This is a genomic window from Pseudomonas pichavaramensis (assembly GCF_050473265.1).
Taxonomy (GTDB): Bacteria; Pseudomonadota; Gammaproteobacteria; order Pseudomonadales; family Pseudomonadaceae; genus Aquipseudomonas.
In genome coordinates, this window is the sequence record NZ_JBJKFJ010000003.1 from 112279 (window position 1) to 165350 (window position 53072).

Here is a 53072-nt window from a genome sequence, read left to right on the forward strand (position 1 = left end):
GGTCGGTCAGCCAGCGCGTCGCGATATCCGCCAGGTCCCGGCTGCGTTCGGCCAGCATGGGCTCATTGGGGTGGCCAATGGCTGCGTAACGAACCGACTCGTGCTGGAACAGGCCTTCGATAACCTGCATGCCCATTTCCCGGTCCAGGCTGTACACCGCCTGAGTCGAGGGATCGCGGAACATGCCGAGAATGCGCTGCGCGTCGTTGGACACTGCCTGGCGCGTCTTGTAGGCATCGAAGACGATTTGCGCGCAACTCAATACCACCCCGACCACCAGTGCCGAAAGCAGCACCACGCGGAGCAACTTGAGTGACAAGCTGTTTTTCAATTCCAGCTTCAAAGGCAATTCCTTATGTCGATGCTTACAGCGTCAGTCAGACGAGAGTATTGGCAATCTCGATCTGGCCGTCAAAGGGCCATCATGCCTGGTGGCACTTTTTATTCCATAAGGAACGGTCCTGGTGCGAATCAATGCTATTGGCGTGACTGCCTGCTTTATGTCGGTGCGATTTTGCCGGACTTGAATGCTATTGGTCGGCTGATTCATTTGTCGATGTTCTGCGGGCTGAAGCGTCACTTCCCGGCAGGCGAGAGGCTGGCATAAGAGTTGCGACGGCCGGGCATCGCTCAGAAGGGGACTCGTGATGAAAACGCTCTGGCTGTTGCTCGTCGCTGTCGGTTTTGCCCCGCAAGCCCAGGCTGCCACTGAAGAGGCTGCGAATACGGCCTGGCTGGTACTGGCCAGCGTGCTGGTGTTCTTCATGCAGGCGGGTTTCGCTCTATTGGAAAGTGGCATGTCGCGGGCCAAGAACGCCGTCAATGTGATGATGAAGAACTACATGGACTGTTGCGTCGGCGGCATCGTGTTCTGGTTGCTTGGCTTCGGTCTGATGTTCGGCGCGAATCTCAGCGGCTGGTTCGGTATGAGTCACTTTGCCCTGAGTGACGGTGAGCCTTGGGATTACACCTTTCTGCTCTTTCAGATGATGTTCGCCGCTACCGCAGCGACCATCGCCAGCGGCGCCATGGCGGAGCGTACGCGATATGGCGCGTATCTGATCGGTGCCCTGCTGATCAGTGGCGTGATCTACCCGATATTCGGCAGTTGGGTGTGGGGCGGTCTGTATGGTGGGCAAGGCTGGTTGGCCAAACTGGGTTTTATCGACTTTGCCGGCTCGACCGTCGTGCATAGCATCGGCGCCTGGTGTGCGCTGGCTGGCATCCTGGTACTCGGCCCGCGTCTGGGGCGTTTTGCCGCCGATGGCACACCACGCCTGATTCCCGGCCATAACCTCGGGTTGGTAGCGCTGGGCGGTTTCATTCTCTGGGTGGGCTGGTTCGGCTTCAATGCTGGCAGCAACCTGGAGGTCAGCAGCAGTCTGGGTCTGATTGCACTCAACACTCACCTCGCCGCAGCTGCCGGGGCGCTTGGCGCCCTGCTGGCGCAACGCAGTACGGCCAGCCCGGTTCTTCTGACGACCACCGTCAACGGCTCCATTGGCGGCTTGGTCGGGATCACCGCAGGGTGTGCCAGCATGGCGCCAGGCTTTGCCCTGCTCAGTGGGCTGATCGCTGGATTCGTCGTGGTATACGGCATGCGCCTGCTCGATCGCCTGCAGCTCGACGACGTGGTCGGTGCGGTACCGGTGCATGGTTTTGCCGGCATCTGGGGCACGCTGGCGGCCGGGCTGTTCTATCAGGGTGATTTGTTCAACTGGGAGCGTGTCGCGGTGCAGGCGCTCGGAGCGGCGGCTGCGTTTCTGTGGGCCTTCCCGGTCGCACTGCTGTGCTACCTGTTGCTGGCCAAGACCATGGGGCTGCGGGTTTCGACCCAGCACGAGCAGCGCGGGTTGGATTTTGCCGAACATGCCGAAGTCGGCTATCCGGAATTCAATCAGACGCAGACCTTCGACAGCGAGCAGTGGTCGGGGAGAGGTCGAGGATGAGATTGAGTCTGCGCCGTCGGGCGATCTACACCGGTCTGGCAGGACACTTCTCAGATGAGGAGGTCTGGCCATTGTTGTCGCTCTGGGAAACCAAGTACGCCGAGCAGCCGCCGTTTGCGCTGAACGAGTTCCTTGCCGAGGTGGTGCTGCGCACCGAGCGCAAGCTGGAGCGCGCTCGTCTTTATCGGGAGTTGGTGGGGGCGCTGACGGGTCCGCCTTCGCAGCTGTTGCCGGACCCGGAGGAGCAGTTGGCAGCCTGGCGCCAGGGACGCAACGAAGCGGTGAGGCGCGTCGCGACTCCCGATGCCGCTGCGCAGGCGACCTTTCTCGCCCTCAGCCAGGCGTTGCTGGAGCAACTGGATAGCGCGCAGCAGGCTGCCTTGCGCGCCTTTGCCGCCGGCAATCTGTCTGGCATGGAGGTGGGGCCTGAACTGACCACGCGGCTGCGTTTCTGGTTCGAGCGCGGCAGTGATGATGCCATTGCCAGTCTGGGCCTGGAGCAGCTACGCAAGCTACTCAATCTGCTCTATATCGGCTTGTGCGAGTTTCTCGGGCCGGTACGAGCGGACCGGGTACTCAGCCAGGCAGTCAATCGCGTGGAGGAACGTGGCGTCGAGTTCTCTGCGCGGCGCCTGTTATAAGGCCGCGCAAATGAAAAACCCGGCCATGGTGGCCGGGTTTCGTATTACGGGGCTTGAACTCAGGCCGCGTAGTTCTGGGCGACGAAGTCCCAGTTGACCAGGTTCCAGAACGCCTCGACGTACTTCGGACGCAGGTTGCGGTAGTCGATGTAGTAGGCGTGTTCCCAGACGTCGCAGGTCAGCAGCGGAGTGTCACCGCTGGTCAGCGGGCAGCCAGCGCCGATGGTGCTGGCCAGGGCCAGGGAACCGTCAGCCTTTTTCACCAGCCAGCCCCAACCGGAACCGAAGGTGCCGATGGAGACCTTGCTGAACTCTTCCTTGAACTTGTCGAAGGAACCGAAGGCGGCGTTGATGGCGTCGGCCAGGGCACCGGTAGGCTGACCACCGCCGTTCGGCGACAGGCAGTTCCAGTAGAAGGTGTGGTTCCACACCTGAGCGGCGTTGTTGAAGATGCCGCCCGAGGAAGTCTTGACGATTTCTTCCAGGCTCTTGCCTTCGAACTCGGTGCCCGGCACCAGGTTGTTCAGGTTCACGACATAGGTGTTGTGGTGCTTGTCGTGGTGGAATTCGAGGGTCTCGGCGGAAATGTGCGGCTCGAGGGCATTCTTTTCGTAAGGCAGCGGCGGCAATTCAAAAGCCATGGTCTATCTCCTACTCAGGTCGTGTGCGGTATGCGCGAGGCCGATCACGGGCGGCCCATAAGCGGCGTGGAGTTTGTACTCCCTGCGCCGCAGACTCGCGATGATAGCACCCGGTCTCGGCCATAACCACGCAGCATCTGTGTGGGAAAGCCGGAGCCAGGGCCTCTACATCAGTTTCTAGGACAGTTGCAGTGCCCTAAAGTGCACCGGCTTTCTTCCAGGCCAGGTAGCTGCTGACCAGCTCAGGTCCCAGCTCGCCCGGACGCGCATCGAGCACCGGCACGTCATGAGCAGCGAGGCGTTCATGCAGATCGGCGCGGGCATTGAGATAGTCCAGCGTGCCGCAGTAGGCCAGGGCCTGATCGAACTGCTCTACCGGTGTCTGGCGCAATCTGTCCAGGGCTTCCTCGCGCAGGCTGGCAATCAGTACCCTATGTTGGCGAGACAGGCGACGCACGGCGGCAAGCAGGTCGTGGTCGTCTTCGTCACGCAGATTGGTTACCACCACTACCAGCGAGCGGCGCCGCTGGCGTGCAAGCAGCAGGTCGGCGGCTGCGCTGAAGTCGGCGGGCAACTGGCTGGTCTGCAGGTCGTAGACGGCATTGAGCAGCACGTTCAGCTGGGCTGGGCCCTTGACCGGGGCCAGATAGCGCGGCTGTTGGCTGGCGAAGGTCGCCAGACCCACGGCATCGCCCTGGCGCAGGGCTACGTAGCTCAGCAGCAGGCAGGCGTTGAGGGCGTGGTCGAAGTGCGACAGCTCGTCGTCCTGGCTGCGCATGCGCCTGCCGCAGTCGAGCAGGAAGACGATCTGCTGATCGCGTTCGTCCTGATATTCACGGGCAATCGGCGTGCGTTTGCGGGCGGTGGCTTTCCAGTCGATCTGGCGTAGGGTGTCGCCATCACGAAACTCGCGCAGTTGATGGAACTCCAGGCCCAGGCCGCGGCGCGGACGCTGGCGCACGCCGAGCTGGCTGAGCCAGTCGTCCACAGCCTTGAGTTGCGCACCGTAAAGGCGGGCGAAGTCCGGGTAGACGCGGCTTTCGCCTGCCAGCTCGAGCACACGCTTGGCTTGCCACAGGCGCAGCGGGCTGGGCAGTAGCAATTCGCAGCGGTTGAAGTGGAAGTGGCCGCGTACCAGTGGTTTGAGACGGTAGCTGACGCGCGTTTGTTGCCCGGGTTGCAGACTGATGCGCTGCGGCAGGTACTCGAATGCCATGCCCTCGGGGAGGTGATCGAACACCTCGATTTCCAGCGTCTGGCCGAAATCGTGATGAGCGATCAGCTGTACGTCGCTCCAGCGGCCGAGTGGCAGGTTACCGGGCAGTTCGCGCTCCATGCGCGGCGACGGCCGCTGGCGCAGCCAGAGCCCGTCGAGAGTGGCTATCAGCAACAATGCCAGCGTCAGTCCCCAAGCCATCGGCAGCAGGCTGTCTGCCAGGTCTATACCCAGCAGTGGCAAGGCGCCGAGGATGACCGCGACGGCGAGCAGGCCGCCAAGCAGGCCCAGGAGCAGACGGGAGGGTTTCATAGGCGGGGAGCCGGCACCTGATCGAGCAGCTGTTGCAGCACCTGGTCCACCGACAGTCCTTCGATGTCCAGTTCCGGGGCCAGGCGCACGCGATGACGCAGTACGGCCAGTGCACAGCTCTTGATGTCATCGGGCAGCACGAAATCACCACCCCGCAACAGGGCTCGGGCACGGGCGCCGCGTACCAGGGCGATCGAGGCGCGGGGGCCGGCACCCATGGCCAGGCCCGGCCAGCTGCGCGTGGCACGGGCCAGGCGTACGGCATAGTCGAGTACCTGGTCGTCGAGCGGCAGGTCGCTGGCGATCTTCTGCAGGGCCTGTACATCCTTGGCCTGCAACAGGGTGCGCAGCGGGCTGACCTCGAGCATGTCGGCCTTGGCCGAGCGGGTGACCTGGCGCACCATGTTCAGCTCTTCGTTCTGCTCCGGGTAATCCATGCGCAGTTTGAGCATGAAGCGGTCGAGCTCGGCTTCCGGCAGCGGGTAGGTGCCTTCCTGCTCGATCGGGTTCATGGTCGCCAGCACCATGAACGGCAACTGCACAGGCAGTGCGCGCCCTTCGAGGGTCACCTGGCGCTCCTGCATCACTTCCAGCAGGGCGGCCTGGGTCTTGGCGGGTGCGCGGTTGATCTCGTCGGCCAGCAGTAGGTTGGTGAACACCGGGCCCTTGCGCAGCTTGAACTGCTCGCTCTGCAAGTCATACACGGCGTGGCCGGTAACGTCGCTGGGCATCAGGTCCGGGGTGAACTGGATGCGCGCGAACTCCCCCCCGAAGCAGCGGGCCAGGGCGCGGACCAGCAGGGTCTTGCCGAGGCCTGGCACGCCTTCGACCAGCACGTGGCCGCCGGCGATAAGCGCCGTGAGTACATCGTCGATCACCGCGCTCTGGCCAATCACCGCCTTGCGCAGTTCGGCGCGCAAGGCCTGAGCCAACTGGCTGGCGCGCTGACGCTGCTGGGCCTGCGGGTTGGCCGTTGGCGCCGCCGGTGCGACGTTCTGCGGTGTAAGGTTCTCGGTATCGGGCGTCTGTTCACTCATAGCGCATTCCTGAGAGTTTGCAGGTGGGCGACCTGGCGGGTGAAGTCGCTGGCGGATAGGCGTTGCGGTGGCAATGGGCGCATGGCCTGGCTGATTTCTTTGGCGGGTAGCCGGGTCAGGCGACCGAGCACCTGCCATTGTTCGGCGACGGCGAGCTTCTCGAAACCGGGGTAGCGGCGGCGGGCTCGGCGATTGATGTCGTGTTGCAGGTGCTTGAGCAGGCTCTGCTGACCACCGTGGCGCAAGAGGAAGTCGGCGCTGCCGCGCAAGTGTTCTTCAAGCTGCCGACGCGCCCGACTGGCAGGCGCCAACAAGGGGCCATGACGCATACCCACGTGCCAGAGACCGGCAATCAGCAGCAGGGCGAGCAGCACCAGCGCCAATGGGAAGTGGCGCAGCAGCAGTCTGGCCAGGCCTTCGCTGTCAGCGTGGTAAAGCAGGGTTACTGCGCTGTCCTGGCTGAGGTACCAGAGCAGCCAGGCATGGTCGTACTCGTCGATATTGCGGTTCTGCCAGATCCACGGATCGCTGAGCACCGTGATCAGGCCGTCGCCGTGATACAGCTGCAGCAGATGCGTGGTAGCGTCACTGTTGGCCCAGGCATGGGCGCGATTCTGTGCATCGTAGAGGTGATAGTCGGTGTCGAAGGCGATATAGGCGGGCGCGTCTTCGTTCTCCAGATAGAGCTTGGTCAGCTGCGGATAGGCGTCGGCCTGTGCGGGTTGTTCGTCCGCATCGCCAGCCTCTTCCTCGTCCAGCTCGTCGCTCATGTACTGCTGGATGCCGAGCAGGTCGAGCAGCAGGTCGCCGCTCTTGCCTTCTTCTTCGTCCCACAGGCGTTCGGCGATGAACAGCAGGTGACCGCCATTCGCCGTCCACTGCAACAGACGTTCGACCTGGCGTGGCGTCATGTCGTTACGATCGGCCAGCAGCATCAGCGTCTGTCCCTCGCTCGGCAGTCGGCTGAGGATCTCCAGGCTGTCGGCGCGAGCAACCGAAATCCCCTGTTTGCGCAGGAAGTGCTCTGCCGCCAGATAGGGGCTGTTGGCGACTTCGGGGGCGGGCCCGTGTTCGACCACGTCCTCGTAAGGTTCCAGCTTGCCCAGCACGTAAATGGCCAGGAGCCCCAGCAACAGCAGCAGGACTGCGCCCAGCAGGAAACCGACGCGCCGGTTCATGCCGGATGCTCCGCGCCGAACAGTTTGCGCCACCCCTGGCAGAGGCTGTCGCGCAGCGATTCGGCTGGAGAGCGATGACCATAGGCCAGTGCCTGCCAATGGCCGGTGAGCAGGCGGCTGTAGTCGTTCAGAGCCTGCTCTTCCAGTGCTGCAACCAGCTGCAGTACCTCACCTTCGGTATGTGACTGTTTAAGTGGCAAGCGGTGCTCATGCAGCAGGCGGCTGAGCAAGGCGCGGTAAAGCAGGCCGAGGGCCGCACGCGGCTGTTCGGCCCAGAGCTTCTCGGCTTCTGTGGCGACATCATCGGGCAGGCTTTCGGGAGCCAGTTCGAGGCCGAACAGTTGTCGGGGAACTTCGCGCTTGCGCCTGGCGGGCAGGCCAAGCCGCTCACCGAAGGCCTGCAACCATTCGCGATAGCGCCACAGGATGAATATCAGCAGGCTCGCAAGGGCAGCCCACAGCAGGACTTCGAAAAGCTGCGCGACGATATCCAGGCCTTTCCACCATTCGCTCAGTTTGAACAGATTCTCGATCATCTCCAGCAGCGCTTTCGCATCTTCCGGGTCGGCCTCTTCGGCGCTGTCCTCTTCACCCAGGCGCCAGCGCGTGACGGTCTCGCGATGCTGGAATGGTGGTTCGTCTAGCAGTGCTTCGATGCTGTCATGGGCAGCCTTGCTGGTCAGCGGCTGGTGCAGCAGGCGCGGCGCGTCAGGGCCCTGTGCATCGACTGGCTCGTTGGCTGCGGGCGGGGTGTCGGCCCAGGCCTGATCCGGTAGTTGTGTCACCAGCAGCGCACAGCCGAGCAACAGGGCGTAGGCACTGCCGGTCAGGCGCTGGCGCAACCTGCGGAAAGTCAGCTCGATATCCCAGGCTTCCAGTGCGGTGCGGCGGTTGAGGTAAAGGGAGAAGCCACAGGCGACGTAGACCGGCTCCCAGAGAATCAGCAACAGGGCGTAGAGCAGGTTGGAGAGATGCTCCAGCCATAGCCATTGACCGCTGCTGGCGGCGATCAGGCTGTCCCAGTTCCAGTCCAGCTCCACTTGTTGCGGCAACATCATGTAGAACAGGGCAATCAGACCCATCCACAAGGCCACTTCCAGATGCATGCCGACCAGGGTCAGCCAGGTGGCGGCGCCGGTATCGCGTTGCCCCAGTACCACCAGGCGCTGACTGCGGGCTTTGCCGGACAGACCTTCGAGCTGCAGGACAGGCAGGTCGAAGCTACGGGTCGGACTCAGGCGACGCCAGGTCAGGCTGGCCAGCAGTTGCGGCCACAGCAGTTTGGGTAGCGCGCGCAGGGACTGTTTCAGCGAGGGCGTATTACCAAACAGTGCTTGCGAAAGAATATACAGCGGCAAACGTTCGTAGGCGGGTTTGAGCCACCAGAACAGGAAAACGGCCCAGCCCGGATAGCGCCACAGCACGGCGCAGAGCAGCGCGAACAGCGGCAGGGTGACGATGGCCCAGCTGGCCATCAGTAGGCCGGCATGACGACGGGCGAGCAGCACGCCGAGGTCGATGGCTTCCCAGGCACTACGCGGACGAATGGCTACGCTGGCTTCAGTCAGGCGCATGCGTCCTCCTTCCGGCCAGCAGCAGATAACTCAACACCAGCAACCACAGAGCGGCGCCAACCGCGTACTTGATGTTGGGGCTGGCGAAGGTGGTTGAGGACCAGAATGCTTCGATGAAGGCTGCCGCCAGAAGAAACAGAATCACCCCGCAGACCAGCTGTATCGCCTTGCCAGCGGCCAGGCGCAGGGCTTCGCCGCGTGTCAGGCGTCCCGGCGCGAGCAGCGCCCAGCCGAGCTTGAACCCGGCGGCACCGGCCAGGGCAATGGCGGTGAGTTCGAATGCACCGTGACCGATGACGAACGACCAGAAAGGCTCGCCGTAACCGATTTGGGTCAGGTGGCCGGCGACGGCACCGATCATCAGGCCGTTGAACAACAGAAAGAACAGGCTGCCCAGACCCAGCAGCAAACCGCTGGCGAAGGTCTGAAAGGCGATGCCGATGTTGTTCATGATGTAGAAGCCGAACATCACCCAGTCATCCCCCGAGCCGCGTTCGCTGAAGCGGCCGAGACGGCGGGCATCGGGATCGTACATACGCTCCATTTCGCTGACCTGATCCGGGCTGACCAGGCTGTAGATCAGCTCGGGGTAGAGGTAAGTTAACAGCCCCATCAGCGCCAGGCTGCCGAAGAACAGCAGGCTGGCGGCGCATACGCTGCGCCACTCGCTACGCACCAGGCGAGGGAAACCTCCGAACAGGAAGCGAACGATCTGGGCGCCGAGATGGCTGCGGTGACGATAGAACTGCTGGTGGCCGCGCATGGCCAGTTGCTGCAGTTGATCGATCAGGTGACTGCTGTAGCCGCGGGCCTGGGCCAGTGCCAGGTGCTGGCAGAGCTGGCGGTAACTGGCGGCAAAGTCTCGACAGGTTTGCGCTTGCGCCTTGCCCCGCTCGAGCGCATCGAGCAGGTTGCCGAACGCATCCCAGTCAGCCTGATGACGACTTTCGAACAGGCTCTGCTTCATGGCGCACTCCCCAACAGGCCACGGGCGATGCCGTTCAACTGTCGTTCAGCCTGCTCGGTTGAGACTTGCAAGGGCTCGGCCAGAAGACCCGCGAGTTCCTCTCGGCGCGCAGCGGACAACTGTTCGCCGCGCTCGGCAAAACCGAGCAGGGCGCGCTGTTCGTTGAGCGTCAGTGCGAAGGGCGCGGCCAGCGGCTCGACGTTCGGTAGCTGGGGTTTGGCCAGCGGTGCATCGCGGTAAACCACCAGGGTGCCGGCGGCGATATCGCCAAGACGTTTGAATGCCGGGTGGTTCAGGCAGCTGATGATACCCAGGGTATAGCCGAACGGCAGAATATCGACGAAGCGCAGTAGATTGCGGGTCAGCGATGCAGCCCAACCGATAGGCGTGCCGTCATCATGTACCACACGCAGCCCCAGCATCTGTTTACCGGGAGAGCGGCCCTGATTGAGCACCTCGAACAGCACCATGTACCACCAGGTCACGAGAAACAGCAGGATGGTGCCCAGGCCCATGCCGAACTGACCGAGCAGGCCGAGTACGACGAACATCACGCCCAGGATGATGCCGCGAATGGCCAGGTCGATGGCGAAGGCCAGGGCGCGCGGCACCAGCCCGGCCGGACGCAGATGCAGATCGATGCCTTCCGGCGTTTCGACCTGATAGCGGGTATCCAGGGGAGACTGGTCTGACGGAAAGCTTGCGCGTGTGCGTGAGGGCATCGGCGGACTGCATCTGGGAAAGCCCGATGCTAGCGAGCAGCGGGCCACGAACGCAACCGGACCTGCGAGAAGCAGGCCCGGGCATCGATTTATTGAGCGGCGGGCAATACACCGAAAATGGTGCGATAGAGCACGCCCATGGCCACGACCATCAGCGGGATGGCCCAGATCAGGCCGATACCCAGCGGGATCGCACTGACCATGACGATCAGGCCGAGCAGCAGAAAGAGACCGAACACCTTGAACCAGTGCTGGGTGATTGCCTTGCGCGAGGCCTCCAGCGCCTGCCATGGCGACAGCCCGCGCTCGACCACGAGCGGGATGGCCAGCAGATAGGCGATGCACAGATAGATGCCAGGAATCAGCAGCAGGAACATGCCGAGATAGATCATCAGCATCATCACTACCGCGGTGATGATCAGCGGTACGGTACGGCCGAAGTGGCTGAAAATCTCGTTGAAGCTGAGCGGTTGATCGGCTGCGCGGCGAATGCCAACCATATTGATGCCCGCCATGAAGGGGTAAGCCAAGGCAGAGGCAAGCAGCGAAACCAGAACCTGGCCGACGAGCATCATCACCAGATTTTCGCTCATGACACCGAAGATGCCGACGATGCCGCCGAGGACGAAACTGGCAACCAGCATCGCCACATAGAACACGATGAAACCACCGACGATGATGCCCTTGGTGCCTTTGACCTTGTCCCAGGACTCGCTCAGCAGGTCGCCGATGCTGAAGTCGTAACCGCGTGCCAGCGCTTCTTCGATACTTGGCGTCTGGTTGCTGGTGGCGGGTTGCAGGTCGCTGATGGGGGCTGCGTAGGGATTGGGAGTCGCTGCGTCACTCATGGCGTCGTCCTTGTACAAGAGTGGAAAGGGGGCGTAATGCTAGTAGTTAGGTCGTTAGACGACAAGGGGAGGGTGCCTGTGGGCGTGCTCGCTGAGGACTGGTTCATGTTTTGTCCTACCCGGCGCGTTCTGGCTTGAATGTTAGACTTCCGCCATTTGTAACGGGGCGAGCAGCTAATGACTTCCAGCATTTTCTGGTACGACTATGAGACCACCGGCATCAACCCGCGCTGTGACCGTCCGTTGCAGGTTGCGGGTATTCGTACCGACGAAGCGCTAAACGAGATCGGTGAAGCGCTGAACATCTACTGCCGCCCCAGCGACGATATCCTGCCGCATCCGGCAGCCTGCCTGGTCACCGGTATCGATCCGCAGCGTCTGCAGCAGCAGGGACTGGATGAGGGGGAGTTCGTCACTAGGGTTCATGCGGCTCTTTCGGCTCCAGGGACCTGTGGCGCCGGTTACAACAGCCTGCGTTTCGATGATGAAGTGACTCGTTACAGCCTCTACCGTAATTTCTTCGACCCCTATGCGCGCGAATGGCAGGGCGGCAACAGTCGCTGGGATCTGATCGACCTGGTGCGAACTGCCTATGCTCTGCGGCCAGACGGTATCGAGTGGCCCGAAGAGGAAGGGCGGGTGTCGCTCAAGTTGGAGAAACTGACTCAGGCCAACGGTATCGATCACGGGCAGGCTCACGATGCCCTTTCCGATGTCCGCGCGACAATCGGCCTGGCGCGCTTGCTGCGTGACCGACAGCCAAGGCTCTACGACTTTCTCTATCAGTTGCGCAGCAAGCAGCGGGTGATGGATCAGATTCGTCTGCTGCAGCCGATTTTGCACATTTCCGGACGTTTTTCCGCCGCTCGTCATTACCTGGCACCGGTGTTGCCGCTGGCATGGCACCCGCGCAATCGCAACGCGCTGATCGTCTGTGACCTGCAGGCGGATCCGTCGCCATTGCTGGATCTGCACGCCGATACGCTGCGCAGCCGCCTCTATACGCGCCGCGAAGACCTGGCCGCGGATGAGGTTCCGGTGCCGTTGAAGTTGCTGCATATCAATCGTTGTCCGGTCGTGGCGCCATTGTCGGTGCTGCGCGAGGCTGATCGACAGCGCCTACAGCTGGACTGGGCGGTCTGTGAGCGCCATGCCGAGACGTTGAAGAAGGAGCAGTCGCTGTGGCAGGACAAACTTGCCGATATCTATCGTGAAGAGTCCTTCGCTGGTAGCAGTGACCCGGAACAGCAACTCTATGACGGGTTCATCGGTGATCGCGATCGTCGTCTGTGCGAGCAGGTTCGCCGTGCGCAACCTCAGGCATTGGCCAACGATGACTGGCCATTCGACGACCTGCGTTTGCCGGAGCTGCTGTTTCGCTATCGCGCTCGTAATTTCCCCGACAGTTTGTCGCCCGCCGAGAGTCAGCGTTGGACAGAGTTCTGCCGACAGCGCTTGAGTGATCCACAATTCGGTGCGCCGAACACCCTGGCGCAGTTTCATCTGGCACTGGAGCAGTTACGTAGCGACTGCACTGCGTCGCAGCTGCAATTACTGCAGCAGTGGCAGACATATGCCAGTGAGTTGCAGGCACGCTTGGCGTTGGATCAGGCAAGTGCTTGAGTGAGCACAATGAGATGGCGGCATATCGTGCTGGGCAAGTTTCTGCATGCCGATAGGCTGCATGGGCGATGCAATGGACGTTTAGTAATGCCGCTGGAGGAAATTTTCTGAGGCTGGAGTTGTTTGCTCTGCACTGAGTGCGTCGCCAATGGCGCACCATGCCAAAAGCTGTTTGGCTGGTCAGTTAGCCAAAAAATGATAGTGATCAGAAACGTTCAGGAATCATTCTTTAACGAGCGGCCCTGAGAGCAGGTGCCGCGCAGGGCAGGCCATAAAACCGGGAGAATTTGTGTGCCTCAGCCTTTATGCATCAATACGCTGAATACAAAAAACGCCAGCAAGGCTGGCGTTTTTGGGTATCAGGCAAGCATCAACCCAGCAGGGTTGCCCAACCTTCCACGACGTCGGCGCCCCACTTGGCCTTCCACTCTTTGAGGGTCTTGTGGTTGCCGCCTTTGGTTTCAATCACTTCGCCGCTGTGCGGGTTCTTGTATTGCTTGACCTTGCGTGCGCGTTTGACCGCAACGGGTTTGCTGGCGCGTGCGCTCTTGCTCGCCTTGGCGTCCGGATCAAGCAGGGCGATGATGTCGCGCAGCGACTTCTGATATTCGCCCATCAGCGTGCGCAGTTTGCCTTCGAACTCCAGTTCTTTCTGCAGCTTGTCGTCTTGCGACATGCTTTTCAGACGCTCTTGGAGCTCTTTGATGTTCTCTTCGATGCTGCGATATTCATTGATCAGCGACATGGGCAATACCTTGGCGTGAATTAATCTGTGACGGTCAACAGTGAAGCAATAATAGTCACGCGCTTATAGCAAGTAAACAGCAGTTCATGAAATAACCGAGTTGCAATGCAACCCATTGTGTCAGTGGCGTTTAGTTAACTTGTCTATTTCTAACAGGCGTGAAGTTCTGCGCTGGGCTGGGCGCATGATCTATTGCCTGTTTTTAACGAAACGCTTCGGCGCTTTTCCCAGCGTCGCTACTGCAGTTTTTCAGGCTTACCGTTAGAATGGCCGCCTTTTGCGCCGCCATTGGGGTTTTAGTCATGCGTACGTTCAGATTGATCATTTCCTGCCCTGACCGTGTCGGCATCGTTGCCAAAGTCAGTAACTTCCTCGCTACCTATAACGGTTGGATCACCGAAGCGAGCCATCACTCCGATACGCAGACCGGCTGGTTTTTCATGCGTCACGAAATTCGTGCGGACTCGCTGCCGTTCGATCTGGATGGTTTCAAACAGGCCTTCGCCCCTATCGCCCGCGAGTTTTCCATGGACTGGCGCGTCACCGACTCCGCGCAGAAGAAGCGGGTGGTGTTGATGGCGAGCCGTGAGTCGCACTGCCTGGCCGATCTGCTGCACCGTTGGCACAGCAATGAACTCGATTGCGAGATTCCCTGTGTGATCGCCAACCATGACGACCTGCGCAGCATGGTCGAGTGGCATGGCATTCCTTACTTCCATGTGCCGGTCGACCCCAAGGACAAGGCCCCGGCTTTTGCCGAGGTGGAGCGTTTGGTCAAGGAGCATGCCGCCGATGTCATCGTCCTGGCGCGCTACATGCAAATTCTGCCGCCAGCACTGTGCGCTGAATATGCGCAGCGGGTGATCAATATCCACCACAGCTTTCTGCCTTCGTTCGTGGGGGCCAAGCCCTATCATCAGGCTTCGTTGCGCGGGGTGAAGCTGATCGGTGCAACATCTCATTACGTTACCGAAGAACTGGATGCCGGCCCGATCATCGAACAGGATGTAGTTCGCGTTACCCACCGTGACGACATCGAAGAAATGGTGCGTTTGGGCAAGGACGTGGAGAAGATGGTGCTGTCGCGTGGACTACGCTATCACTTGGAAGACCGAGTGCTGGTGCATGACAACAAGACGGTGGTTTTCGACTGATCCTGTTGTCCGGGCCGCCTCGGTGCACGTCAGAGGAGAACGGCCATGCTCAAGTCCATCAAGGTGCGCGACTACATGACTAAGCGGCTGGTGACCTTCAGATCGGATACCGATCTGTTCACCGCCATCAATAGGTTGTTGGAGCACCGTATTTCCGGCGCTCCGGTGGTCGATTCCCAGGGGCACCTGATCGGCTTGCTTTCGGAAAGCGACTGCCTGCGCGGCATCCTATCCGGGGCCTATTACGAGGCCATTGGCGGCACCGTCAGTTCCTACATGACGACTCAGGTCGAGACGGTGACGCCCGAGGCAGACATCATCGAGTTGTCGGAGCGCTTCATACGCGGCCGGCGTCGGCGCATGCCGGTAATCGAGGATGGCCGTCTGGTCGGGCAGATCAGTCGTCATGATGTGCTCAGAGCGGTCAAGGAGTTCGCCCAGCATGAGCGCGGTGCCGGTGAGGGGAGGGGCGATGAGCGATCCGCTGGATAAGGCCACGTCCAAGGCACCCCCGACGCTCGGCGAAGGCTGCGTGCGGCGCTACGACCCGGATGCGCTCAGCGACGAAGATGGCACCGATTTTCCCGACGCCGCAGAACTCTGGCGGCAATTGCAGGAACAGCAGGAGCAAAACCCCGAGCAGGAATGAAGAAAGGGCGCCACGGCGCCCTTTCTCGTGAGCCAGGCGTTACCTCAGATGCGGAAGCTGTCCACCAGATGTTTGAGGCGTGCGGCCTGTCGTTCCAGATCTCCGCAGGCCCGCAAGGTGGCCTGCAGGTTTTCCACACCCTCCTGGTTGAGGGTGTTGATTTCGATGATGTCCATGTTCAGTGACTCGATCACCGAGGTCTGCTCTTCGGTCGCCGTGGCCACCGACTGGTTCATGCCATCGATCTCGCCGATGCGCGTCGTGACGGTATTCAGCCGTTCGCCGGCCTGGTTGGCGATATCCACGCTGTCCTCGCTGTAGCGCTGGCTCTCGGTCATGGTGGTGACCGATTCGCGCGAGCCGACCTGCAGTTCCTCGATCATCTTCTCGATTTCCTGCGCAGACTCCTGGGTGCGATGTGCCAGGTTGCGCACTTCATCGGCCACCACGGCAAAACCGCGACCCGCCTCACCGGCTCGGGCAGCCTCGATGGCTGCGTTGAGGGCAAGCAGGTTGGTCTGCTGGGAAATGCTCTTGATCACCTCGAGAATCTGGCCAATGTCCACGGTCTTGCTGTTGAGCATTTCGATCTTGGCGCAGGCATCGCTGATCTTGTCAGACAGCTCGCTCATCGAGCGGATGGCTTGCTGCACCACCTTGCCGCCATCTTCCGCCTCGTGGCGAGCATCGGAGGCCTGGCTGGAGGCGTCGGCGGCATTGCGCGCGATCTCCTGAGCCGCTGCGCCAAGCTGGTTGATCGCAGCCGCCACACTGTTGGTGCGGCTTGCCTGCTCATCAGAGTTGGCCATCGACGAGTTGGAGGCGCCTACCACCAGTTGAGCCACTTCGTTGACCTGTACGGTGGCGGAGGAAACCTCGCGGATCGAGGCGTGGATACGCTCGACGAAGCGATTGAAGGAACTGGCCAGGGCGCCGAATTCATCGTTGGACTGGATGGCCAGGCGCTTGGTCAGGTCCCCTTCACCTTGCGCGATGTCTTCCATGGCGGTGCCCATGGTGATCAGCGGCTGCATCAACACACGTATGAGCAGTCCGAGCAGTGCAATGATCAACGCCACGGCGATGACCGTAGCGACGATGGCCGAAGCGCGAAACTCGGTGAGCATCGAATAGGCCTTCTCCTTGTCGACGGAGAGGCCGATATGCCAACTGACCGAGGGCAGTCCCTTGACCGGGGTAAACGTCAGAATGCGGGTATTGCCGTCCAGCGAGGCTTCGCTGAAGGCGCTGCTGATCTGTGGGGTGTCCTGGGGGTAGACCTCCTTGAGGTTCTTCATCACCAGGCTCTTGTTCGGATGTACGAGGATCTTGCCGTCGGAGCTGACCAGGAAGGCGTAACCCATGCCATCGAAGTCCAGCTCATTGATGATGGTGACCAGCGCCTGCAGGCTCAGGTCGCCGCCGACCACTCCCGCTGGGCGTGCCGGCGTCGCGATGGTGATGATCAGCTCACCCGTGGCTGCATCGACGTAAGGTTCTGTCAGCGTGGTCCCACCAGCGGCCTGGGCGTCCTTGTACCAGGGGCGGGTTCGCGGGTCGTAATCGGCGGGCATCTGCTCATCAGGGCGCATGGTGAAGGCGCCACTTTCTGAGCCGAGATAGGTGAAGGCGAACGAGGAGGTCAGGGCTTTTTGTTCCAGCAACTTGGCCACGCGAGCGGGCTCGCTGTCGTTGCTGATCGATTGCGCTGTGCTTTCGACCAGCAGAATGCGCCCGGATAACCAGTTCTGGATATTGCTGGCTGTTATATCGCCCATCTCTCGGAGATAGTTTTCCAGATCGTCACGAATGGCGTTGCGCTGCAAATAGTCGTTGTACAGCGTGAACAGGGAGAAGGCGGCGATCACCACCAGCGACGCCGCGAGCAGGATCTTGTGGCTGAACTGCAGGTTTTTGCTCATCTCATCTTGCTTCCGGAAGGCACTGGAACCAGTCTTGTATTCCACCGTCACGCCAAGGAGGCGTTACGTCGGTCTGTCACGGCGAATGCAATGGGCTTTTTGCCCCCATGCTTCTGTCGGCATATTTGCAGTAAAGCTCTAACTCGGGGGATGGCAAGATGCCTTTGAATTCGCAGTTCGTCATGGGGGCAGGCAGCGATGGTGAGTCTGTAGGCCAGCCATTGCGCCTCGCCAATCGCCATGGGTTGATCGCCGGGGCAACCGGTACCGGCAAGACGGTTACCTTGCAGCGCCTGATCGAAACCTTCAGCGACGCCGGAGTGGCCGTATTCGCCGCCGACGTCAAAGGTGATCTGTGCGGTCTGGGCGCGCCTGGTGCGCCGCAGGGCAAGGTTGCCGAACGCATCGCCAGCATGCCCTGGCTGAATCATCAACCGCAGGCTTATCCGCTGTCGTTGTGGGATGTGCATGGGCAGAGCGGTCACCCTTTGCGTACCACGCTCAGCGAGATGGGGCCACTGCTGCTCGGCGCGCTGCTGGAGTTGACCGACAGTCAGCAGGCTGCGCTTTATGCGGCATTCAAGGTGGCTGATCGAGAGGGCCTGCTGCTGCTGGACCTGAAGGATCTGAAGGCGTTGCTCGGATACCTCAAGGACAATCCAAAGGCACTGGGCGAGGACAGCGCATTGTTCACCGGGGCCTCCGCGCAAGCGCTGTTGCGCCGCCTCGCGGGCCTGGAGCAGCAAGGCGCCGAAGCGCTGTTCGGTGAGCCGGCGTTACAGCTGGAAGATCTGCTGCATCCTGACCCAGATGGTCGCGGTCGCGTCCATCTGCTCGATGCCTGTCGCCTGGTGCATGAGGCGCCAAAGGTCTATGCCACCTTCCTGCTGTGGCTGTTGGCCGAACTCTTTGAACAGCTGCCGGAGCGGGGGGACGCCGACAAGCCGGTGCTGGCGCTGTTCTTCGACGAAGCCCATCTGCTATTTCAGGGCACGCCGAAGGCATTGCAGGAACGCCTGGAGCAAGTGGTGCGGTTGATCCGTTCGAAAGGTGTCGGGGTGTATTTCGTCACTCAGTCACCGAGCGATCTGCCGGACGATGTACTGGCGCAGCTCGGGCTGCGTATTCAACACGGTTTGCGGGCTTTCACGGCCAAGGAGCAGAAGGCGCTGCGTGCCGTGGCCGATGGTTTCCGCCCCAATCCGGCTTTCGACAGTCTCAGTGTGCTGACCGAGTTGGGGATTGGCGAGGCCTTGGTCGGAACCCTCGAGGACAAGGGCACGCCGGCCATGGTGCAGCGCGTTGCCATCGCACCACCGCAGTCGCGCATCGGGCCGCTGAATGAGAGCGAGCGGGCTGCACTGATACGGCAGTCGCCATTGGCGGGGCGTTACGACAAGCCCATCGATCGCGAGTCGGCTTACGAACTGCTGACTGCGCGTGCTGCTCAGGCGGCTGCCGAAGCGCCAACGGCCAATGCGCGGAAAAAGGCCGCAGCCGAAGAGCAGGGGCTGGGGCAAATGGCCGGCGAGTTGTTCGGCGGCGCGATGAAAAGTGCGTTGCGCCAAGCCGCGAACCAATTGGGTCGACAACTGGTGCGCGGGTTGATGGGATCGTTGATGGGAGGCAAGAAGCGCTGACACTACAGTGCGAAAGTGGACGCGGCTGCAGTGTGACCGTTGTTATTCGTCGGCCGCGTCCAGTTTTTCCTGGCGTTCTTTTTCGATCTTTTCGATCTCTTTATCGAATGCCTGATCCAGCAGGCTGGGCTTCTTGCGCCAGGGTTTGCGATCGGGTTCCGGCTGAGCGGCGTAGGTAATGACTTCCCCGCCGTATACATCCTTGTAACGCTGCGCCTGGCGCTCGAGTTCGGCGCGCAGTTCGTCTTTCGTCACTGGGTTTACCTGTATTAGTAATAGAGCCACACGACGCAGCGAAAATCGGACTACATTTCGGTAGCCAGGCGTCGGTCTGGTGGCTTCAAGTCAATCGGTGGGAGAGAGGTGACTGCAAAGTTCCAGGCTTCGCGTCTTTCTCCTTTCTCGTCAGTTACTCATGTATCTGTAACTTTTTTCCGAGAAAAGTTGCCTTCAGCAACTCGTGCCAATTATCCCCAGCATCATCTGAATGTCCAGCAATCACTCCGCAATCGTCTGATATTGCAGGGCGAAGTCCAGCTGGCAAGTTTGCCCGGCCTCCAGCAGATGAAGGCCCGGCTGGCCCGGTAGGTGATGGGCATTGACAGGATGGGTGACGGGTTCGAAGCAGAAGAAGTTCTGTGCCTCAGGGCAGAACAACAGAAAGGTGTCACTGTTCTTTGTTGCGCAGAGGAGTTGATAGTTGGCGTCCGCTTGAATGATGCGGGCGCTGCCCGACCAGCCGGTGAATGCGTTGTCGACAAGTGTTTCCGGCAGAGTGCCGGGATATTCGAAGTTCCAGGCCGAGGGCAGCTCGATCCAGTGACTGGACAGTTTATCTTCACCGCACAGCCAAACTCCGCTGGCATCTACCTGCAAGCGGGTATGGGCGTTGCGTGGCAAGTAGGGGTGCAGACCGAGGCCATACCAGGTGGGATGGCTGCCCAGGTGAGTTGCCTGTAATTTCAAGCGCAGTTGGCCGTCATTCAGCTGTATGTGCAAATGAGCGCGGTAGGCAAAAGGCCGCTGGCTGTCCAGTTGCAGGTGAACGCTGTCGGACGTCATGGCAACTACCTGCCAGGGCTGCTGCCAGGCGCTGCCATGAATGGGGAGCGCTTCGTGCTCGGTATTGGCACTCAGCGCCTGCCAGCCGGAAGGGGTGTGGAAGCCGCCGCTGCCGATGCGATTGGACCAGGGCACTAATGGATAGCAGGCCAGACGCCTGGGATTTTCCGCTTGCAACGCCTGTTCGTCACTATGACGAAGGAGTGGCCGGCCATCCGTCAGACGAGTCCAGTTAACCAGACTGGCACCCAGTTCAGGCGCGAGGGTCAATTGTGTCAATTGGTCGCGGAGTGTCAGCAAGGTCGTGGGCATTTGCCGTCCTTTGGTTGGTATTTGTCGGTATTCATAGTGTCATCGTACAACTGCTGGGCTATCATTGCGGCAAAGTCTTAAGTCGAGAACTCGTCCACCATGGAAATGCAGAACGCCCAACCTCGTGCTCGTCGCAAGCACCGCAGCCTGGCGCAGGAGTTGGTCGCCGAGCTGTCGCAGCGCATTCGTGACGGTCTGATCAAGCGCGGTGAGAAGTTGCCGACCGAGTCGGCCATCATGGAAGAGCAGGGTGTCAGCCGCACCGTGGTGCGTGAGGCGCTGTCGCGTCTGCAGGCCGCGGGCCTGGTTGAGACCCGTCACGGTATCGGCACTTTCGTGCTGGACACGCCCAGTGCCAGCGGTTTTCGTATCGACCCAGCGACTATCGTGACCTTGCGTGATGTGCTGGCCATCCTCGAGCTGCGTATCAGTCTCGAGGTGGAGTCTGCAGGTATGGCGGCGGCGCGTCGCAGCGATGCGCAGTTGAAAGCCATCCGTGAGGCTTTGGATGCCATCAACGAGCATGCGGCGCATGCCAGTGATGCGGTGTCCTCGGACTTTCAGTTCCACCTGCGCATCGCCGAGGCCACCGGTAATCGCTACTTCACCGACATTCTCAGCCATCTGGGTACCAGCATCATTCCGCGTACCCGGGTCAATTCCGCCAGCCTGGCGCGCGATGACCATGCGCACTACATGGCGCGGCTGGAGCGTGAACATGAGCAGATCTTCGAGGCGATTGCCCGCCAGGATGCCGAGGCCGCCCGGGCTGCCATGCGTCTGCACCTGACCAACAGTCGCGAGCGCCTGCGCCAGGCGCACGAAGCGGCCGAGGCCGAAGCGCTGCACGGCTGAAGCCGCATCTGCACACTCGGCGGCCCTGGGCCGCCGAGTACGTTTCAGGTGCAGTGTCGTCACCGCTGGCAGTTCAGCGGCCTGTTAACGGCGATAGGCCAGGGCGACGATACCGCCGACCACGATCAACCCGCCGACTACCTGTAGCGCTTCCAGCACCTGGCCCAGAATCAGCCAACCCAGCACCATTCCGGCCACGGGTTCCATGTTCATCACCGGTGCGTTCCGCGCGATGTTCAGGCGCGGCATGCAGATGAACAGGGTGGAGAAGGCCGCGCCATAGAGCAGTACCAGGCAGGCCAGGGCGATCCAGCCGGCGCTGGCGTTGGGCAGGTTCAAGCCGCCCGGAATCAGGCCGCTGGCGCCAAGCAGAGTGGAAGCACTGAACACCACTGCCAAGGTCAGCATGCTGCGTACCGAGCCGGCTATGCTGGAGAGGCGGTGTTCGGTGATCCATAGCGCCACGGCAAATACGCCGGCAGCGGTCAGGCTGAACAGAATTCCGGCGATCCATTCGCCATCCGGTGCGTCGCTGCTGGTCAGGCGTCCCGGAACGTCGAGCACCAGCACCAGGCCGAACAGGATAATACCCATGATCCCCAGCGCCTGGCGTGTCGGTGCCGGGCCACCGAGTACCCAGGTCAGCAGCGCAAGCAGGATGGGCGACAGGTTCACCACCAGCAACGCCAGCGCCACTGGGATCCGCGCCACGGCCGAGTAGATGCAGAAACTTTGAATGGCGATCAGCAGGCCCAGCAGAATCTGCCAGCCCCAGGTCGCACGTCCCAGTTTCAGCGATTCGCGGCGCCACAGTACCAGTGCGGCCAGCACCAGCAGGGTAACGCCGGCACGCGCAAGCATCGCCAGTAGCAACCCCGCGTCATGATCGAAGGCGATTCGCGCAGCGATATGGTTGCCGGCGAAGGAGCAGGCCAGCGACGCGAGAATCAGTACGGCAATGTGACGGGGAAACTGGGTGGAACCTTGCATGACGGAAATCCTGTCTTGTCATAGCGTTTGATCACGGCCCTAAAGCAAAACGCCGCCCGATTGGGCGGCGTTTCGTTCAATGCCCGGGGTTGGCTGTCAGAGCACCACGCTCGGCAGCCACAGGGAGATAGCGGGGATGTAGGTCACGGCCATCAGTACGGCGAACAGTGCGATATAGAACGGCAGCAGGGCCTTGACCGTATTCTCGATGCTGACCTTGCCGATGGCGGCGCCGACGAAGAGTACCGCACCTACCGGTGGTGTGATCAGGCCGATGCCCAGATTCACCAGCATGATCATGCCGAAATGTACCGGGTCGACGCCGAAGGAGGTAACCACGGGCAGCAGGATCGGCGTGAGGATCAGGATCAGCGGCGCCATGTCCATCAGCGTGCCCAGCACCAGCAGCATGAAGTTGACGCACATGAGGATCACGTAACGGTTGTCCGACAGGGTCAGGAACGCGGTGGTGATCTTCGATGGAATCTGCATCAGGGTCATGATGTAGCCGAAGCTGGCGGCGAAGGCGATGAGGATCATCACGATCGACAGTGTGCGCACCGTGCGGTGCAGCATCTTCGGCAGCTCACTCCACTTGTAGTCGCGGTAGATGAACATGGTCACGAAGAACGCCCAGACCACGGCCACGGCCGCCGACTCGGTGGCGGTGAACACACCGCTGAGAATGCCGCCGAGGATGATCACCATGGTCATCAGGCCCCACAGTGCTTCGACGCAGATCTGCAGCGCCTGGCGCAGCGGAATCACTTCGCCCTTGGGGTAGTTGCGCTTCTTGGCGAACAGCAGGCACAGCGTGGCCATGGTGGCGCTGAGCAGCAGACCCGGTCCGATACCGGCGACGAACAGCGCGGCGATCGACACCGTGCCGCCGGCGGCCAGCGAATAGATCACCGAGTTGTGGCTGGGCGGCGTCAGCAGCGCCTGCACCGAGCCGGAGACGGTGACCGCGGTGGAGAATTCGCGCGGGTAGCCTTTCTTCTCCATTTCCGGAATCAGCACCGAACCGACCGAAGCGGTGTCGGCCAGCGACGAGCCGGAGATGGCGCCGAAGAAGGTCGAGGCGGTGATGTTGACCAGTGACAGTCCGCCGCGGACGAAGCCTACCAGCACTCCGGCGAAGGCCACCAGGCGCCGGGCCATGCCGCCTTCAGCCATGATTGCGCCGGCCAGGACGAAGAACGGGATGGCCAGCAGGGAAAACTTGTTCACGCCGCCGGCGATCTGAATCATCACGGCGTGCAGGGGAATCTCGATCCACCAGGCGCCGATCAGGGTGGCCAGGCCAAGGGCATAGGCAACCGGGACGCGCAGCAGGATCAGGGCAACGAAGCTGCCCAGTAGGATGGCGGCATCCATTACACGGACTCCTTGGAATCTTCGCAGTTCTCGTAATCGACGACGCGGCGCTTGTGTTGATCGCCGTAGAGCAGTTGCTCGATGACGAACAACAGGGTGATGAACCCGCCCAGAGGAATCGGTGCGTAGCTGATGCCCACGCGCATCCAGGTCAGCGTACTGAGGTACTGGTTCCAGGTGGCGACGCACAGCTTGTAGCCCCAGATCAGCATGAACAGGCTGATGGCGCCCATGGCCAGGCGTACGAACAGGGTGAGAAAGGGCAGCGCCGCTTCCGGCAGGCGATCACTCAGTACCTGTACGGCCATATGTGCGCCAGCGCGGTAGCTGGCGGCAGCGCCGATGAAGGTGAACAGCACCATCAGCAGAATGGCGATGGGCTCGGGCCAGCCGAGGCCCTGACCGAGCGCATAACGACTGAATACGCCCCAGGGGATGATCAGCGCCATGACTACGATCGCCAGGCCGGCGACCGCGATACAGGCGCGGTAGATGACGTCGTTGACGCCCAGAACCAGGTTTTTCATGAGACTTCACCGGTGGCGCGGCGCAGGCGAGGAGCCAGCGCCGCGCACTTGCGCGTGGATTACTGAACGGCTTCGATGCGCTTGATCAGGTCGGCGAACTGCGCGCCGTACTTCTCACGGACCGGGGCGGTGGCGTCGTAGAAGGGCTTGGTGTCGACTTCGATGAACTCGACGCCTTCCGCCTTGAGCTTCTCGTCACTGGCCTTTTCCTTGGCAACCCACAGGTCGCGCTCTTCCAGCTGGGCCTCTTTGGCCAGCTTCTTGACCAGAGCCTGTTGATCCGGCGTCAGCTTGTTCCAGGTGGTCTTGGACATCAGCAGCGGCTCGGGGAGGATCAGGTGGTGGGTCTGGGTGTAGTACTTGGCCGCACGGAAGTGGTTGTGCTCGAGCAGGGTCGGCGAGTTGTTCTCGGCACCGTCGATCACACCGCTCTGCAGGGCGCTGAAGATTTCACCGGTGTCCATGGCGATACCATTGGCGCCCATGGCGTTGAGGGTGTCGATGAACAGCGGGTTGCCGATCACGCGGATCTTCATGCCCTTGAGGTCTTCCAGCTTGTGCACCGGCTTCTTGGTGTAGAGGCTGCGGCTACCGGCTTCCATCCACGCCAGGCCGACCATGTTGAAGTCGGAGTTGGTGATGGCGTCGAGGATTTCCTGGCCGATCTCGCCATCGACCACCTTGCGCATGTGGTCGATGTCGCGGAACACGAACGGCATGTTGAACACGTTGGTGGCAGGCACCACCGGGCCGACCGAGCCAAGGCTGACGCGGGTCAGCTGGACGGCGCCGATCTGGGTCTGTTCGATCACTTCCTTCTCGGAACCCAGCACACCGCCGGCGAACATGCGCGATTTGATTTCACCGTTGGTGGCCGCTTCCAGCTTCTTGCCGAGGTTTTCCATGGCGACTACCGTCGGGTAGCCGGCAGGGTGGATTTCGGCAATTTTCAGGGTCGTCTCGGCCTGAACGAAGGAAGACAGACCGAGCGCTAGCGGAAGTGTGGCGAGCAGCAACTTGCGTTTGAGGTTCATGCGGAAAACTCCGTCTTGTTGTTGTTGGTGAACAGCAGTGCAGTCCGGTGCCGCGAACGGCCCGGGGTGAATCGGGTCAGGGTTTGAAAGCAGGTTCCTCGATGCCGCGTACGCCTGCCTGCAGGGCGAATACGCCGCCGGCCAGTGGCTGGTCGGCGAGGTCGCCGCCGGGGCGGATCGAGGTGACGAACAGGGTGTCCAGGTTGGGGCCGCCGAAGGCGCACATGGCTGGCTTCTTCACCGGCACCGCCAGCGAGCGGTCGAGCTTGCCGTGCGGGGTGAAACGGTGGATCAGGCCTTCGTCGTTGCCGCAGATCCAGTAGCAGCCATCGACGTCCATCGCCGCGCCGTCCGGGCGTCCTGGGTGCTGCTGCATGTCGATGAACAGGCGACGGTTGTGCGGCGTGCCGCTGTCGATGTCGTAATCGAAGGCCCACACACTCTGCACACTCGGGTGCGAGTCGGAGAGGTACATGGTGCGGCCATCGGGGCTGAAGGCCAGACCATTGGGCACGATGAAATCATCGAGTACCTGCTGCAGCTGGCCGTCGTAGCGATACAGCGCGCCGACGCGGGCGCCTTGTGCCATATCCAGCAGCATGGTGCCGGCCCAGAAGCGGCCCTGGCGATCGCAGCGGCCATCGTTGAAACGCATTTCTGGACGGGCGTGCTGGACCTGTGCCAGGCGTTCGGACTCAATGCGGCCGTCGTCCCGCGGGCGCAGATGGAAGAGGCCGCTCTGCATGCCGGCCAGCCAGCCGCCAGCCGGATGCATGGCAATGCAGGCGAGCATCTCCTCGGCCTGCCAGCTCTGCGTCTGGCCAGTGGCCGCGGACCAGCGATGCAGACGTGCTGCCGGGATGTCGACCCAGTACAGGGCTTGCTCGGCGGTATTCCAAACCGGGCTTTCACCCGTGGCGTTGCGCGCATCGACAATCAGTTCGGCTGTCATGGCTGGGGCGCTCTAGTTGTTGTTATGGCTTGGGCAGCGGGGGGCAGTATCAGTCGTCGCCAAACGGGCCTGCGGCAACGAAAGCGCCACCTTGATAGATGCGTGCCGGGTCGTCCGCGGCCGGCATCGGCTGCGCTTCGACCTTGTCGCGGAATACTTCCGAGCTGTCCTTGGGCTTGAAGCCCAGGTGCGCGGCCTTGCTGTTGTCCCACCACACATCGCGGTTATCCGACATGCCATAGACCACGGTGTGGCCGACGCTTGCGGTATACAGGCAGCGTTCGAGCAGGTGGGTGAGGTCGTCGTAGCTCAGCCAGGTGCTCATCATGCGGCGGTTGGCCGGCTCGGGGAACGAGGAGCCGATGCGGATGCTGACGGTTTCGATGCCATAGCGATCGAAGTAGAAGCTGGCCATGTCTTCGCCGTAGGATTTGGACAGGCCGTAGTAGCCATCCGGGCGACGCAGGCTGTTGGCGTCGAGTTGCTGGTCCTGCTTGTAGAAGCCGATGACGTGGTTGGAGCTGGCGAACACCACACGTTTCACGCCATGCCGGCGAGCCGCTTCGTAGATGTGGAATACGCCGCAGATGTTGGCGCCGAGAATTTCTTCGAACGGGCGCTCGACCGAGACGCCACCGAAGTGCAGGATGGCATCGACGCCTTCGACCAGTTGATGCACCGCAGCTTTGTCTGCGAGATCGCAGTGCACCACCTCTTCATGGGGGCCTGCAGCAGGAGCCATCGCGCCGATATCGGAAAGACGCAGGATGTTGGCGTAGGGGCGCAGACGTTCACGCAGTACCTTGCCCAGTCCGCCGGCAGCGCCGGTCAGTAGCAGGCGATTGAAGGGGCGCAGCTCGCTGGAAGTAGTGCTCATGGCGGGGCCTGGACTCTTGTTGCTTGTTGTTATTGGATTGTCATACGTTGTCGTATGACATGGGTCGATTATCAGGAGCCACCGAGGCAATGTCAACGCGATTGACCGGGAAAATATCGTCGTATACCGGCAAGCGTGCGGTATTCGCCCAGCGGCTTAAAGGGTGTTTTTTCCTAGCGGATTATTCGCCATGCAAGGCTCTATCTCGTGATTCTTGTCTGTTCTGATGGCGTCAGCTCAAACCTGCCGGAAAGGTCAGATCGCCTATCGCGCAAGTTGAGAGTGGAACCTATATGACTAAAGTTGTATGACAACATATCTCACTGGCCAGAATACTCGTCAATCATGCTGTCAGATGTTCCGGAGTCGTTAGATGGGTAGGAAACCTGCGGGTATACGCAGCAGTGCGGCGCCAACGCTGATCGATGTGGCGAAGATCGCGGGAGTCTCTCCGATTACCGTTTCGCGTGCCTTGGGCCGGCCTGAGGTGGTCACCGATGCCACCCGCAAACGGGTGCTTGAGGCGGTGCGGGCGACCGGTTATGTGCCGAACCTGGCAGCAGGTTCCCTGGCGTCCAGCCGCAGCAGACTGGTAGCGATTTTCTTGCCGACCATCGCCAACTCGATCTTCGCCGATACCGTGCAGGCGCTGACCGATCGCCTCGCGAGCGCCGGTTATCAGACGCTGCTGGGGCTGACCGGCTACCGCCCGGAGCAGGAGGAGGCGCTGCTCGAGGCGATATTGGGGCGACGCCCGGACGGTATCGTGCTGACCGGGACCGAACATACTCAGGCCAGCCGTGAGCGTCTGGCGCGCGTAGGCATCCCGCTGGTCGAGGCCTGGGACCTGTGCGAGCGTCCGCTGGACATGTTGGTCGGCTTTTCCCATGAGGCCGTCGGCCAGGCAGTAGCGCGCTATCTGATGGGCAAGGGCTATCGGCGTGTTTCGGTGGTGGGCATCGATGACCCGCGCGGCTTGCGCCGTTATCGCAGTCTGGTTGCGGCGCTGGAGGGCCATCTTGATGCTGCCGTCAGTGCGCAGCTACTGCCGGCACCGGCGACCCTGGCGGTGGGGCGCGAGGGATTGGCGCGGCTGCTGCAGGCCGATGCTGCAGGCCAGGTGGTGGTGTGCAGTTCCGATACGGTCGCGCAGGGAGTGCTGGCCGAGGCGCTGTCCCGCGGCTTGCAGGTGCCCGAGGATCTGGCCGTGATGGGCTTTGGTGACCTGTCCAGCGCGGCGCATACCCATCCGCCGCTTTCCACCGTGCGGGTGGATGGCCCGCGTATCGGCTGCGCCATCGCCGAGGCGCTGCTGGCGCGTATTGCCGAGCCGGCCGGTGGTCGCCAGCCTTTGCGGCTGGACGTGGGTTTCGAGCTGGTCGAGCGAGGCAGTGCCTGACCTGGTCTCGCTCTCAGCCGCTTGGTCGTCAGGCCAGACGTAAATGGTTGTCCCAAAGCCCGGCTGGCAGATCCAGGGCGTTGGTGACGATGCGCTCGCTGCGGCAGTCGTAGAGCCGGCAACGGCCCTGACCCGAGGTCACGACAAAGCCGTCGGCCACCGCGCCGACGCCGGCGCAGTCCGGCAGTGGCACGTCCAGGCGGACTTCGGCGCTGTCCAGATCCCAGATGAAGAAGCGGTTGCCACGCGGCGCCGTCATCGCCAGCAGGCGCAGGTCGTCATGGATCGCCACGCTGGCGGTGTACTGATTCATCATCATGCGTTGTGGCTCGCCCAGCGGGAATGCCTGGAACGGCTGACCAGGGCGCTTGACTGCCAGCAGCGGCACCTGGTCGTGCATGTCGCCCATGTATTGCTGACCGCTGATCACGGTGCCGTCACGAGCCACGGCCAGATGGCGGATGCTGTTCTGCTGATCGGCCAGCTTTTCCTGGCTGACCAGGCTGCCGTCACGTCGCATCAGCACCAGGCTGGCGTCCATGGCGTCGAGGTTCATCTCCACGCGGCTTTCCGCTTCGGTGCGAATGCCACCGTTGGCCACGACCAGCGTCTCGCCATCCGGCATCCATAGCAGTTGATGGGGGCCTACGCCGTGGGTGCTGTGCTCGCCGCTACGTTCGAGCCGTTCGCCGTTCAGACGATACACGCCGAGTACGCCGCGTCCTGGCTGCGTGGTGTCGTTCTCGGTGGCATACAGCCATTCGCCACCCTTATGAAACACCGCGTGGCCGTTGTAGTGACGTCCTTCGGGGGCGCGCAGGGTATGCAGCAGGCGGCCGTCGCGGGTGTCGATCAGGTAGCTCTCGGTGCTCGGCCTGCGGCCGACGAACAAGGCCATCGGCAGGCTCGGGTGCGGCACCACATCGTGGCAGCGCTCGGGCACAGCCGTGGCGAAGGCTCGTTGGCCATCGAGGTGGTAGCCCACCGCGTAGTGCTTGCCATCGGCATCGTCGCGAGCCGAAAGCACCAGGGGCTGCCCGGACGGGCCGAACAGGGTCCAGCTACCGAATGCGCCTGCAGCGGCCAGGCTGGCTGCGACTGCACCGAGGCCGAGGAAGGTTCTGCGCTGCATGTTCAGTCTCCGTCGTGGGCATTGAAACCGATCTGCACACCCAGCGCCTTGGCCAGCTCGCCTTCCTGCAGACGATGCAGGCGGTTGAGGCTGTCATACAGTTCGTTCAGGCTGGCGCGGCCGGCGTCGTCGGCCAGCAGTTCACCCAATGGACGCTCCAGGGCGGCAAGGCGCTGGCGGGTTTCCTGATAGGCGGCATCGATACGCTGCGCCAGTTCACTCTGGTCATCGCCAAGCAGTGACTGGATGCCGTCGCGGTTGCTGCCGTGCCAGAGCAGTTCGGCGCTGGCCAGGGCTGCACCCAGGTTGGCCAGGCTGGCGCTGCTGCGCCAGGCTTCGGCCTGGTAAGGCTGTGGGATGCCCTTGGTCTGCCGGCCCATCGGCGCGCCCAGTTTCTTCTTCAGCCCATCCAGGGCGCTGACCTGTACCCGCAGCAATTCGGCAATGGCCTCGTTGGCGTCGGCGTAACGGTCGTTGGGAAAGGTTTTCAGTTGCTCGGCCATGCCCGGCTTGGCTTGCCATTCGCCGACGATTTCGGCCGCCAGGTCCTGCTGGTGCGAGCCGATCGCCTGCATCAGCGGGCAGTAGCGTGCTTTCTGCTCTGCCTGGGTGAGGTCCAGGTCGGGGTCGAAAAGGATGTATTCATAGGCTGTCAGGCCCTGAACCACCACGCTGGCATTGTTCAGGTCCTCTGGAGCCAGCTGTGGCTTGTCCTTGAGCAGGGCTTCGACCTGGCGCTTGACCAGGTTCTTCTTGTCCGGCCAGAACTGGATCTGCCAGGCGCGGTTGCCCTCGGCCAGCGGGCCGACGAGCAGGGGCTGCAAGCCTGCCCAGGCACTCTGCGCCCCGAGAAAGGCCTGACGGGCGGCGGTAAGGTCGGCACTGCCGTCACAGAATGCAGCGGCACTGGCAGCGAGTTGGCGATCGGTTTCCTGCCAGCTGCTGTAGGCAGGGAGCAGCACGCCGTCGGTCAGTGCGGCGCTGACCTTGGCTTTAGGGTCCTGCTGGCCACAGCCGACCAGGGTCAGGCCGAGCAGGGAGGCGATCAGGGTTTTGTGCAACATCGCAGGCTCCTTTAGAGAGAATTGAGAAAGGCGAGCAAGGCTGCTCGCTCATCGGCATCGAACTGCAACACATGCTGCTTGGCCGCTTCGGCTTCGCCACCGTGCCAGAGAATGGCTTCCAGCAGATTGCGTGCGCGTCCGTCGTGCAGCAATTGTGTATGACCGTTGACCGCTTCTGTCAGGCCAATGCCCCACAGCGGCGGTGTACGCCATTCGCGGCCACTGGCGAGAAACTCTTCGCGGCCATCGGCCAGCCCCTCGCCCATGTCGTGCAGCAGCATATCCGTATAGGGACGGATCAACTGGTTGGCCAGCTCCGGCTCCGCGGTATCTGCCGCGGTGGTGAAACTCGGGGTATGGCACTGCTGGCAACCGGCCTGGTGGAACAGGCTTTTACCCTTGAGTACTTCGGGTGCATCGACGTCACGCCGCGCCGGCACGCCAAGGTTACGACTGTAGAACAGTACGCTGGCGAGAATGTTGTCGCTGACTTCCGGCTCGCCGCCGTGCGGTGCCGCCAGGCAGTCAGCTTGCACTGTTGTGCAGTTGTCATGAGGGATCAGCGAGCTGGTCAGGCCCATGTCATTGGCGAAGGCATCCGCGTTCTGCTGGTTGAGGCTGGGTTGGCCGGCTTTCCAGCCAAAACGGCCAAGCACGCTGCGCTGTTGCTGGCGGTCCCAGACCTGATTGGGGCGGCCGGAAATACCATCGCCATCGGCATCGTCGGGGTCGGCGCCGGCCAGTATGTCGGCCTCGGAGATGGCTTCGAGCAGGCCCAGGCCGATCATCGGCGGGGCGATCCGGGCCGAGAAGCGGGTGTCCGGATGCATGGGGCCATATCCCAACTGGCTGATTTCCAGCTGCGGTTTGCGCAGTTCAATCCGGGTGCCATCGGCGAAGCTCACCGGCACGCTGCTGTAGCGCACCCGTACTTTGCCCTCGGGGGCGACGCCGGGGTTGGCCATGTCCTGCAACTGCGTGCCGTAGGTCGGCTCGGCGACCACGCCCTGGCGTTGCAACTGTTCGGCGTGTTGCGCGCCAGCTGGGAGCGATAGGCGCACCAGCATCGAGGCGGCGCTGAGCGCATCCGCAGCCGGGGGATGACCGCGACCATCTTTTATGTGGCAGTTCTGGCAGGCGTTGGTGTTGAACAGCGGGCCCAGACCGTCACGCGCGGTGGTGGTGGCGGGAGCCGTGACCCAGGGGTTACGGAAGAAGCTGTTGCCGACCGAAAAGTCCAGGCGTCGGCTCGGTGCCAGGTTGGCGGCGGGCTGGGAAAAGGCGTTGTGATCGAACTTGCGCACGGTGGCAGCGCCAGCCGACAGCGCCTCGCCCGGTTCTGCCTCGGTAAAGTTCGGTTGCTGCTCACACGCGATCAGGGTCAGGGCCATGAGTGGTAGCAGGCAGCGCTGGAGCGGCGACATCTGTAGAACTATCCGGGCGAGTGGGAAAAGGGCGCCAAGATTAGCAGGCTAACGGAATTTAAATAAGATCAATTAGCGTTAGCTGCGCGCGACCAGCGGTCGCGGAGTGTTCGGGATGATGACGTTCTTCAGTCGTTGGCTCTGGCCACTTGGATAAACCACTTTGGCTGCATGGCGGTCAAATCGGTCCGCACGTTGGCGGGCAGATAACTGGCCGAGTCCAGCACGTGTATCTGACCGGCCAAACGTTCGAATACCACCCAGTGCCAGAAGTCGCGGCCATTTTCCTGGTGATGCTTGATGGCCAGCAATGCCAGATCCGGCAAGTCTTCCCACGAGGCGAAGGGTGTTTCGCTAGTTTCCACCTTCGCCCCACCGCTTGCCAGCAGGCGCCGCACGTACTGGGTATCGGACCACAGCACTTGATCTTCGGCATGAATCCCCATGGCGTTGGCGGTCGCCTTCATCTCGGCGTAGGTCTTGCCAAGAATGTTGGCGGCTGCTGCGATGCCGCAGCCGCTGACTTCCTCCTGTATCACGCAGTTGGGCACGTGCTCGGCGAGATTGGCCTGAGGCACCCAGCCTGACTCGGCGGCGCCTTCGCGCGTGCACCAGAGCCAGCCGTTGAGACGGCGCGAAGCGATCAGCCGTTCGCCGATCTGCACGTCGAGTTCGCGGGCCGTGTAGGTCTCGCCGACCGCCAGTGTTGCGTCCTCGGCAAAGGAGATCGGGTTGGGAAACTCGCTGGTGTGGGCGCGGGTGACGATAAACAGTCGTGGGGTCATATGCTTCCTGCCTGGGCGCTCCGTGGCGTTCGGGGCAACAGAGTATCGGCAGGTGTGTTACCGGAGAAGAGGACGGCACTTGAGCGCGACGCCGATGCAGCGAACCGCCGGCCTTATACAGGCAGGCGCAAGTCGCTTTTGCCATATCAAGTCCTTTCTTGCCGAGCCGATAATGTCTCTGAGGATTCGTCATCGCCTGTGCGTCTGGTGAATCCACTACCCCCGAGGACTCATCGAATGAATATCAAACAGAAGCTGACTTGTGCGTTTGCCGCGATCGCGTGCCTCCCGATTCTGCTGGTGGCCGCGGTGGTGATATACAAGGAGCGAGTCCAGGCCGAGGCCGATTTCCTCGACGGCAGTTCGCGCGAGATACGCCAGGTCGACAATGCGATGAGCCTGTTCTTCAAGGGCATCACCGAGAACGTGGATTACCTGGCGAGCCTGCCGCAAATGACCGCGGCCCCGACCTTGAAGAACTATTCCTCGGCGGACGCCGCAAGCATCCCGCTGCCGGCAACCAATCAGGAGCTGGAAAGCATTTTCGATCGCTTCGCCAAATCCCACCCGACCACGGCCTATCTGTCCTACGGGCGAGTGGACGGCGGCTATGCCATCTGGCCGAGCGATCCGGGGTTGAAGAGCTACGACCCGCGCGTGCGCCCCTGGTACAAGACCGCCATCGCGGCGCCGGGGCAAACGCAGCGTACCGCCGCCTATTATTGGGCGCCGGACGACGCAGTGCTGGTTGGGACCGTGCGTACCGTCAATGATCCGCAGGGGGCGGTAGTCGGTGTAGTTGGCCTGGACGTTTCGCTGAAGCAACTCACCGATCTGGTCAAGCAGATCAAGATCGGTCAGACCGGCTATCTGATGCTGGTGGAGGGCAGCGGGAATGTTCTGGTCGATCCGCAGAACGCTGAGCACAATTTCAAGTCTCTCGCCGATCTGGGCGGTGACTACGCCAGGATGGACGGCGCCGACGGCTTGCTGGAAGTCGAACTCAACGGTACCCGTTACATGGCCAACATCTGGTCGTCGCCGACACTGGGCTGGCACTTCATCGGCCTGATCGAGCATGACGAAGTCATGGCCGAGGCCAGCGCGCTGGCCTGGCAGATCGGCGTGATCGCTCTGCTGCTCGCGATTGTCTTCGCCATTGTCGGCAGCGTCTTCGCCAAGCTTATCGTCGACCCGATCCGCAGCGTCGCCAGTGGCCTGGAGGGCATAGCTCAGGGCGAAGGGGACCTCACCCGCAGCCTGAATGTGCAAGGCAAGGATGAAACGGCGTTGCTCGCACGCTGGTTCAACCAGTTCCTCGGCACGATCCGCCAGCTCGTGCAACGCATCATCGAAGCCTCTGCAGCCCTGCGCCAGACTTCCGAGGACTCGACCCGTGTCGCGCATGACATGAACGATGTGGCCGAGCGTCAGCGCGGCGCGGTAGAGATGGTGTCCACGGCGTTCAACGAGATGGTCGCCACCGCCAATGAGGTCGCGCGTTCATGCAGCGAGGCGGCGACGTCTGCCGACGATGGCCAGCGCCAAGTGCATACCGGCCAGGCGCAGATCGAAGATGCCACCGACAGCGTCTCGCGCCTGAGTGACAACCTCAAGCAATCCGCCCTGGCGCTGCAGGCCCTGGAGCAGGACAGCCAGAACATCAACGCGATCCTAGGCACCATCCGCTCGATCGCCGAGCAAACCAACCTGCTGGCGCTCAACGCAGCCATTGAGGCCGCGCGGGCCGGCGATCAGGGGCGCGGTTTTGCGGTTGTGGCCGACGAAGTGCGTGCGCTGGCGCAGCGTACTGCCGATTCCACCGGCGAGATCGACAGCCTGCTGGGCGGCCTGGCCCGCCGCACGCAGGAAGTCACCCGGCAGATGCAGAGCAGCTTGGAGATGTCGCAGGCCAGCGTTGAGCGCATCAGTCTGGCCAGCAACAGCTTCGAGCAAATTCGCGGGGCGGTGGACCACATCCGTGACCAGAACACGCAGATCGCTACGGCGGCCGAGGAGCAGCATCAGGTTGCCGAGGAGATCAATCGCCATATCGCGCAGATTCAGAACGATGCGCTGCTGGTGGAAAACCTCGCGCAGTCGGCGCATCGTGATTCGCAGGAGCTTGCGCAGCTGTCCGAGCAGCTGCACGGGCTGGTGGGACGTTTCCGCGCCTAGCCGATAGTTTTTCAACGGACTGTAGGCCTTTCTCGGGCGTCGCATGATCTGTGCGGCGCCTGAGGTCATACAGTCTTCTGAGCAAGAATGTTCAAGACCTGCCCTGGAGCCCTTGGCTAAGCTCGTCTGCCCAAGGAGGTTCCATGTCCCGTCAACAAGAGTTCACCCAGGGCGCCCGCGATATGCTGCCGATGCTGCTCGGCGCCATTCCTTTCGGCATCATCTTCGGTAGCCTGGCAGGCGCCGCCGGGCTCGATCCCTGGCAGGCGCAGGGTATGTCCCTGCTGGTCTTCGCAGGCTCGGCGCAGTTCATCGCCATCAGCTTGCTGACCGGCGGTGCCGGTATTGCCGTGGTGCTGATGACGACCTTCGTGGTCAATTTGCGTCACGCCCTCTACAGCGCCAGCATGCAGCCCCATGTACGCCACCTGCCCAAGCGCTGGCGCATGCCGTTGGCCTTCTGGCTGACCGACGAGGCCTACGCGGTGGTGGTGCAGCGCTATGCGCGAGGTGATGAGGGCGCCTATCGCCACTGGTATTTTCTCGGTGCTGCGTTGGCCATGTACTGCAACTGGCAGCTGTGCACCCTGGTGGGTGTGCTGTTTGGCCAGGCAATTCCCAATATCGGTGCCTGGGGCCTGGACTTCGCCATGCTGGCGACCTTCATCGGTATCGTTGTGCCGATGCTGCGTAATCAGCCGCAGGTTGCGGCGGCGCTGGTCGCGGCTGGCGTCGCCTTGGCGTGCCATGCACTGCCCTACAAACTCGGGTTGATGGCCGCTGCGGCCAGCGGCATCGTGGTCGGCGTATGGCTGGAGCGGCGCAGGCCGATGCTGCAGGAGGAGCTGGTCTGATGGATATCTGGTTGCTGATCCTGGGCATGCTGGCGATTACCTTCGCTACCCGCTACAGCCTGTTCGCCTTTCCCGATTTACGTTTCCCGCCCCTGATTCGCCAAGGGCTGCATTACGTGCCGACGGCGGTGCTGACGGCCATCGTGGTGCCCGGCATGTTGTTACCCGATGGGCAGCACTGGGCGCTGAGCTGGAACAACGCGTACCTGCTGGCTGGATTGGCGGCTATCGGCATTGCCGCTGTCAGCCGTCACCTGCTGGCGACCATCGGTGGTGGTTTGCTGGTGTTCTTCCTGCTGCGTTGGGCGTTCGGGCAGTTGCCGCTTTGAGTGGGTGAAGGGGGTAACGGGAGCCGAGAAGTAAGTACGGGGTACCGGTGGACAAGTGTCGCGTTGTCCACCCTACGAGACTTGTTGGTGTCGTGGTGGTCAACGAGGATAACGGCGGCTTTGCGTAGGGTGCGCCATGCGCACCAGGCCAGCACCGCGGTATTCCTGGCGCGCAGTTGGAAACCGCTACACCAACGTGCTGACCTTCAGCTCGCGCTGGCTCAGGCGCAGGTATTGCTCGTTGGCCTTGAGCAGCAGTGCCTGATCATCGACGCTCAGGTCCTCGTGCTCGCGCCCCTCGGCCTGGCTGCGGTACAGACTCTCGCCGGGCCGGCGCCGCAGGCACTGATAGCGTTGCTGGCGCGATTCCACCTTGAGGCTGAGCATGTCGACGTAGGCGACATGCATATCGTCGCTCTGCCCGGTCTCCAGGGCGCTGCGTTGCAGTGCCGGGGTATGGGTGAAGGGCGAGGCCGACAACATCACGTGCTGACACTGTTCCAGGTCCGGGCGATGCTCGCCGTTGAGTAGCCAGCGACCGCGCAGATCACGTTGCAGGCAGACGCTGCGCTGACCGTGGTTGTCGACCTTCAGCCAGAGGCGGCGGAAGCGCCAGCGCGTATCGCAATCGATCAGGTAATTGGCAACGAGGCTGTTGCCCTTGATGACCTGCATGAGATGGCTGGTCGCGTGGATGCCATTGTCATCCTGACTCAGGCGTAGGGTTTCCACACCAGTGTTATGCCAGGGTTTCCATACCAGGGTCTGCTGCATCGAACGACTCCATGCCGAACGCGAAACAGGAGGGAGGGGCGGCTGCGCGCAGAACACATTCCCTCGTGTTCCTTGATTTGTTATGGCACGCAGCATAAAGCGATAGCAATGTGATGTCTGTCAGCTTTTGCCGACAATTGCGCAGGTTTTTGCGCTACAGGTTCAGGCTTTCTGGCTGAGCGGTTGCCGCTCGAACTTCACGCCTTCCAGGCCGTGTTCCATAAGCGCACGAATGTTGCCGTGGTCAGTGCCTTGTGGCGTGGCAAGCACGCTGCGGTAGTGTTCGCCGAAGGCGCGTAGCGCTTCTTCATCGCTAAAACCTTCCAGCAGGGCCAAGCCAAGCGTCTTGCAGGAGCCTTCGTTCTGCCCGGCGGCGTTTTCCACCTCGCCATTGCGAAAGGCGCTGGGCTGATAGTCGTAGTGCTCGGCGACGAAGGCCAGGGTTTCGCTGAAGGCAAAATCGTCCTGCTGCAGGCGGCTGCGCAGAGCGCTGAGTGCGGTCATCAGTGTTTTCCTTTTTCGAATGCGGCCTTCTGCTCGGCCGATGCTTCTTTCTGGTACTTGGCTTTCCAGTCGGCGTACGGCATGCCGTAGACCGTCTCGCGGGCCTGATCGGTGTCGACCTCGACGCCCATATCATCGGCAGCGGCCTTGTACCATTTGGACAGGCAATTGCGGCAGAAGCCGGCCAGGTTCATCAGGTCGATGTTCTGCACGTCAGGGCGAGTGCGCAGGTGTTGCACCAGGGCGCGAAAGGTTGCGGCTTCCAGTTCCAGACGTTCTTGCTCGGTCATGGTGGGCTCTCCGGTGGTAGATGGCGGCGATGATAAGAGCCACGCCGGAGAGCGGCAAGCCGCTGTCAGCGATGGCTGGCGAGGGTGATGGACACCGATTCGGCGAAGCGCAGGGCGTGGGGTTTGTCCACTTCCACTTCGGCGTAGCGTACGGCCTGGTGGGTCATGACCAGATCGAGGATCTCCTGGGTCAGGCGTTCGAGCAGGGCGAAACGGTTGCCTTCGACGTGGGCGATGATGGCCTTGGTGATGGTGCGGTAGTTCAGTGCATGGTCGATGTCGTTGACTTCCACGGCATCGACAGCCGGGTAGAGAATGGTCAGGTTGATCAACACGTCCTGCTTGTTGTTGATCTCTTCTTCCTTGATGCCGATGTAGGTGCGCAGGCGCAGGTCCTTGACGCGGATGCGCGCCATTCCGGGTTCCAGTCGCGGCATTAGTTGCTCCGTCCGATCAATTGCAGGAATTCGTGACGAGTGTTGCAGGACTCGCGGAATGCGCCAAGCATTACCGAGCTGCTCATCACCGAGTTCTGCTTCTCCACGCCGCGCATCATCATGCACATGTGTTTGGCCTCGATCACCACGGCTACGCCTGCGGCGTTGGTTACCCGCTGTATGGCATCGGCGATCTGCTTGGTTAGGTTTTCCTGAATCTGCAGGCGCCGCGCATACATGTCGACGATGCGCGCCACCTTGGACAGGCCCAGCACCTTGCCGGTAGGGATGTAGGCCACATGCGCCTTGCCGATGAAGGGCAGCAGGTGGTGTTCGCACAGCGAGTACAGCTCGATGTCCTTGACGATCACCATCTCGTCGTTGTCCGACTCGAACAGCGCGCCATTGACGATTTCTTCCAGGGATTGCTGATAACCATGGCAAAGGTACTGCATGGCCTTGGCGGCGCGCTTGGGCGTGTCGAGCAGGCCTTCGCGTTCGGGGTTCTCGCCGAGACCCTTGAGAATCTCGCGGTAGTGCTGGGAAAGGGGTTCGCTCATGGCAGTGTCCTGAGTGGGCGCCTCACTTGAGGTGGCGGCCACCGTTGAGGGTAAGGGTGGTTCCGGTCAGGTAGGGGTTGTCGAGCAGGTGGCGCAGGCTCTGGTAGAAGGCCTGTGGCCCGGGTTCGATGCCCAGTGCCGATTTCGCCAGGGCCTTGGTGCGATAGGCATCGTCATCGTCTTGGTTGAACATCAGCAGTGCCGGGGCGATACCGTTGACCTTAATGCGTGGCGCCAGACGCGCGGCGAACGACAGGGTCAGGCTCTCCAGCCCGGCCTTGCTGGCGCAGTAAGCCGGGCGATTGGCGCTGCCCTTGCGCACCACATCATCACTGACGTGAACGATATCGGCCTGCTCGGAGCGCAGCAGCAACTCGCTGCAATGCAGGTTGATCAGGTAGGGCGCCAGCATGTGTACGTTGAACAGTTGGCGGAAGGCTTCGGCTTCTGTACCAGGCGACTCGGTCAGCCATTGCGACGCGTTGTGCACGATGGCGCGAAGCCCCGGGCACTGTGTCTTGAGCGTTGCGATGAAGGCGAGAATGCCGACTTCGTCACTGAAATCGGCCTGGATCGCCAGCGCTCCTTGCTCGCGTAGCCGCGCGATGCTGTCGCGTTCCTGACGATAGCTGATGACCACTGGCTGACCTTCTTCGAGTAAGCGCTCGGCGCAGTAAAGGCCGACGCGTTGACCAGCACCGGTGATCAGAATGGGAAGAGAGGCAGCGCTCATGTGTGGCTCACACGAAAGGGACGAAGGCTTGGCTGTACCGCCCTTGGGTACCTGACCAATGGCAGGCGGTACTCACCAAGCCAGAGTCAAAGCTATACCAGAGATAGTGGTTGTACAACCATGCTGAGTATGTGGTTTTAGAAAGTGATCCCATCGGATTGCCTATTTTGCTGACTTTTAAGACTTTTCCATTAGGGAGTGATGAGATTTATTTTGTACTTTATTTGTACGATTTGGTCGTTTTGTATAGGTATTGGTGGTGTGTGCGCGCACAGAGAAACCGGCCAGCGCAAGGCTGGCCAGTGATTGAAATGGCTGGGATCAGGATTTGCCGGCGCTGACGGCGCGTCTGCTCGGGCTTGCCGAGTGCGTACCTTGTAGCCAGGGTTCGAGCAGGCGAGTCGAGAGCGGAATGAACAGATAGGTCATCAGCGGCGTCAGGGCCAGTGTCGACAGCAGGATGCGAGTCACCAGTGACAGATCTGCCAGCCAGGGGCCGAATAGCAGGTTGAAGGCCAGAGAGACCGGAAAGAAGGCCAGCCAGATGGCCACGCTCTGTTTCCAGCGCGGGGGCTGGCGATGGCTGTTGCCGAACCAGGCGTCGAGGCCGACGGCACGTTTCTCGTGGGGTTGGGCGAACAGGCCGGCACCGCGAGCCAGCCAGGCCTGACGCGAGGCCGAGTGTTCCCAGGAGGCCATGGTCTGCTCGTCGCTGAAGCGGAACACGATCTGGAATTCGTCATCACCAGCGGGTGGTGCGAGCACGCCGGAACCAAGATAGCCGGGGAAGTCCGTAGCCAGATGTTCGCCTTCACGCAGCCAGGCGATGAAGTCGTGATAACGACCATTGGCGACGCGGCGCGCCACCATGAGGGTAACAGGGGACATTGTGTATCTCCTCGAATGTTGCCACAGCCGGGTAGGGCCTCAGGCGCTATCGAGCACGGGGTGCTGTGCTCGATGAAAAATACAGCAAGGATTATTCCGTTTTTGCACGAATTTGCCTGCCCCCGGAATCATGGGGCTACGCCTGACTCGCGCGACTTAGCGGGTGCTTCGGTTGCACCATGGCGGGGCAGTCTCCTTCGAATATGAACGCAGGGCTGGCACTCGTTTTCGCACTCCTTGATCTGCAACGATGCTCAGCCAAGCCCGGATGAAATCCGGAAAGATCGGGCGGCATACCAAACCGCCCCGGATTTCATCCGGGCTACAGAGCTGCTCCGGTGCTGCCCGATTAGCCCGCTTGGAGCTCGTTACTAATCAGGTCGCGCTTTGATGCACTCACCTCACCGACCGGGTTGTGCGCGACTTGGTGTTGTACATGCTTTGCACAATGTCAGTCTGGTATTGCTGAGTTACAATGCCTGCCTACAAATTGCTGCGATGCCCGAAGCCATGTCAGAACTCGCCGGTGTCACATCACTTGCGTCCAATGCGCTGAAGCAGGAAGAGCTGTTCCCCATTCGCGAAGTATCGCGCCTGACCGGCGTCAACCCGGTCACTCTGCGCGCCTGGGAGCGGCGTTATGGTCTGATCCAGCCGACTCGTACCGACAGCGGGCACCGTCTTTACTCTCAGGCCGATATCGATGCCGTGCGCAGCATCCTCGCCTGGATCGAGCGAGGCGTAGCGGTCAGCAAGGTCGGCTCGATACTGGCCAAGAGCGCCACCAGTCGCAGCGCGCCGACTCCCGCTTATGACGAGGTCAGTAGCGACGACTGGAGCCAGTGGCAGGCGCAGTTGCGCAGCGCCCTGCAACACTTCGATGAGTCTCGCGTTGAGCGCCTGTACGGCCAGATCTTCTCCTGTTACCCATTACCCGTGGTGTTTCAGGGCATTCTGATGCCCCTGTGGCAGGAGCTGTTGCTGCGTCAGGACGATGTGGGGCAGCGCAGCGAGTGGCTGATGCTCGATGCCTTTCTGCGCGGTCGCTGCTGGCAGCGTTTGCAACTGGGGCGTGACGAATCGCGGCAGCGAGTACTGCTGTCTGCGCTGCCTAATCATTGTCGGGAATTGGAGTTGCTGGTCGCGGCGCTGCTGCTCGGCAGTCACGATATCGATGTAACGGTGATGGGGCCGGGCACGCCGATTACCGATCTGGCGCTGGTCTGTGAGCGAATGCAACCGCAGGCACTGGTGATTTTCAGCAATCAGCCACCAGGCGAGGAGTTTCCGCGACAGCTCACGCGGCTGGCGTTGGGCTTGGAATGCCCGGTAGCGCTGGCGGGTGATAGTGCCGATCTGGCCGAGGAGAGTCTGGCTGGGTCGCCCATTGCCTGTCTGGGTAGCGAAGGGCGACTGATGCAGCGTCGCCTCCAGCAATTTCTCGCCGGTCACCTCGATACCTGATCGATGGTATTTCCGCTGTGTCAGCCGATGGCTTCGGCTTGCCGCTGGCGTTCACTGTGCTGTTCGAAGAGATACTGCCGGAGCATCTGCTCGTCCTCTGCGTGCAGTGGCTGCAGGCTGTAGGCGTAGTGCTTGCGGTCGACACGCCGGGCCAGGCGTGCGCGCAACTGAACACGGCGTTCGGCCGACAAGATCAGCTGCAGTAGCTGGTCCTTGGCAGGTGCGCTGGCCTTGCCGCAGCGCACCAGCATGCCGTTATTGGAAAGTTCCACTGCTACCAGCCCGCTGGGCTGTTCATCGCAGTCCAGCAGCACAAGCGGGGTAGGCAGTTCCAGGCGCCAGGGACGTTCGCTTGAGCCCTGCTCGAAGATCAGCGGCGCTCCCAGTTCCAGTCGCGATTCGTTGCTGCCGTCCTGAATGAGGTAGAGCGGAAAGCTCAGATGCTCATGCTCGCTATGGGTGTCGAGACTCAGTTGCTGTGCGCCGCTCACATGGCTGAGCAGTTCACTCAGTTGCTCGCCTATGGCCAGTCGCGAAGCAGCTCCGCGGCTGGGTTTGCGCAGGGGTTTGAACAGGAGTTCTTGGATAAAATCCAACTCGTCCTGGGTCAGTAGCGGAGAGCTTTGCATGGCACGACACTGCAAGGAGGGCAAACTCATCCGACTGTGCCGGCGAAGGATAGTTTTATCCGTTCGTCAGCTTTTCAGGCGCGCCAGCTCCGCCTTGAGCTCAGCCACCTCGCTTTCCAGTTCACGCACCCGTTGTTGGGCTTCCACCTGCTCGGTAACGTCCTTCTGGATGCCGATGTAGTAGGTCAGCTGATCGCCTTCATTGAGCACGGGCGTGATCGACAGCTCGTTCCAGAAGGCGCTGCCGTCCTTGCGATAGTTACGGATGATCTGGCGGCAGGGCTTCTGCGACTTCACCGCTTCGCGAATGGCCTGCAAGCCGATCTGAGCACGGTCGTTACCCTGCAGGAAGCGGCAATCCTGATAGAGGATGTCGTCGACCGGGTAACCGGTCAGGCGCTCGAATGCGGCGTTGGCGTAGATGAGGATGTTGTCATCGCCCTCCTGCTCGGCCACCACGATTCCATCGTTGGAGGCATCGACTACCAGTTGCAGCAGCTTGGCATTGATCATCGGCTCGATTCCGCAAGGATTGTGCACAGCATTCTAAAACATCGGGTCATGCTGTCTACTTGCGGCATAATGCGCGACGTTTTTCCTGTTTCCGGAGTTGTCATGAAAGTCGCTATTGTCTCGGGTTCGGTCTACGGCACGGCAGAGGAGGTCGCCCGCCATGCCGAGCGTCAGCTCAAGGCTGCCGGCCTGGAGGCCTGGTACAAGGCGAACATGAGCCTCGATGAGTTACTGGCTTTTGCCCCTGACGCATTGCTTGCCGTTACCTCTACCACCGGCATGGGTGAGCTGCCGGACAACCTGCTGCCGCTGTACAGCGAGCTGCGTGATCGCCTGCCAGCCATGAGCGGCAGGCCTGCTGCGGTACTGGCGCTGGGCGACTCCAGTTACGACACCTTTTGCGGTGGCGGTGAGCTGATGCGTGAGCTGTACGCCGAGCTGGGCTTGCGTGAGGTGGTGGAGATGCTTCGTCTGGACTCCAGCGAGACGGTCACCCCCGAGAGTGACGCCGAACCCTGGCTGCAAGCTTTCGCGGCGGCGCTCAAGGCCTGATCTGCGCCATCGGCAGCGCCCATTCGCTTGGCCCATAGCGGCTCCTCCCGGGGCCACTGCGGCGCATGCCCGAGCGAGTCGGGCGGGCCGATAACAGCGGCGAATATCTCCTTATCGCGTCACGGCCGGCCAGCGTCGTGACCCACAAAGCCATCAACCTGGCTGCCAGGGCAACTCCCGCCAGGCAAACGGCTGGCTAGACTGCGGACACCACCGACCAACAAGAACATCGAGGTGACCGCCGTGAATGCTCCGCTGAAACTCCCCGCCGTGAAAAATCAGGTATCCGAAGCCGAATGGCGTACGCGCGTCGACCTCGCTGCCTGCTATCGCCTGATCGCGCTGTATGGCTGGGATGACCTGATCTTCACCCATATCTCGGCCAAGGTGCCGGGCACCGAGGATTTCCTCATCAACCCCTATGGGCTGATGTTTCACGAAATCACTGCCTCGAGCCTGGTCAAGGTCGATCTGGCCGGTAGCAAACTGATGGACAGCCCGTTCGACATCAATCCGGCCGGCTACACCATCCACAGTGCGGTGCATGAGGTGCGCCACGATGTTGGCTGCGTGCTGCACATCCATACGCCGGCGGGTATCGCTGTGTCGGCGCAGAAGCAGGGCCTGTTGCCGCTGTCGCAGCAGTCGCTGTTCGTCCTCGCCAGTCTGGCCTATCACGGTTATGAAGGTGTGGCGCTGAACCATGACGAGAAGGCGCGGCTGCAGGCTGATCTGGGCGACAAAAACTTCATGATCCTGCCCAACCATGGCTTGCTCACCGCCTTCGGCAGCATCGCCGATGCCTTCCTGGGCATGTTCACCCTGCAGCGCGCCTGCGAGATTCAGGTCATGGCGCAGGGTGCTGGCACCGAGCTGATTCATATCCCGCAGCAGATTCTCGACGGGGCCCGGGCAATGATCGCCGGAGTGATGAAGACGCAGCAGGGTATGGGTGGTGCGCTGCCCTGGCCGGCACTGTTGCGCAAACTGGATCAGCAGATGCCGGGCTACGACCAGTGAGCGAGTTGCCTGGTATCGATCTGGAGCACTGGCAGGCGCAAGGCCGGACGCTAAATTTCGGCGGGCAGTCGATACGCTATTGGCTGGCGGGGGAGTTGGATGCCGAGCCGCTGTTGCTGATCCACGGTTTCCCGACCGCCAGTTGGGACTGGCATCGCCTGTGGGCGCCGCTGGCCCAGCGTTACCGGTTGATAGCCTGCGACATGCTCGGCTTTGGCTACTCGGCCAAGCCGCGTGGCCATGCTTACAGCCTGCTGGAGCAGGCTGACCTGCAGCAGGCATTGCTGGTGCAGGTTGGCGAGCATCGGCCTGTGCATGTGCTGGCGCATGACTATGGTGACAGCGTGGCGCAGGAGCTGATCGCCCGCCATCAGGAGGGGCGTCTGCAGCTGGCCAGCTGCGTGTTCCTCAATGGTGGGATGTTCCCTGAGACGCATCATCCGGTACGCGTGCAGAAGCTGCTGCTCGGGCCCCTAGGGCCGCTGATTGGTCGACTGTTCTCTCGCAGAAAACTGGAGCGAAGCTTCGCCCGGATCTTCGGTCCGCACACCCAGGCGAGCGCCGCCGAGCTGGATGCACTGTGGCAGTTGATCGAGTACAACAATGGCCCGGCTGTGATGCATCGTCTGATTCGCTACATGCCTGAACGGCGTGAGCAGCGTCAACGCTGGGTCGCGGCAATGCAGGCGACGAGTGTGCCAATGAGAGTCATCGACGGCGCCTTCGACCCCATCTCCGGGGCGCACATGGTTGCGCGCTACCGGGAACTGATCGCCCATGCCGACAGCGTTCTGCTCGACGGCATTGGCCACTATCCGCAACTCGAAGCGCCGGCCGCGGTGCTCGAGCATTATTTACAGTTTCGCGCCGTAGGGAGCCCACATGCGTAGACGCACCTTCCTGCAAGGCGCCGCGGTAACCTCGGTTGCTGTGCTCGGCGCGGGGTACTGGGCATTACCTGTTGCTCCGCGGCCGGCCGTGGTCAGCCTGGATGGCGCTCGTCAGGTTCTGGATGCGCTGCATGGCAAGACCTTGCTCAGCATTCGGGGCTGGAGTCCGGGCGAAGTGTTCAACCACTGTGCGCAGAGCATCGAGTATTCCATGGACGGTTATCCCGAGCTCAAGCCCGCCTGGTTTCGGCACAGCATCGGGCCTGCCGCTTTCGCAGTGTTCAGCGCGCGCGGCGCGATGCGCCATCCGCTGCACGAAGCCATTCCCGGTGCGGCCATGCTCACTGAGCCGGCGACCACGGCGCTCGCCCTGCAGCGCTTGCAAGCGGCGTTTGAGCGTTTCGCCAGTCATCGCGGGGAGCTGCGACCGCACTTCGCTTATGGTGTGCTGGACCACGGCGAATACGCTCAAGCGCATGTGTTGCATCTATACGACCATCTGAGCCTGATCCGTCAGGCCTGAGCGCCAGGGCAGGCTGGTGCTCAGCTTCTGCGACGTTAATTTTTATCGAACCTCGGGCATGGGGGGCACTCATTAACTGTGTCACCCACAGAAAAAGTCGAGGTCAATCATGAACAAGACACTATCTGCGTTGCTGCTTGGAGGGTTGCTCAGCACCCTGACGTTGCCGGCACTGGCCAACTCTGACACTGACTCCGGTAGCCCGATGCCTGGGCCCACCACGCCGACCACACCAGGGGAGCCGGTACCGGGCCCGCAGGACGATGACGACGATCCGCAAACGCCAGCTGTGCCAACGGCAGGGCCTTCCAAAGACGGCAACCCCGGTAGTGGCGGTGGTTCCGGCGCAGGCACCGGCTCTGGTAACGGAAACGGTAGCGATGGCAATGGTTCGGGATCTGGCTCTGGTTCCGGGTCGGGCTCCGGCTCGGGTAATTAACGGCGCATAAGGTCGTATTATCGACAGTCATTCAGCGGCCCTGTGCGCCTTGTGAAGCGTGTGGGGCTGCCTGACACTCGGGATATTCACAACCTGCCCGAGGAAACCAGCCGATGAGCGACGCCGTTCGTTTCGAAGATCAAGTAGTCATAGTCACCGGCGCAGGTGGCGGTCTTGGCCGTGCCCATGCGCTGCTGTTCGCTCGCCACGGCGCCAAGGTGGTGGTCAATGATCTGGGCGGTAGTACCCATGGTGAAGGGGCCAATGCCTCGGCTGCCGACAAGGTGGTTGAAGAAATTCGCGCCTTCGGTGGTAGCGCGGTGGCCAACCATGACTCGGTCACTGACGGCGACAAGATCGTGCAGACTGCGCTGGATGCCTTCGGCCGTATCGACGTGCTGGTCAACAATGCCGGCATCCTGCGTGACAAGAGCTTCCATAAGATGGATGACGCCGACTGGGACCTGGTCTACAAGGTCCACGTCGAAGGCGCCTACAAGACCACCCGTGCCGCCTGGCCGCACTTGCGCGAGCAGAACTTCGGCCGCGTGATCTTCACTTCGTCCACCTCGGGCATCTACGGCAACTTCGGTCAGAGCAACTACGGCATGGCCAAACTCGGCCTCTATGGGCTGACCCGCACCCTGGCCATCGAAGGGCGCAAGAACAACATCCTGATCAACGCCATCGCACCGACCGGTGCCACGCGCATGACCGAAGGGCTGATCCCGCCGCAGGTGTTTGAGCAGCTGGGGCCCGAGTTGGTCAGCCCATTGGTGGTCTACCTCGGCAGCACTGCCTGTCAGGACACCGGCGGTCTCTACGAAGTGGGCGGCGGCTGGGTCGGTAAGGTGCGCTGGGAACGTAGCCTGGGCGTTGGTTTCGACCCCAGGTCCGGCTTCAGCCCTGACGACGTTGCCGCGCAGTGGCAGCGCATCTGCGATTTCGAAGGGGCTGCTCATCCGGCGGACAACGTTGAGGCGCTCAAGGAGATGATGGCGAACCTGCAGAAGTACGCACTCTGAAGTGATATCCACACGTACACAGGGCCGACAGTGATGTCGGCCTTTTTCGTTACTGTGGCGACGCTCGTCAGGCAGCAAACGCTGATGGCCGCACTTTCGTCGGGGGCGGCATGTGTGCGACGAGGGCTAATCTGAGCGCATGACCATTAGAAGGAATCACCGATGCGCTGTGTGCTGTCGTTGCTGCTCATCGTCCTGCTGGCAGCTTGCTCCACGCCGGGGGCTTTCTTCGGTGCTGTCGAGGGAAAAGCATTCGAACCCCATACGCTCAGCGATGAAAACAATGCGCTGGTTTACCTCTATCGTCCGCGCAACGACTGGGCCGATCAGGAGCTTGAGGCTCCGGGGCTGTTTCTCGACAACCAGTTGATCGGCAGCCTGCCGAGCAATGGCTACCTGGCCTTCGAGTTCGAGGCGGCCAACTACAAGCTGGAGATGCGCCGGCCGCTGGCGGGTAGCTTCTGGACGCTATTGGCCGACGGCCCACTGGATTTCACCTTGATTTCCAGCTTTACCCTGGATGCCGCGGTTGGCGGCACCTACTACCTGCGTTACGACGAGGAAGGCCCGCCGCCGCAGGACGGGGAGCCGCAAAGTAGCGGTGATGGCCCCCTGCAACTGGTGTCGGCGGCATTGGCACAGCGCGAACTGGCAGCAACCCGCCAGATGCAAGCGCTGACCCGCATCGCGGCCAGCAATCAGGACGCGGAGCGGCCACAGCGTGGTTTCTGGCGATCGATTGGTGAAGCGCTGGACAAGGTAGGTATTTGATCGCGTTGGGAGTAGTAACCGGTTGTTACCTGTCGGAAGCTTTAGGGGCGAATAATGGTTTCGTTCCACCTACCTTCAGGAGACGATCATGGCTGCCAAGAAAATTCTCATGCTGGTCGGCGACTATGCCGAGGACTACGAAACCATGGTGCCGTTCCAGGCGCTGCAGATGGTTGGCCACACAGTGCATGCGGTGTGTCCGGGCAAAGTCGCCGGGCAGACGGTGCGCACCGCCATTCATGATTTCGAGGGCGATCAGACTTACAGCGAGAAGCCTGGGCACAACTTCGCTCTCAATCATGACTTCGACAAGGTAAAGGCCGATGATTACGACGCGCTGCTGGTGCCAGGTGGCCGCGCGCCCGAATACCTGCGCCTGAACGCCGATGTCATCGCCCTGGTCAAGGCGTTCGCCGTAGCCGACAAACCCATCGCCGCCGTTTGTCATGGTGCGCAGTTGCTGGCGGCGGCCGGCATGCTGGAGGGACGGGAATGCAGCGCCTATCCTGCTTGTGCACCTGAAGTGGCACTGGCCGGTGGCACCTATGTGGACATTCCGGTTGATCAGGCCCATGTGCAGGGCAAGCTGGTCACCGCGCCGGCCTGGCCCGCGCATCCAGCCTGGCTGGCGGCGTTTCTCAAGGTGCTCGGTACGGAAATTCGCCTGTAATCGACAGTTGGATGTGATCCGGGGCGCACATAGGGCTGCGCCACCGGCTTGCATCCGGGCTGCGCACCACGGTGCAACACCCATCTTTCAGGAGCAGCGCTGATGTGCGAACTCTATGTAAAAGCCGACCCCATCCTTTACGAGTCGCGCTCACGCTCGCTGCGCATTCGTGGTGTGGTGACCACGTTGCGTCTGGAGAACCAGTTCTGGGATATCTTGCGCGAGATCGCCGAAGTGGATGGCATGACCACCAATCAGCTCATCAGCAAACTCTATGAAGAGGTCATGGACCTGCGCGGTGAAGTGGTCAACTTCGCTTCTTTCCTGCGCGTCAGCTGCACCCGCTACCTGGCTCAGAAGGCCGGGCGTCAGGTGCCGCTGCGGGTCGTGAATACCGGCGCCTGAATCACTGATACATCCAGAAATTCGGATGTTGCTCCACTTGGGGTTCGGCTGGTTGCTGGATAGGACGGGGCTGCTGGAAGAAACGCTTGATCAGGCTCATGGATTTGGCTCCTGTGTGATGTGACGAACAGGTGGCCATGATCGGCGTGGCACCGTCATTGATGAACTGGATTGTATCTATCCTGCTGATTGGCAATGGCTATTCATGCCTGGCATGGTGTTCAGGTACCGCGCCTTGGCAGATAGACACTGACCTGCAGACCGCCGAGTTTCGAATCTTCCAGGTTGATGCTGCCCTGGTGCAGCTCCACCACGCGCTGGACGATGGACAAACCAAGCCCGGCGCCCTGACCCTCGCCGACACGGAAGAAGCGTTCGAACAGGCGCTCGCGCAGTTCCGCCGGCACGCCGGGACCACTGTCCTGTACCTGCAGCACCACTGCCTGCGCCGAGGCCAGCAGTTGGACCTGGATGCTGCCGCCGATCGGTGTGTACTGCACCGCGTTGCTCACCAGATTCTGCAACAGAATGCCCAGGCTGGGCGCGTCGGCGATAAGTTCGTAATCGCCGCCTTCGTCTGCCTCCAGTACCAGCTCCTGCTGACGGTTCAAGGCCAACGGAATGAGCTCGGCGAGTTCGTCGCGCAGAAATGTAAGCAGGTTGAGCTCACCCATGCTCAGGCGCACGCTGTTGGGGTCCAGGCGTGCCAGCGTCAGGAGTTGGGCGACCACCCGAGTGGCGCGATCGACGCCGCCACCCAGCTGGCGTAAGGCTTCGTCACGATCATTGCTATCTGCCGCTTCCAGGGCGTTCTGCGCGTGGATACGCAGCACCGCCAGCGGCGTGCGCAGTTCGTGAGCAGCGTCGGCGATAAAGCGTTTTTCCTGATCGAGCAGCTGGTTGACCTGTAGCAGCAGGCGGTTGAGCGCAGCAGCCATCGGCTCAAGCTCATTGGGCAGCGGTGGAAAGACCAGTGGCGAGAGGTTGTCCGGTGCACGTCGGCGAATGGCGTCGGCCATACGCTGCAGCGGGCTCAGGCCCCAGCCGACTGCCAGCCACAGCAGCAGCCCGACCAGCGGCAGGCCGATCAGCAGCGGTTGCAGGCTGCGCTGGGCAATCTTGTCGATCAGCTCGCCGCGCACATCCTCGCGCTCGCCGGCCAGTACCCAGTGGTTGTCGCGGCTGTCATGCAGGACGAACACGCGCCAGCGATGCTCGCCGGTGTTCAGGGTGTGATAGCCGATCAGGTAACGCGCCAGCTGCGCCAGGCGCTCGCGCATCGGTTGCTGGTCATTGGGCAGGGCCAGGCCGAGTTGCTCGATCATGTCGTTGAGCAGGCCGGGCGGTGCACTGGCGGACTGAAACAGAAGCTCGCCGTCGTCGTCGAGCATCTGGAAGGCCAGTTTGCCCTCGTATTCGTGGCCGAACAGGTTGTCCGGGTTGCGCGCGCTTTGCAGCAGCAGGGCCTCGTCGAGCACCGCCTGCATTTCGCGGCGGCCGCTTTCATCGAGGTCATGGCGCACCAGGCCCATCAGCAAGCGCGCGGTCTGCGACAGCTGGGCATCGAACAGCTCACGCACCTCATGTACGGAGTCGTTGTAGATCTTGTGGCTGATCAGGCCGAAGCTGGCAGCCAGCATCAGTAGCAACAGAACCAGCAGGCGGGTGCGGATGGAGCCGAGGGTTTTCAACAACCTCATTTGTCCACCAGATAGCCGACGCCGCGTACCGTGCGGATCAGCTCCGGGAAGAACTTCTTGCGCAGGTGGTGCACATGCACTTCCAGAGCGTTGCTTTCCACTTCCTCATCCCAGCCGTACAGCGCTTGCTGCAGCTTGTCGCGAGTCAGTACGCGACCGGGCTGAATCAGCAGTTCGTGCAGCAGGAGGAACTCCTTGCGCGGCAGATTCACGCTCTGGCCCTGGTACTCGACCATCTGGCTGGCGGGGTCGAGGCGCACACCGCGATATTCCAGCGCTGGCTGTGGGCGCTGGAAGCTGCGCCGCAGCAGGGCACGCAGACGCGCCTTGAGTTCGGCAACGTCGAAGGGTTTGACCAGATAGTCGTCGGCACCGGCATCGAGTCCGGCGATGCGGTCGCTGGTGGCGTCGCGTGCCGTGAGCACCAGCACGGGCACCGGGTTGGCCGCGGCGCGCAGGTGCTTGAGCACCTGCAGGCCGTCCATGCGCGGCAGGCCAAGGTCGAGGACGACCAGCTCGAAGCTTTCGTGGCTCAGGGCATGCAGGGCGCTGGCGCCGTCCTGCAGCCAGTCCACGGTGTAGCCCTCAGGTTTCAGCGCGGTACGAATGCCTTCGCCCAGGGCCGGGTCGTCTTCGACGAGAAGAATGCGCATGGCAGCTCCTGCAAGTGGGTTACTTGAGTTTACTCTCGACTTGCAGCAAAAGCGCCCGAGCTTCGGCACGACGGCCCTTGTCGGCCAGTTCGCGGCCGGGGCGGTCTGCGGCGGCCAGGGATTTTTCCAGCGCCGCACGGGCCTCTTCGTAACGTTTCTTGCGCTGCAGGTAGTCGCCGTAGAAGTAGTTCGGGTCGATGCCGTCCGGATTGATGGCCAGCGCCTGCTTGAGCAGCTTCTCGGCTTCATCATCATCACCGAAGCCAAGCGGCCAGCCAGGAACTTGGTAATAGAGGCTGCCGAGGCTGGTGTAGGCCGAACCGGCCAATGCTTGCGGGTCGATGGCCAGCGCTTGTTCCAGGCTGGATTTGGCTTCCTTTACCAGGCCGAGGGCGCCAAGCCCGCCCTTGGCGCCAGCCTGGGTGCTGAGGATGATGCCGCGCCAGATCAGCAGTTCGGGCGCATCGGGTTCGCTGGTCAGGGCTGCATCGGCCTGAGTGACCAGTTTGCCGAAGGCCTCTTCGCGTTGTTTTTCCGGGGTCTGGTAGTTGATTTCGGCCCAGCGCGTCTGCAACTGGTGCAGCTGCGCCTGGCCGTTGTCGCTGAGGGCGAAGGCGGGCAGGCTGGCGAAGCCGAGCGCGGCGATGAGCAGGGTACGAAGCGGTTGCATGGCAGAAGTCCTCAGTGCTTGTGACGGGCAAAGCGTTGGATGATCGGCAGTTGCTTGCGCAGGGCCTGGTCGACCACGCGCGGCAGCAGGCCGTTGAGGCGCACGAACAGGCGCTCCGGCCAGCCCAGGTAACGTTCTTCCTGCTCGCGGCGTATGGCCTGCAGCAGCTCGTCGGCGACCTGCTGCGGATCGTCCATGGCCACCCCCAGTTCGTCGTTCATGGCCACCACGCTCGGCACGTTCATCGCCGTGCGGGTGGCGCGCGGAGCGAAGTACAGGACGCCGACGTTGGTGTCGGCCAGCTCGCGGCGCAGCGCCTCGGAGAAGCCGCGAATGGCGAACTTGCTCGCGCAGTAGGCGGCGAAACCGGGGTAGCCGATGGTGCCGAAGGTGGAGCCGAGGTTGATCAGCAGGGCGCGGCGTTGCGCGCGCAGGATCGGCAGCAGGCGCTGGGTCAGCTGCAGCGTCGCGGTGACGTTGAGGCCGATCAGCTCGGCCAGTTCCTGTTCGTTCTGCTGTTCGAGCAGGGCGAAGCGGTTGACCCCGGCGGCGTTGATCAGGCAGTTGAGGCCGCCGAAGTTCTGCGCCGCGGCCACCAGCGTATCGCGTCCGGCGTGGCTGCTGATGTCGGCCTGCACCAGCTGGATCTGCTGCGGATAGCGCTGGGCCAGCCCTTGCAGCGGCTCCAGGCGGCGCCCGGCGAGCAGCAGGTGGGCGCCTTCGCTGGCCAGACGCTCGGCCAGGGCCAGGCCGATGCCACCACTGGCACCGGTGAGCAGGGCACGGCAGTCGGTGGGTTGCATGGGCTTACTCCTCGGCGCTCAGCGGCAGGCTGCGGAAAATGTCGCCATACAGCCGATAGACCACCTTGGCGGTGTGCACCACCGCGGCCTTGTCGTCATCGTTGTCGAGGCGGTTCATCAGTTTCTTGAACAACTCGATGTGCTCCAGATCCAGGCTGCCGTGGGAGTTGAGGTAGCTGAAGGCCTTGTT

59 protein-coding genes and 1 pseudogene (2 of these 60 only partly in view) are annotated in these 53072 nt (G+C 61.9%); 23 read left to right on the top strand and 37 right to left on the bottom strand.

Features of this window, described 5'->3' with window-relative positions:
* Positions 1-343, bottom strand: partial view of a putative bifunctional diguanylate cyclase/phosphodiesterase gene (locus tag ACJRW5_RS06240; protein WP_484569666.1) — the 5' portion only. Its footprint begins 1712 nt before the window's first position; 343 of the gene's 2055 nt are visible here — the first part of the coding sequence; the start codon lies at positions 341-343; its stop codon lies beyond the left edge, outside the window.
* Positions 344-647: 304 nt separating this feature from the next.
* Here ACJRW5_RS06240 and ACJRW5_RS06245 point away from each other — a divergent pair, with 304 nt between their 5' ends.
* Together ACJRW5_RS06245 and ACJRW5_RS06250 are read left to right on the top strand one after the other, a co-directional pair.
* The gene (locus ACJRW5_RS06245; RefSeq protein ID WP_484569667.1) at positions 648-1949 is read left to right on the top strand and encodes an ammonium transporter; all 1302 of its coding nucleotides are present in this window, start codon (positions 648-650) and stop codon (positions 1947-1949) included.
* Positions 1946-2590, top strand: coding sequence for a hypothetical protein (locus ACJRW5_RS06250; RefSeq protein ID WP_484569668.1), 645 nt, complete (start codon positions 1946-1948; stop codon positions 2588-2590). The genes ACJRW5_RS06245 and ACJRW5_RS06250 overlap by 4 nt, the downstream gene beginning before the upstream one ends.
* A gap of 59 nt (positions 2591-2649) precedes the next feature.
* Here the strand turns inward: ACJRW5_RS06250 and ACJRW5_RS06255 are convergent, their stop codons facing one another.
* From ACJRW5_RS06255 to ACJRW5_RS06290, 8 genes are all read right to left on the bottom strand, one after another.
* Entirely contained in the window at positions 2650-3231 is a 582-nt protein-coding gene (locus ACJRW5_RS06255) for a superoxide dismutase (RefSeq protein WP_003462535.1), read from the bottom strand.
* Positions 3232-3427: 196 nt separating this feature from the next.
* Positions 3428-4759, bottom strand: coding sequence for a DUF58 domain-containing protein (locus ACJRW5_RS06260; RefSeq protein ID WP_484569669.1), 1332 nt, complete (start codon positions 4757-4759; stop codon positions 3428-3430).
* Positions 4756-5796, bottom strand: coding sequence for an AAA family ATPase (locus ACJRW5_RS06265; protein ID WP_484569670.1), 1041 nt, complete (start codon positions 5794-5796; stop codon positions 4756-4758). The genes ACJRW5_RS06260 and ACJRW5_RS06265 overlap by 4 nt, the downstream gene beginning before the upstream one ends.
* Complete coding sequence (locus ACJRW5_RS06270) at positions 5793-6974, bottom strand: DUF4350 domain-containing protein (RefSeq protein WP_484569671.1); 1182 nt, start codon at positions 6972-6974, stop codon at positions 5793-5795. Before ACJRW5_RS06270 ends, ACJRW5_RS06265 begins: the two co-directional genes overlap by 4 nt.
* On the bottom strand, positions 6971-8548 hold the full coding sequence (locus tag ACJRW5_RS06275; RefSeq protein WP_484569672.1) for a DUF4129 domain-containing protein: 1578 nt from the start codon (positions 8546-8548) through the stop codon (positions 6971-6973). The genes ACJRW5_RS06270 and ACJRW5_RS06275 overlap by 4 nt, the downstream gene beginning before the upstream one ends.
* Positions 8535-9515, bottom strand: a complete 981-nt coding sequence (locus ACJRW5_RS06280) for a stage II sporulation protein M (RefSeq protein WP_484569673.1) — start codon at positions 9513-9515, stop codon at positions 8535-8537. Before ACJRW5_RS06280 ends, ACJRW5_RS06275 begins: the two co-directional genes overlap by 14 nt.
* Positions 9512-10237, bottom strand: a complete 726-nt coding sequence (locus ACJRW5_RS06285; RefSeq protein WP_484569674.1) for an RDD family protein — start codon at positions 10235-10237, stop codon at positions 9512-9514. The genes ACJRW5_RS06280 and ACJRW5_RS06285 overlap by 4 nt, the downstream gene beginning before the upstream one ends.
* Positions 10238-10326: 89 nt before the next feature.
* Positions 10327-11085, bottom strand: a complete 759-nt coding sequence (locus ACJRW5_RS06290) for a DUF975 family protein (protein ID WP_484569675.1) — start codon at positions 11083-11085, stop codon at positions 10327-10329.
* A 177-nt stretch (positions 11086-11262) separates the two neighbouring features.
* Between ACJRW5_RS06290 and sbcB the strand changes: the two genes are divergently transcribed.
* Positions 11263-12708, top strand: coding sequence for an exodeoxyribonuclease I (sbcB, locus tag ACJRW5_RS06295; protein ID WP_484569676.1), 1446 nt, complete (start codon positions 11263-11265; stop codon positions 12706-12708).
* Between the two features lie 370 nt (positions 12709-13078).
* On the opposite strand, the gene mvaT is transcribed toward sbcB, so the two are convergent.
* On the bottom strand, positions 13079-13453 hold the full coding sequence (mvaT, locus tag ACJRW5_RS06300; protein ID WP_484569677.1) for a histone-like nucleoid-structuring protein MvaT: 375 nt from the start codon (positions 13451-13453) through the stop codon (positions 13079-13081).
* A 302-nt stretch (positions 13454-13755) separates the two neighbouring features.
* Between mvaT and purU the strand changes: the two genes are divergently transcribed.
* Genes purU through ACJRW5_RS06315 form a run of 3 tightly spaced genes read left to right on the top strand, consistent with a single transcriptional unit; the run spans position 13756 to position 15256 of the window.
* Positions 13756-14607, top strand: a complete 852-nt coding sequence (purU, locus tag ACJRW5_RS06305) for a formyltetrahydrofolate deformylase (protein WP_484569678.1) — start codon at positions 13756-13758, stop codon at positions 14605-14607.
* 45 nt (positions 14608-14652) lie between these two features.
* The gene (locus ACJRW5_RS06310) at positions 14653-15099 is read left to right on the top strand and encodes a CBS domain-containing protein (protein WP_484569679.1); all 447 of its coding nucleotides are present in this window, start codon (positions 14653-14655) and stop codon (positions 15097-15099) included.
* Complete coding sequence (locus tag ACJRW5_RS06315; RefSeq protein WP_484569680.1) at positions 15080-15256, top strand: hypothetical protein; 177 nt, start codon at positions 15080-15082, stop codon at positions 15254-15256. Before ACJRW5_RS06310 ends, ACJRW5_RS06315 begins: the two co-directional genes overlap by 20 nt.
* 44 nt (positions 15257-15300) lie before the next feature.
* Here the strand turns inward: ACJRW5_RS06315 and ACJRW5_RS06320 are convergent, their stop codons facing one another.
* Entirely contained in the window at positions 15301-17178 is a 1878-nt protein-coding gene (locus ACJRW5_RS06320; RefSeq protein ID WP_484569681.1) for a methyl-accepting chemotaxis protein, read from the bottom strand.
* A 158-nt stretch (positions 17179-17336) separates the two neighbouring features.
* On the opposite strand from ACJRW5_RS06320, the gene ACJRW5_RS06325 reads away from it, so the two are divergent.
* Entirely contained in the window at positions 17337-18818 is a 1482-nt protein-coding gene (locus ACJRW5_RS06325; RefSeq protein ID WP_484569682.1) for a helicase HerA-like domain-containing protein, read from the top strand.
* Positions 18819-18860: 42 nt separating this feature from the next.
* Here the strand turns inward: ACJRW5_RS06325 and ACJRW5_RS06330 are convergent, their stop codons facing one another.
* Positions 18861-19073, bottom strand: a complete 213-nt coding sequence (locus ACJRW5_RS06330) for a hypothetical protein (protein WP_484569683.1) — start codon at positions 19071-19073, stop codon at positions 18861-18863.
* A 243-nt stretch (positions 19074-19316) separates the two neighbouring features.
* A complete protein-coding gene (locus tag ACJRW5_RS06335) occupies positions 19317-20192 on the bottom strand; it encodes an aldose 1-epimerase (protein WP_484569684.1) in 876 nt (291 codons plus the stop codon).
* 99 nt (positions 20193-20291) lie between these two features.
* On the opposite strand from ACJRW5_RS06335, the gene ACJRW5_RS06340 reads away from it, so the two are divergent.
* Complete coding sequence (locus ACJRW5_RS06340; protein WP_484569685.1) at positions 20292-21047, top strand: FadR/GntR family transcriptional regulator; 756 nt, start codon at positions 20292-20294, stop codon at positions 21045-21047.
* An 84-nt stretch (positions 21048-21131) separates the two neighbouring features.
* Here the strand turns inward: ACJRW5_RS06340 and ACJRW5_RS06345 are convergent, their stop codons facing one another.
* The 6 genes from ACJRW5_RS06345 to ACJRW5_RS06370 all read right to left on the bottom strand — a co-directional run bounded on the left by ACJRW5_RS06345 (position 21132) and on the right by ACJRW5_RS06370 (position 26804).
* The gene (locus tag ACJRW5_RS06345; protein ID WP_484569686.1) at positions 21132-22037 is read right to left on the bottom strand and encodes an EamA family transporter; all 906 of its coding nucleotides are present in this window, start codon (positions 22035-22037) and stop codon (positions 21132-21134) included.
* Positions 22038-22133: 96 nt separating this feature from the next.
* Positions 22134-23414: a TRAP transporter large permease gene (locus ACJRW5_RS06350; RefSeq protein ID WP_484569687.1), complete on the bottom strand. Its 1281-nt coding sequence runs from the start codon at positions 23412-23414 to the stop codon at positions 22134-22136.
* Positions 23414-23941, bottom strand: a complete 528-nt coding sequence (locus ACJRW5_RS06355) for a TRAP transporter small permease (RefSeq protein WP_484569688.1) — start codon at positions 23939-23941, stop codon at positions 23414-23416. Before ACJRW5_RS06355 ends, ACJRW5_RS06350 begins: the two co-directional genes overlap by 1 nt.
* 59 nt (positions 23942-24000) lie before the next feature.
* The gene (locus ACJRW5_RS06360) at positions 24001-24975 is read right to left on the bottom strand and encodes a TRAP transporter substrate-binding protein (protein WP_484569689.1); all 975 of its coding nucleotides are present in this window, start codon (positions 24973-24975) and stop codon (positions 24001-24003) included.
* A gap of 76 nt (positions 24976-25051) precedes the next feature.
* Positions 25052-25927 (bottom strand): SMP-30/gluconolactonase/LRE family protein, encoded by an 876-nt coding sequence (locus ACJRW5_RS06365; RefSeq protein ID WP_484569690.1) that lies wholly within the window; start codon positions 25925-25927, stop codon positions 25052-25054.
* A 49-nt stretch (positions 25928-25976) separates the two neighbouring features.
* Positions 25977-26804 (bottom strand): NAD-dependent epimerase/dehydratase family protein, encoded by an 828-nt coding sequence (locus tag ACJRW5_RS06370; protein WP_484569691.1) that lies wholly within the window; start codon positions 26802-26804, stop codon positions 25977-25979.
* Between the two features lie 373 nt (positions 26805-27177).
* Here ACJRW5_RS06370 and ACJRW5_RS06375 point away from each other — a divergent pair, with 373 nt between their 5' ends.
* On the top strand, positions 27178-28203 hold the full coding sequence (locus ACJRW5_RS06375; protein ID WP_484569692.1) for a LacI family DNA-binding transcriptional regulator: 1026 nt from the start codon (positions 27178-27180) through the stop codon (positions 28201-28203).
* A gap of 28 nt (positions 28204-28231) precedes the next feature.
* Here the strand turns inward: ACJRW5_RS06375 and ACJRW5_RS06380 are convergent, their stop codons facing one another.
* From ACJRW5_RS06380 to ACJRW5_RS06395, 4 genes are all read right to left on the bottom strand, one after another.
* Complete coding sequence (locus ACJRW5_RS06380) at positions 28232-29335, bottom strand: DUF1513 domain-containing protein (RefSeq protein WP_484569693.1); 1104 nt, start codon at positions 29333-29335, stop codon at positions 28232-28234.
* A 2-nt stretch (positions 29336-29337) separates the two neighbouring features.
* Positions 29338-30399 carry an imelysin family protein gene (locus ACJRW5_RS06385; protein WP_484569694.1) on the bottom strand — a complete coding sequence of 354 codons (1062 nt, stop codon included), beginning with the start codon at positions 30397-30399 and terminating at the stop codon, positions 29338-29340.
* A gap of 11 nt (positions 30400-30410) precedes the next feature.
* Entirely contained in the window at positions 30411-31823 is a 1413-nt protein-coding gene (locus tag ACJRW5_RS06390) for a di-heme oxidoreductase family protein (protein WP_484569695.1), read from the bottom strand.
* 128 nt (positions 31824-31951) lie between these two features.
* Positions 31952-32608 (bottom strand): YbhB/YbcL family Raf kinase inhibitor-like protein, encoded by a 657-nt coding sequence (locus ACJRW5_RS06395; protein WP_484569696.1) that lies wholly within the window; start codon positions 32606-32608, stop codon positions 31952-31954.
* Positions 32609-32845: 237 nt separating this feature from the next.
* Between ACJRW5_RS06395 and ACJRW5_RS06400 the strand changes: the two are divergent.
* From ACJRW5_RS06400 to ACJRW5_RS06415, 4 genes and pseudogenes are all read left to right on the top strand, one after another.
* A pseudogene (locus ACJRW5_RS06400) lies at positions 32846-33931 on the top strand (cache domain-containing sensor histidine kinase); the annotation flags it as partial.
* A 126-nt stretch (positions 33932-34057) separates the two neighbouring features.
* Complete coding sequence (locus ACJRW5_RS06405; protein WP_484569928.1) at positions 34058-34786, top strand: methyl-accepting chemotaxis protein; 729 nt, start codon at positions 34058-34060, stop codon at positions 34784-34786.
* A gap of 143 nt (positions 34787-34929) precedes the next feature.
* Positions 34930-35640, top strand: coding sequence for an AzlC family ABC transporter permease (locus tag ACJRW5_RS06410; protein ID WP_484569697.1), 711 nt, complete (start codon positions 34930-34932; stop codon positions 35638-35640).
* A complete protein-coding gene (locus ACJRW5_RS06415; RefSeq protein ID WP_484569698.1) occupies positions 35640-35969 on the top strand; it encodes an AzlD domain-containing protein in 330 nt (109 codons plus the stop codon). The genes ACJRW5_RS06410 and ACJRW5_RS06415 overlap by 1 nt, the downstream gene beginning before the upstream one ends.
* A 186-nt stretch (positions 35970-36155) precedes the next feature.
* On the opposite strand, the gene ACJRW5_RS06420 is transcribed toward ACJRW5_RS06415, so the two are convergent.
* From ACJRW5_RS06420 to ACJRW5_RS06450, 7 genes are all read right to left on the bottom strand, one after another.
* Complete coding sequence (locus ACJRW5_RS06420) at positions 36156-36743, bottom strand: putative glycolipid-binding domain-containing protein (protein WP_484569699.1); 588 nt, start codon at positions 36741-36743, stop codon at positions 36156-36158.
* Between the two features lie 162 nt (positions 36744-36905).
* Positions 36906-37247: a HopJ type III effector protein gene (locus ACJRW5_RS06425; protein WP_484569700.1), complete on the bottom strand. Its 342-nt coding sequence runs from the start codon at positions 37245-37247 to the stop codon at positions 36906-36908.
* Positions 37247-37537 carry a DUF1244 domain-containing protein gene (locus ACJRW5_RS06430; protein WP_484569701.1) on the bottom strand — a complete coding sequence of 97 codons (291 nt, stop codon included), beginning with the start codon at positions 37535-37537 and terminating at the stop codon, positions 37247-37249. The genes ACJRW5_RS06425 and ACJRW5_RS06430 overlap by 1 nt, the downstream gene beginning before the upstream one ends.
* Before the next feature lie 65 nt (positions 37538-37602).
* Positions 37603-37974, bottom strand: coding sequence for a dihydroneopterin triphosphate 2'-epimerase (gene folX, locus ACJRW5_RS06435; RefSeq protein WP_484569702.1), 372 nt, complete (start codon positions 37972-37974; stop codon positions 37603-37605).
* Complete coding sequence (gene folE, locus ACJRW5_RS06440; protein ID WP_484569703.1) at positions 37974-38534, bottom strand: GTP cyclohydrolase I FolE; 561 nt, start codon at positions 38532-38534, stop codon at positions 37974-37976. Before folE ends, folX begins: the two co-directional genes overlap by 1 nt.
* Before the next feature lie 22 nt (positions 38535-38556).
* The gene (folM, locus tag ACJRW5_RS06445; protein ID WP_484569704.1) at positions 38557-39267 is read right to left on the bottom strand and encodes a dihydromonapterin reductase; all 711 of its coding nucleotides are present in this window, start codon (positions 39265-39267) and stop codon (positions 38557-38559) included.
* A 321-nt stretch (positions 39268-39588) separates the two neighbouring features.
* Positions 39589-40155, bottom strand: a complete 567-nt coding sequence (locus ACJRW5_RS06450; protein WP_484569705.1) for an antibiotic biosynthesis monooxygenase — start codon at positions 40153-40155, stop codon at positions 39589-39591.
* Between the two features lie 510 nt (positions 40156-40665).
* On the opposite strand from ACJRW5_RS06450, the gene ACJRW5_RS06455 reads away from it, so the two are divergent.
* The gene (locus ACJRW5_RS06455) at positions 40666-41619 is read left to right on the top strand and encodes a MerR family transcriptional regulator (RefSeq protein ID WP_484569706.1); all 954 of its coding nucleotides are present in this window, start codon (positions 40666-40668) and stop codon (positions 41617-41619) included.
* 20 nt (positions 41620-41639) lie between these two features.
* Here ACJRW5_RS06455 and ACJRW5_RS06460 read toward each other — a convergent pair whose 3' ends face one another.
* Entirely contained in the window at positions 41640-42248 is a 609-nt protein-coding gene (locus ACJRW5_RS06460; protein ID WP_484569707.1) for a PilZ domain-containing protein, read from the bottom strand.
* 66 nt (positions 42249-42314) lie between these two features.
* The gene (locus tag ACJRW5_RS06465; RefSeq protein WP_484569708.1) at positions 42315-42761 is read right to left on the bottom strand and encodes a PAS domain-containing protein; all 447 of its coding nucleotides are present in this window, start codon (positions 42759-42761) and stop codon (positions 42315-42317) included.
* Between the two features lie 102 nt (positions 42762-42863).
* Between ACJRW5_RS06465 and ACJRW5_RS06470 the strand changes: the two genes are divergently transcribed.
* From ACJRW5_RS06470 to ACJRW5_RS06510, 9 genes are all read left to right on the top strand, one after another.
* Positions 42864-43313 carry a flavodoxin gene (locus tag ACJRW5_RS06470; protein ID WP_484569709.1) on the top strand — a complete coding sequence of 150 codons (450 nt, stop codon included), beginning with the start codon at positions 42864-42866 and terminating at the stop codon, positions 43311-43313.
* A 243-nt stretch (positions 43314-43556) separates the two neighbouring features.
* On the top strand, positions 43557-44333 hold the full coding sequence (locus ACJRW5_RS06475) for a class II aldolase/adducin family protein (RefSeq protein WP_371923158.1): 777 nt from the start codon (positions 43557-43559) through the stop codon (positions 44331-44333).
* Positions 44330-45223 (top strand): alpha/beta fold hydrolase, encoded by an 894-nt coding sequence (locus ACJRW5_RS06480; protein ID WP_484569710.1) that lies wholly within the window; start codon positions 44330-44332, stop codon positions 45221-45223. The genes ACJRW5_RS06475 and ACJRW5_RS06480 overlap by 4 nt, the downstream gene beginning before the upstream one ends.
* A complete protein-coding gene (locus ACJRW5_RS06485; RefSeq protein ID WP_484569711.1) occupies positions 45216-45746 on the top strand; it encodes a DUF1569 domain-containing protein in 531 nt (176 codons plus the stop codon). The genes ACJRW5_RS06480 and ACJRW5_RS06485 overlap by 8 nt, the downstream gene beginning before the upstream one ends.
* A 109-nt stretch (positions 45747-45855) precedes the next feature.
* Positions 45856-46185, top strand: a complete 330-nt coding sequence (locus ACJRW5_RS06490; RefSeq protein ID WP_484569712.1) for a hypothetical protein — start codon at positions 45856-45858, stop codon at positions 46183-46185.
* A gap of 113 nt (positions 46186-46298) precedes the next feature.
* Entirely contained in the window at positions 46299-47210 is a 912-nt protein-coding gene (locus ACJRW5_RS06495) for an SDR family oxidoreductase (protein WP_484569713.1), read from the top strand.
* Positions 47211-47372: 162 nt separating this feature from the next.
* Positions 47373-47981 carry a DUF2846 domain-containing protein gene (locus ACJRW5_RS06500; protein WP_484569714.1) on the top strand — a complete coding sequence of 203 codons (609 nt, stop codon included), beginning with the start codon at positions 47373-47375 and terminating at the stop codon, positions 47979-47981.
* An 85-nt stretch (positions 47982-48066) separates the two neighbouring features.
* Positions 48067-48651, top strand: coding sequence for a DJ-1/PfpI family protein (locus ACJRW5_RS06505; protein WP_484569929.1), 585 nt, complete (start codon positions 48067-48069; stop codon positions 48649-48651).
* A 102-nt stretch (positions 48652-48753) separates the two neighbouring features.
* On the top strand, positions 48754-49056 hold the full coding sequence (locus tag ACJRW5_RS06510) for a ribbon-helix-helix domain-containing protein (protein ID WP_484569715.1): 303 nt from the start codon (positions 48754-48756) through the stop codon (positions 49054-49056).
* Positions 49057-49277: 221 nt separating this feature from the next.
* Here the strand turns inward: ACJRW5_RS06510 and ACJRW5_RS06515 are convergent, their stop codons facing one another.
* The 5 genes in view from ACJRW5_RS06515 to ACJRW5_RS06535 are tightly spaced (at most 19 nt apart) and all read right to left on the bottom strand, a layout consistent with a single transcriptional unit that may run on beyond the window.
* Positions 49278-50756, bottom strand: coding sequence for an ATP-binding protein (locus tag ACJRW5_RS06515; protein ID WP_484569716.1), 1479 nt, complete (start codon positions 50754-50756; stop codon positions 49278-49280).
* Complete coding sequence (locus tag ACJRW5_RS06520; RefSeq protein WP_484569717.1) at positions 50753-51409, bottom strand: response regulator transcription factor; 657 nt, start codon at positions 51407-51409, stop codon at positions 50753-50755. Before ACJRW5_RS06520 ends, ACJRW5_RS06515 begins: the two co-directional genes overlap by 4 nt.
* A gap of 19 nt (positions 51410-51428) precedes the next feature.
* A complete protein-coding gene (locus ACJRW5_RS06525; RefSeq protein WP_484569718.1) occupies positions 51429-52079 on the bottom strand; it encodes a tetratricopeptide repeat protein in 651 nt (216 codons plus the stop codon).
* 11 nt (positions 52080-52090) lie between these two features.
* Positions 52091-52882, bottom strand: coding sequence for an SDR family oxidoreductase (locus ACJRW5_RS06530; protein WP_484569719.1), 792 nt, complete (start codon positions 52880-52882; stop codon positions 52091-52093).
* A 4-nt stretch (positions 52883-52886) separates the two neighbouring features.
* A protein-coding gene (locus ACJRW5_RS06535) for an iron-containing redox enzyme family protein (protein ID WP_484569720.1) crosses the window boundary here: on the bottom strand, positions 52887-53072 show its final stretch. It continues 474 nt past the right edge of the window; 186 of the gene's 660 nt are visible here — the last part of the coding sequence; the start codon falls outside the window, past its right edge; the stop codon is at positions 52887-52889.

What these genes read in the sequence shown, in the direction of transcription:
- ACJRW5_RS06245 (WP_484569667.1), top strand. Translation starts at nt 648, where the DNA reads ATGAAAACGCTCTGGCTGTTGCTCGTCGCTGTCGGTTTTGCCCCGCAA.
- ACJRW5_RS06250 (WP_484569668.1), top strand. Translation starts at nt 1,946, where the DNA reads ATGAGATTGAGTCTGCGCCGTCGGGCGATCTACACCGGTCTGGCAGGA.
- ACJRW5_RS06255 (WP_003462535.1), bottom strand. Translation starts at nt 3,231, where the DNA reads ATGGCTTTTGAATTGCCGCCGCTGCCTTACGAAAAGAATGCCCTCGAG.
- ACJRW5_RS06260 (WP_484569669.1), bottom strand. Translation starts at nt 4,759, where the DNA reads ATGAAACCCTCCCGTCTGCTCCTGGGCCTGCTTGGCGGCCTGCTCGCC.
- ACJRW5_RS06265 (WP_484569670.1), bottom strand. Translation starts at nt 5,796, where the DNA reads ATGAGTGAACAGACGCCCGATACCGAGAACCTTACACCGCAGAACGTC.
- ACJRW5_RS06270 (WP_484569671.1), bottom strand. Translation starts at nt 6,974, where the DNA reads ATGAACCGGCGCGTCGGTTTCCTGCTGGGCGCAGTCCTGCTGCTGTTG.
- ACJRW5_RS06275 (WP_484569672.1), bottom strand. Translation starts at nt 8,548, where the DNA reads ATGCGCCTGACTGAAGCCAGCGTAGCCATTCGTCCGCGTAGTGCCTGG.
- ACJRW5_RS06280 (WP_484569673.1), bottom strand. Translation starts at nt 9,515, where the DNA reads ATGAAGCAGAGCCTGTTCGAAAGTCGTCATCAGGCTGACTGGGATGCG.
- ACJRW5_RS06285 (WP_484569674.1), bottom strand. Translation starts at nt 10,237, where the DNA reads ATGCCCTCACGCACACGCGCAAGCTTTCCGTCAGACCAGTCTCCCCTG.
- ACJRW5_RS06290 (WP_484569675.1), bottom strand. Translation starts at nt 11,085, where the DNA reads ATGAGTGACGCAGCGACTCCCAATCCCTACGCAGCCCCCATCAGCGAC.
- sbcB (WP_484569676.1), top strand. Translation starts at nt 11,263, where the DNA reads ATGACTTCCAGCATTTTCTGGTACGACTATGAGACCACCGGCATCAAC.
- mvaT (WP_484569677.1), bottom strand. Translation starts at nt 13,453, where the DNA reads ATGTCGCTGATCAATGAATATCGCAGCATCGAAGAGAACATCAAAGAG.
- purU (WP_484569678.1), top strand. Translation starts at nt 13,756, where the DNA reads ATGCGTACGTTCAGATTGATCATTTCCTGCCCTGACCGTGTCGGCATC.
- ACJRW5_RS06310 (WP_484569679.1), top strand. Translation starts at nt 14,653, where the DNA reads ATGCTCAAGTCCATCAAGGTGCGCGACTACATGACTAAGCGGCTGGTG.
- ACJRW5_RS06315 (WP_484569680.1), top strand. Translation starts at nt 15,080, where the DNA reads ATGAGCGATCCGCTGGATAAGGCCACGTCCAAGGCACCCCCGACGCTC.
- ACJRW5_RS06320 (WP_484569681.1), bottom strand. Translation starts at nt 17,178, where the DNA reads ATGAGCAAAAACCTGCAGTTCAGCCACAAGATCCTGCTCGCGGCGTCG.
- ACJRW5_RS06325 (WP_484569682.1), top strand. Translation starts at nt 17,337, where the DNA reads ATGCCTTTGAATTCGCAGTTCGTCATGGGGGCAGGCAGCGATGGTGAG.
- ACJRW5_RS06335 (WP_484569684.1), bottom strand. Translation starts at nt 20,192, where the DNA reads ATGCCCACGACCTTGCTGACACTCCGCGACCAATTGACACAATTGACC.
- ACJRW5_RS06340 (WP_484569685.1), top strand. Translation starts at nt 20,292, where the DNA reads ATGGAAATGCAGAACGCCCAACCTCGTGCTCGTCGCAAGCACCGCAGC.
- ACJRW5_RS06345 (WP_484569686.1), bottom strand. Translation starts at nt 22,037, where the DNA reads ATGCAAGGTTCCACCCAGTTTCCCCGTCACATTGCCGTACTGATTCTC.
- ACJRW5_RS06350 (WP_484569687.1), bottom strand. Translation starts at nt 23,414, where the DNA reads ATGGATGCCGCCATCCTACTGGGCAGCTTCGTTGCCCTGATCCTGCTG.
- ACJRW5_RS06355 (WP_484569688.1), bottom strand. Translation starts at nt 23,941, where the DNA reads ATGAAAAACCTGGTTCTGGGCGTCAACGACGTCATCTACCGCGCCTGT.
- ACJRW5_RS06360 (WP_484569689.1), bottom strand. Translation starts at nt 24,975, where the DNA reads ATGAACCTCAAACGCAAGTTGCTGCTCGCCACACTTCCGCTAGCGCTC.
- ACJRW5_RS06365 (WP_484569690.1), bottom strand. Translation starts at nt 25,927, where the DNA reads ATGACAGCCGAACTGATTGTCGATGCGCGCAACGCCACGGGTGAAAGC.
- ACJRW5_RS06370 (WP_484569691.1), bottom strand. Translation starts at nt 26,804, where the DNA reads ATGAGCACTACTTCCAGCGAGCTGCGCCCCTTCAATCGCCTGCTACTG.
- ACJRW5_RS06375 (WP_484569692.1), top strand. Translation starts at nt 27,178, where the DNA reads ATGGGTAGGAAACCTGCGGGTATACGCAGCAGTGCGGCGCCAACGCTG.
- ACJRW5_RS06380 (WP_484569693.1), bottom strand. Translation starts at nt 29,335, where the DNA reads ATGCAGCGCAGAACCTTCCTCGGCCTCGGTGCAGTCGCAGCCAGCCTG.
- ACJRW5_RS06385 (WP_484569694.1), bottom strand. Translation starts at nt 30,399, where the DNA reads ATGTTGCACAAAACCCTGATCGCCTCCCTGCTCGGCCTGACCCTGGTC.
- ACJRW5_RS06390 (WP_484569695.1), bottom strand. Translation starts at nt 31,823, where the DNA reads ATGTCGCCGCTCCAGCGCTGCCTGCTACCACTCATGGCCCTGACCCTG.
- ACJRW5_RS06395 (WP_484569696.1), bottom strand. Translation starts at nt 32,608, where the DNA reads ATGACCCCACGACTGTTTATCGTCACCCGCGCCCACACCAGCGAGTTT.
- ACJRW5_RS06405 (WP_484569928.1), top strand. Translation starts at nt 34,058, where the DNA reads ATGGTGTCCACGGCGTTCAACGAGATGGTCGCCACCGCCAATGAGGTC.
- ACJRW5_RS06410 (WP_484569697.1), top strand. Translation starts at nt 34,930, where the DNA reads ATGTCCCGTCAACAAGAGTTCACCCAGGGCGCCCGCGATATGCTGCCG.
- ACJRW5_RS06415 (WP_484569698.1), top strand. Translation starts at nt 35,640, where the DNA reads ATGGATATCTGGTTGCTGATCCTGGGCATGCTGGCGATTACCTTCGCT.
- ACJRW5_RS06420 (WP_484569699.1), bottom strand. Translation starts at nt 36,743, where the DNA reads ATGCAGCAGACCCTGGTATGGAAACCCTGGCATAACACTGGTGTGGAA.
- ACJRW5_RS06425 (WP_484569700.1), bottom strand. Translation starts at nt 37,247, where the DNA reads ATGACCGCACTCAGCGCTCTGCGCAGCCGCCTGCAGCAGGACGATTTT.
- ACJRW5_RS06430 (WP_484569701.1), bottom strand. Translation starts at nt 37,537, where the DNA reads ATGACCGAGCAAGAACGTCTGGAACTGGAAGCCGCAACCTTTCGCGCC.
- folX (WP_484569702.1), bottom strand. Translation starts at nt 37,974, where the DNA reads ATGCCGCGACTGGAACCCGGAATGGCGCGCATCCGCGTCAAGGACCTG.
- folE (WP_484569703.1), bottom strand. Translation starts at nt 38,534, where the DNA reads ATGAGCGAACCCCTTTCCCAGCACTACCGCGAGATTCTCAAGGGTCTC.
- folM (WP_484569704.1), bottom strand. Translation starts at nt 39,267, where the DNA reads ATGAGCGCTGCCTCTCTTCCCATTCTGATCACCGGTGCTGGTCAACGC.
- ACJRW5_RS06450 (WP_484569705.1), bottom strand. Translation starts at nt 40,155, where the DNA reads ATGTCCCCTGTTACCCTCATGGTGGCGCGCCGCGTCGCCAATGGTCGT.
- ACJRW5_RS06455 (WP_484569706.1), top strand. Translation starts at nt 40,666, where the DNA reads ATGTCAGAACTCGCCGGTGTCACATCACTTGCGTCCAATGCGCTGAAG.
- ACJRW5_RS06460 (WP_484569707.1), bottom strand. Translation starts at nt 42,248, where the DNA reads ATGCAAAGCTCTCCGCTACTGACCCAGGACGAGTTGGATTTTATCCAA.
- ACJRW5_RS06465 (WP_484569708.1), bottom strand. Translation starts at nt 42,761, where the DNA reads ATGATCAATGCCAAGCTGCTGCAACTGGTAGTCGATGCCTCCAACGAT.
- ACJRW5_RS06470 (WP_484569709.1), top strand. Translation starts at nt 42,864, where the DNA reads ATGAAAGTCGCTATTGTCTCGGGTTCGGTCTACGGCACGGCAGAGGAG.
- ACJRW5_RS06485 (WP_484569711.1), top strand. Translation starts at nt 45,216, where the DNA reads ATGCGTAGACGCACCTTCCTGCAAGGCGCCGCGGTAACCTCGGTTGCT.
- ACJRW5_RS06490 (WP_484569712.1), top strand. Translation starts at nt 45,856, where the DNA reads ATGAACAAGACACTATCTGCGTTGCTGCTTGGAGGGTTGCTCAGCACC.
- ACJRW5_RS06495 (WP_484569713.1), top strand. Translation starts at nt 46,299, where the DNA reads ATGAGCGACGCCGTTCGTTTCGAAGATCAAGTAGTCATAGTCACCGGC.
- ACJRW5_RS06500 (WP_484569714.1), top strand. Translation starts at nt 47,373, where the DNA reads ATGCGCTGTGTGCTGTCGTTGCTGCTCATCGTCCTGCTGGCAGCTTGC.
- ACJRW5_RS06510 (WP_484569715.1), top strand. Translation starts at nt 48,754, where the DNA reads ATGTGCGAACTCTATGTAAAAGCCGACCCCATCCTTTACGAGTCGCGC.
- ACJRW5_RS06515 (WP_484569716.1), bottom strand. Translation starts at nt 50,756, where the DNA reads ATGAGGTTGTTGAAAACCCTCGGCTCCATCCGCACCCGCCTGCTGGTT.
- ACJRW5_RS06520 (WP_484569717.1), bottom strand. Translation starts at nt 51,409, where the DNA reads ATGCGCATTCTTCTCGTCGAAGACGACCCGGCCCTGGGCGAAGGCATT.
- ACJRW5_RS06525 (WP_484569718.1), bottom strand. Translation starts at nt 52,079, where the DNA reads ATGCAACCGCTTCGTACCCTGCTCATCGCCGCGCTCGGCTTCGCCAGC.
- ACJRW5_RS06530 (WP_484569719.1), bottom strand. Translation starts at nt 52,882, where the DNA reads ATGCAACCCACCGACTGCCGTGCCCTGCTCACCGGTGCCAGTGGTGGC.